General features: G+C 74.6%; 51 protein-coding genes and 1 CRISPR repeat array (1 of these 52 running past the window's edge). Of the genes, 24 read left to right on the top strand and 27 right to left on the bottom strand.

Annotated elements, in window-relative coordinates; translation table 11 throughout:
* From CLV72_RS00255 to wecB, 3 genes are all read right to left on the bottom strand, one after another.
* A protein-coding gene (locus CLV72_RS00255) for a glycosyltransferase (protein ID WP_106240895.1) crosses the window boundary here: on the bottom strand, window positions 1–1,327 show its 5' portion. It extends 785 nt beyond the left edge of the window; the window shows 1,327 of its 2,112 coding nt (coding positions 1–1,327); the start codon lies at window positions 1,325–1,327; its stop codon lies beyond the left edge, outside the window.
* A 366-nt stretch (window positions 1,328–1,693) separates the two neighbouring features.
* On the bottom strand, window positions 1,694–3,358 hold the full coding sequence (locus CLV72_RS00250) for a hypothetical protein (protein WP_106237212.1): 1,665 nt from the start codon (window positions 3,356–3,358) through the stop codon (window positions 1,694–1,696).
* A gap of 56 nt (window positions 3,359–3,414) precedes the next feature.
* Window positions 3,415–4,569 carry a non-hydrolyzing UDP-N-acetylglucosamine 2-epimerase gene (gene wecB / locus CLV72_RS00245; RefSeq protein ID WP_106237209.1) on the bottom strand — a complete coding sequence of 385 codons (1,155 nt, stop codon included), beginning with the start codon at window positions 4,567–4,569 and terminating at the stop codon, window positions 3,415–3,417.
* Window positions 4,570–4,633: 64 nt separating this feature from the next.
* On the opposite strand from wecB, the gene CLV72_RS00240 reads away from it, so the two are divergent.
* The 3 genes from CLV72_RS00240 (at window position 4,634) to CLV72_RS00230 (ending at window position 8,953) form a co-directional block, all read left to right on the top strand.
* A complete protein-coding gene (locus CLV72_RS00240) occupies window positions 4,634–6,316 on the top strand; it encodes a glycosyltransferase family 4 protein (RefSeq protein WP_245929778.1) in 1,683 nt (560 codons plus the stop codon).
* A 78-nt stretch (window positions 6,317–6,394) separates the two neighbouring features.
* The gene (locus tag CLV72_RS00235; protein ID WP_106237202.1) at window positions 6,395–7,735 is read left to right on the top strand and encodes a nucleotide sugar dehydrogenase; all 1,341 of its coding nucleotides are present in this window, start codon (window positions 6,395–6,397) and stop codon (window positions 7,733–7,735) included.
* A gap of 78 nt (window positions 7,736–7,813) precedes the next feature.
* Window positions 7,814–8,953 (top strand): glycosyltransferase family 4 protein, encoded by a 1,140-nt coding sequence (locus CLV72_RS00230; RefSeq protein ID WP_106237198.1) that lies wholly within the window; start codon window positions 7,814–7,816, stop codon window positions 8,951–8,953.
* Window positions 8,954–9,118: 165 nt separating this feature from the next.
* Here the strand turns inward: CLV72_RS00230 and CLV72_RS00225 are convergent, their stop codons facing one another.
* From CLV72_RS00225 to CLV72_RS00185, 9 genes are all read right to left on the bottom strand, one after another.
* Window positions 9,119–9,712: a Uma2 family endonuclease gene (locus tag CLV72_RS00225; RefSeq protein WP_106237195.1), complete on the bottom strand. Its 594-nt coding sequence runs from the start codon at window positions 9,710–9,712 to the stop codon at window positions 9,119–9,121.
* Between the two features lie 95 nt (window positions 9,713–9,807).
* On the bottom strand, window positions 9,808–10,665 hold the full coding sequence (locus CLV72_RS00220) for a glycosyltransferase family 2 protein (RefSeq protein WP_106237192.1): 858 nt from the start codon (window positions 10,663–10,665) through the stop codon (window positions 9,808–9,810).
* Window positions 10,666–10,796: 131 nt separating this feature from the next.
* The gene (locus CLV72_RS00215) at window positions 10,797–11,567 is read right to left on the bottom strand and encodes a CDP-alcohol phosphatidyltransferase family protein (protein WP_106237189.1); all 771 of its coding nucleotides are present in this window, start codon (window positions 11,565–11,567) and stop codon (window positions 10,797–10,799) included.
* Entirely contained in the window at window positions 11,545–12,591 is a 1,047-nt protein-coding gene (locus tag CLV72_RS00210; RefSeq protein WP_106237185.1) for an iron-containing alcohol dehydrogenase family protein, read from the bottom strand. Before CLV72_RS00210 ends, CLV72_RS00215 begins: the two co-directional genes overlap by 23 nt.
* Window positions 12,592–12,596: 5 nt before the next feature.
* On the bottom strand, window positions 12,597–13,328 hold the full coding sequence (locus CLV72_RS00205) for a phosphocholine cytidylyltransferase family protein (protein WP_106237182.1): 732 nt from the start codon (window positions 13,326–13,328) through the stop codon (window positions 12,597–12,599).
* 142 nt (window positions 13,329–13,470) lie between these two features.
* Complete coding sequence (locus CLV72_RS00200) at window positions 13,471–14,061, bottom strand: DUF5941 domain-containing protein (RefSeq protein WP_106237179.1); 591 nt, start codon at window positions 14,059–14,061, stop codon at window positions 13,471–13,473.
* Between the two features lie 19 nt (window positions 14,062–14,080).
* A complete protein-coding gene (locus CLV72_RS00195) occupies window positions 14,081–15,766 on the bottom strand; it encodes a CDP-alcohol phosphatidyltransferase family protein (protein ID WP_106237175.1) in 1,686 nt (561 codons plus the stop codon).
* 198 nt (window positions 15,767–15,964) lie between these two features.
* Window positions 15,965–16,891, bottom strand: coding sequence for an ABC transporter ATP-binding protein (locus CLV72_RS00190; protein ID WP_106237171.1), 927 nt, complete (start codon window positions 16,889–16,891; stop codon window positions 15,965–15,967).
* A 4-nt stretch (window positions 16,892–16,895) separates the two neighbouring features.
* Window positions 16,896–17,771 (bottom strand): ABC transporter permease, encoded by an 876-nt coding sequence (locus CLV72_RS00185; RefSeq protein ID WP_245929777.1) that lies wholly within the window; start codon window positions 17,769–17,771, stop codon window positions 16,896–16,898.
* 426 nt (window positions 17,772–18,197) lie between these two features.
* Between CLV72_RS00185 and CLV72_RS00180 the strand changes: the two genes are divergently transcribed.
* Window positions 18,198–18,938, top strand: coding sequence for an IspD/TarI family cytidylyltransferase (locus CLV72_RS00180; protein ID WP_106237164.1), 741 nt, complete (start codon window positions 18,198–18,200; stop codon window positions 18,936–18,938).
* A gap of 7 nt (window positions 18,939–18,945) precedes the next feature.
* Here CLV72_RS00180 and CLV72_RS00175 read toward each other — a convergent pair whose 3' ends face one another.
* Window positions 18,946–20,061 (bottom strand): glycosyltransferase family 2 protein, encoded by a 1,116-nt coding sequence (locus CLV72_RS00175; protein ID WP_106237160.1) that lies wholly within the window; start codon window positions 20,059–20,061, stop codon window positions 18,946–18,948.
* Between the two features lie 240 nt (window positions 20,062–20,301).
* Here CLV72_RS00175 and CLV72_RS00170 point away from each other — a divergent pair, with 240 nt between their 5' ends.
* The 3 genes from CLV72_RS00170 (at window position 20,302) to CLV72_RS00160 (ending at window position 24,262) form a co-directional block, all read left to right on the top strand.
* A complete protein-coding gene (locus tag CLV72_RS00170) occupies window positions 20,302–21,690 on the top strand; it encodes an LCP family protein (protein WP_245929776.1) in 1,389 nt (462 codons plus the stop codon).
* A 72-nt stretch (window positions 21,691–21,762) separates the two neighbouring features.
* Window positions 21,763–22,488 (top strand): hypothetical protein, encoded by a 726-nt coding sequence (locus CLV72_RS00165; RefSeq protein WP_106237155.1) that lies wholly within the window; start codon window positions 21,763–21,765, stop codon window positions 22,486–22,488.
* 118 nt (window positions 22,489–22,606) lie between these two features.
* Entirely contained in the window at window positions 22,607–24,262 is a 1,656-nt protein-coding gene (locus CLV72_RS00160) for a hypothetical protein (protein WP_106237152.1), read from the top strand.
* A gap of 68 nt (window positions 24,263–24,330) precedes the next feature.
* Here CLV72_RS00160 and CLV72_RS00155 read toward each other — a convergent pair whose 3' ends face one another.
* A complete protein-coding gene (locus CLV72_RS00155; protein ID WP_106237149.1) occupies window positions 24,331–25,497 on the bottom strand; it encodes an acyl-CoA dehydrogenase family protein in 1,167 nt (388 codons plus the stop codon).
* Between the two features lie 254 nt (window positions 25,498–25,751).
* Between CLV72_RS00155 and CLV72_RS00150 the strand changes: the two genes are divergently transcribed.
* Window positions 25,752–27,083 carry a UDP-glucose dehydrogenase family protein gene (locus CLV72_RS00150; RefSeq protein ID WP_281262381.1) on the top strand — a complete coding sequence of 444 codons (1,332 nt, stop codon included), beginning with the start codon at window positions 25,752–25,754 and terminating at the stop codon, window positions 27,081–27,083.
* A gap of 49 nt (window positions 27,084–27,132) precedes the next feature.
* Window positions 27,133–27,540, top strand: a complete 408-nt coding sequence (locus CLV72_RS00145; RefSeq protein WP_106237141.1) for a CoA-binding protein — start codon at window positions 27,133–27,135, stop codon at window positions 27,538–27,540.
* Here the strand turns inward: CLV72_RS00145 and CLV72_RS00140 are convergent, their stop codons facing one another.
* On the bottom strand, window positions 27,541–28,128 hold the full coding sequence (locus CLV72_RS00140) for a hypothetical protein (RefSeq protein ID WP_106237138.1): 588 nt from the start codon (window positions 28,126–28,128) through the stop codon (window positions 27,541–27,543). It lies immediately after the preceding gene.
* Between the two features lie 165 nt (window positions 28,129–28,293).
* Here CLV72_RS00140 and CLV72_RS00135 point away from each other — a divergent pair, with 165 nt between their 5' ends.
* Window positions 28,294–28,968, top strand: coding sequence for a DUF2975 domain-containing protein (locus CLV72_RS00135; RefSeq protein WP_106237135.1), 675 nt, complete (start codon window positions 28,294–28,296; stop codon window positions 28,966–28,968).
* Window positions 28,968–29,207 carry a helix-turn-helix domain-containing protein gene (locus tag CLV72_RS00130; RefSeq protein ID WP_106237132.1) on the top strand — a complete coding sequence of 80 codons (240 nt, stop codon included), beginning with the start codon at window positions 28,968–28,970 and terminating at the stop codon, window positions 29,205–29,207. Before CLV72_RS00135 ends, CLV72_RS00130 begins: the two co-directional genes overlap by 1 nt.
* On the opposite strand, the gene purE is transcribed toward CLV72_RS00130, so the two are convergent.
* Entirely contained in the window at window positions 29,182–29,709 is a 528-nt protein-coding gene (gene purE, locus CLV72_RS00125) for a 5-(carboxyamino)imidazole ribonucleotide mutase (protein WP_106237130.1), read from the bottom strand. The two genes, CLV72_RS00130 and purE, sit on opposite strands and share 26 nt — an antisense overlap.
* Window positions 29,710–29,712: 3 nt before the next feature.
* On the bottom strand, window positions 29,713–30,876 hold the full coding sequence (locus CLV72_RS00120) for a 5-(carboxyamino)imidazole ribonucleotide synthase (RefSeq protein ID WP_106237129.1): 1,164 nt from the start codon (window positions 30,874–30,876) through the stop codon (window positions 29,713–29,715).
* 233 nt (window positions 30,877–31,109) lie between these two features.
* Here CLV72_RS00120 and CLV72_RS00115 point away from each other — a divergent pair, with 233 nt between their 5' ends.
* Entirely contained in the window at window positions 31,110–31,631 is a 522-nt protein-coding gene (locus tag CLV72_RS00115) for a GtrA family protein (RefSeq protein ID WP_106237125.1), read from the top strand.
* A 9-nt stretch (window positions 31,632–31,640) separates the two neighbouring features.
* Here the strand turns inward: CLV72_RS00115 and CLV72_RS00110 are convergent, their stop codons facing one another.
* Both CLV72_RS00110 and CLV72_RS00105 read right to left on the bottom strand, forming a co-directional pair.
* Window positions 31,641–32,924: an ATP-binding protein gene (locus CLV72_RS00110; RefSeq protein ID WP_106237123.1), complete on the bottom strand. Its 1,284-nt coding sequence runs from the start codon at window positions 32,922–32,924 to the stop codon at window positions 31,641–31,643.
* 70 nt (window positions 32,925–32,994) lie between these two features.
* Complete coding sequence (locus CLV72_RS00105; protein WP_106237119.1) at window positions 32,995–33,663, bottom strand: response regulator transcription factor; 669 nt, start codon at window positions 33,661–33,663, stop codon at window positions 32,995–32,997.
* Window positions 33,664–33,781: 118 nt separating this feature from the next.
* Between CLV72_RS00105 and CLV72_RS00100 the strand changes: the two genes are divergently transcribed.
* The 3 genes from CLV72_RS00100 to bfr all read left to right on the top strand — a co-directional run bounded on the left by CLV72_RS00100 (window position 33,782) and on the right by bfr (window position 35,172).
* Window positions 33,782–34,225 carry a hypothetical protein gene (locus CLV72_RS00100; RefSeq protein ID WP_106237117.1) on the top strand — a complete coding sequence of 148 codons (444 nt, stop codon included), beginning with the start codon at window positions 33,782–33,784 and terminating at the stop codon, window positions 34,223–34,225.
* Between the two features lie 137 nt (window positions 34,226–34,362).
* On the top strand, window positions 34,363–34,551 hold the full coding sequence (locus CLV72_RS00095) for a (2Fe-2S)-binding protein (RefSeq protein WP_106237113.1): 189 nt from the start codon (window positions 34,363–34,365) through the stop codon (window positions 34,549–34,551).
* Between the two features lie 123 nt (window positions 34,552–34,674).
* Window positions 34,675–35,172 (top strand): bacterioferritin, encoded by a 498-nt coding sequence (gene bfr / locus CLV72_RS00090; protein ID WP_106237110.1) that lies wholly within the window; start codon window positions 34,675–34,677, stop codon window positions 35,170–35,172.
* Between the two features lie 16 nt (window positions 35,173–35,188).
* Here bfr and CLV72_RS00085 read toward each other — a convergent pair whose 3' ends face one another.
* The 8 genes from CLV72_RS00085 to CLV72_RS00050 all read right to left on the bottom strand — a co-directional run bounded on the left by CLV72_RS00085 (window position 35,189) and on the right by CLV72_RS00050 (window position 44,574).
* The gene (locus tag CLV72_RS00085) at window positions 35,189–36,238 is read right to left on the bottom strand and encodes a methyltransferase (protein WP_106237107.1); all 1,050 of its coding nucleotides are present in this window, start codon (window positions 36,236–36,238) and stop codon (window positions 35,189–35,191) included.
* A 103-nt stretch (window positions 36,239–36,341) separates the two neighbouring features.
* Entirely contained in the window at window positions 36,342–37,328 is a 987-nt protein-coding gene (locus tag CLV72_RS00080) for an adenylate/guanylate cyclase domain-containing protein (RefSeq protein ID WP_106237103.1), read from the bottom strand.
* 37 nt (window positions 37,329–37,365) lie between these two features.
* Window positions 37,366–37,899: a PH domain-containing protein gene (locus CLV72_RS00075; protein WP_106237099.1), complete on the bottom strand. Its 534-nt coding sequence runs from the start codon at window positions 37,897–37,899 to the stop codon at window positions 37,366–37,368.
* 13 nt (window positions 37,900–37,912) lie between these two features.
* Complete coding sequence (locus tag CLV72_RS00070; protein WP_106237095.1) at window positions 37,913–38,761, bottom strand: biotin--[acetyl-CoA-carboxylase] ligase; 849 nt, start codon at window positions 38,759–38,761, stop codon at window positions 37,913–37,915.
* Window positions 38,762–38,766: 5 nt separating this feature from the next.
* A complete protein-coding gene (locus CLV72_RS00065; RefSeq protein WP_106237091.1) occupies window positions 38,767–39,387 on the bottom strand; it encodes a pyridoxamine 5'-phosphate oxidase family protein in 621 nt (206 codons plus the stop codon).
* 18 nt (window positions 39,388–39,405) lie between these two features.
* Entirely contained in the window at window positions 39,406–41,997 is a 2,592-nt protein-coding gene (locus tag CLV72_RS00060) for a phosphoenolpyruvate carboxylase (protein WP_106240892.1), read from the bottom strand.
* A gap of 223 nt (window positions 41,998–42,220) precedes the next feature.
* A complete protein-coding gene (locus CLV72_RS00055; RefSeq protein WP_106237088.1) occupies window positions 42,221–43,810 on the bottom strand; it encodes a hypothetical protein in 1,590 nt (529 codons plus the stop codon).
* Window positions 43,786–44,574: an ABC transporter ATP-binding protein gene (locus CLV72_RS00050; protein WP_106237085.1), complete on the bottom strand. Its 789-nt coding sequence runs from the start codon at window positions 44,572–44,574 to the stop codon at window positions 43,786–43,788. The genes CLV72_RS00055 and CLV72_RS00050 overlap by 25 nt, the downstream gene beginning before the upstream one ends.
* Before the next feature lie 238 nt (window positions 44,575–44,812).
* On the opposite strand from CLV72_RS00050, the gene CLV72_RS00045 reads away from it, so the two are divergent.
* From CLV72_RS00045 to CLV72_RS00005, 9 genes are all read left to right on the top strand, one after another.
* Entirely contained in the window at window positions 44,813–45,421 is a 609-nt protein-coding gene (locus tag CLV72_RS00045) for a hypothetical protein (RefSeq protein WP_146159293.1), read from the top strand.
* A 221-nt stretch (window positions 45,422–45,642) separates the two neighbouring features.
* Window positions 45,643–47,742, top strand: coding sequence for a hypothetical protein (locus CLV72_RS00040; protein WP_106237078.1), 2,100 nt, complete (start codon window positions 45,643–45,645; stop codon window positions 47,740–47,742).
* A gap of 114 nt (window positions 47,743–47,856) precedes the next feature.
* Window positions 47,857–50,538, top strand: coding sequence for a helix-turn-helix transcriptional regulator (locus CLV72_RS00035; RefSeq protein ID WP_106237075.1), 2,682 nt, complete (start codon window positions 47,857–47,859; stop codon window positions 50,536–50,538).
* A gap of 108 nt (window positions 50,539–50,646) precedes the next feature.
* A complete protein-coding gene (locus tag CLV72_RS00030) occupies window positions 50,647–51,186 on the top strand; it encodes a DUF2087 domain-containing protein (RefSeq protein ID WP_106237071.1) in 540 nt (179 codons plus the stop codon).
* A gap of 43 nt (window positions 51,187–51,229) precedes the next feature.
* Window positions 51,230–52,834 carry an acyl-CoA carboxylase subunit beta gene (locus CLV72_RS00025; RefSeq protein ID WP_106237068.1) on the top strand — a complete coding sequence of 535 codons (1,605 nt, stop codon included), beginning with the start codon at window positions 51,230–51,232 and terminating at the stop codon, window positions 52,832–52,834.
* Between the two features lie 483 nt (window positions 52,835–53,317).
* Entirely contained in the window at window positions 53,318–53,563 is a 246-nt protein-coding gene (locus CLV72_RS00020) for an acyl-CoA carboxylase subunit epsilon (RefSeq protein WP_106237065.1), read from the top strand.
* Between the two features lie 293 nt (window positions 53,564–53,856).
* Entirely contained in the window at window positions 53,857–54,279 is a 423-nt protein-coding gene (locus CLV72_RS00015) for a hypothetical protein (RefSeq protein ID WP_106237063.1), read from the top strand.
* Between the two features lie 96 nt (window positions 54,280–54,375).
* Entirely contained in the window at window positions 54,376–54,879 is a 504-nt protein-coding gene (locus tag CLV72_RS00010) for a hypothetical protein (RefSeq protein ID WP_106237060.1), read from the top strand.
* Between the two features lie 402 nt (window positions 54,880–55,281).
* Window positions 55,282–55,858: a CRISPR direct-repeat array (repeat unit 28 nt; unit sequence GGACCATCCCCGCTCGTGCGGGGCGCAC).
* A gap of 376 nt (window positions 55,859–56,234) precedes the next feature.
* Window positions 56,235–56,330, top strand: a 96-nt coding sequence (locus CLV72_RS00005) for a biotin carboxylase N-terminal domain-containing protein (RefSeq protein ID WP_146159292.1), incomplete at its 3' end; no start/stop codon positions are given.

Here is a 56,330-nt window from a genome sequence, read left to right as displayed (position 1 = left end):
GCCGCTGGCCGGGGCGCTTGTGCCGGGCGTAGTAGACGGCGTTGGGCCCGCACCACTCGCAGATGACCACGTCGGCCCAGTCGGCGAGGGCGCGGCTGGCGGGCTCGTCGTGGTCGTTGAAGCCGGTCCACTGGTCCAGCCGCACCTCGACCCCGGGCAGGGAGCGCAGGTGTTCGAGCAGCCGGGTGAAGAACTTCAGCTCGTGCCCGGCCACCACGACCTTCAGCGGCTCGCTCGGCAGGGCGGCGTTGCGGCCGGACAGCGCGGGCAGCGCGCGGTCGAGGTAGCCGCGCAGCCGCTCGGCGGCGCGGCCGAGGGTGAAGTCGGCGGCGGCCCGCGCGCAGGCGTCGGCGGCCCGCCGGTACACCTGGGGGTCGCGGGCGCGGGCCAGCACGTCGGCCACCGAGGTGGCGTCGGCCCCGGCGTACAGCGGGTAGTCGGCGCCGAGCAGCCGCTCGTGCATGGGGGTGCGGTTGAGCACCACCGGCAGGCCGAGCGCGCCCAGCTCCAGCACCTTGGTGGACAGTTCGAGGCTGGCGTCGAGTTCGGGGGCCCGCCAGGACAGCCCGACGGCGCGCTGCGCCGACATGCGCAGGGCGTCCTCGCGGGAGTGGCCGCCGTGCCAGACCACCCCGGGGGTGCTCTCCAGCGCGACGCGCATCTTCTTGGCCCAGTCGCGGTCGGAGCCGTGGATCTTGTCGCCGATCATGTGCAGTTCGGCGCGCACGCCCCGGTCGCCGAGCAGCCCGGGCAGCTCGGTCATCTCCAGGGTGTTCCAGGCGGGCGCGAACTTGCCGGTGTAGACGAGGGTGAGCGGGTCGTCGGCCTGCCCGGGCCCGGCCACGCCCTCGGGCAGCACCACGACCGGAGGGAACAGCACGCACTTGCCGCAGGCGGCGGGCACGGCCTGCTCCAGGAAGCAGCGCAGCTCCTCGGTCTGGCAGAGCAGGTAGCGGGAGGCGTGCGCGATGGCGGTGAGCCCGGCCACCGCGTCGGGGGTGAGTCCGGACAGGGTCTGCGGCACGTCGGTGAGGTAGGTCCACAGCCGGCCGCGCAGCGACTCCTCGGCGGCGGCGCGCTCGGCCAGCCGGCTGCCGCGCACCACGACCAGGTCGAAGGGGCGCTCGGCGTCCATCCGGGCCAGCAGGGCGACGGCCTGCTCGGGGGTGAGCCGCTCGCCGAGGTCGGGCAGCAGGCCCTCCTCGTGCGGGCGGACCACCGTGACGCCGGGGACGCGGGTGAGCGGGTCGACCAGCCTGGGGGTGCGCACCGGCGCCTTGAGCACCAGCGTGACCTCGCAGCCGGCCTCGGCGAGCGCCTGCGTCATGGACTGCGCCCAGATCGCCGAGCCGTCGATGATGTTCAGGTCGACGTCGCCGTAGACGACGGCGCGCGGGCCGGGGCGCCGGGGGCCTTCTGCGGTCACATCCGTCCTTTCAGCACCAGCTCGGGGTGGCGGCCGCTCCGACCCTCCGGGGCGGCCCCGGGCGGCGGGCGGGCCCGGCCGCGCCCTTCGGCCGGCCGGTTCCCGTCAGGCTCGTCCGGTCTTCGTCAATCGGTCGTCCACAGCCGCCCCGGCGCCGGGCGGGCCGTCCACAACCCGCCGGTGGCCGGTACCCGTGGCGGGCGCGGCACGGAAGGATCGTGAGTGGGGGACCGCACTCCCCCCGGGTCGCCCCTGCCCGGAATCGGTTCAGTTGGGTCGCTCCAGGGCGAGGGCCAGCAGCCGGGCTCCGTGCCGGCCCCACTCCGAGGGCGGGGTCGGCTTTCGCGCCAGCGTGCGCCGGATCAGGGCCGGTTCGACGGCGCCGGTGAAAGCGTAGTCGACGGCCGCGTCCCAGCCGGAGGCGTCCAACGGTAGCAGGGCGGGCCCGATGGCATCGGCCGCCGAGCACTCCCCGGCGCAGACCATGTCGGCGAGGTGCCCGGGCGCCCAGCGGGCGGCCTGGCCGCCGTGCCAGGGCGCCACCCACTCCGCGGCGGCGGCCTCGGCCAGCGCCGCCCAGGGGGCGGGTTCGGCGTCGCCGTCGGCGGGCGCCTCGGCGGCCTGCCGCACCGTCACGCCGCGCGAGCGCAGCCGGTCGAAGGCGGCGAAGTCGGCGGCGGCGGGCACCACCAGTTCGGCGGGCTGGTGCAGCTGGGCGACGAGGTCGTCGGCCAGCCGCTCGGCCTCGGTTTCGTCGGCGGGCCTGGCCAGCACGGCCACCCGTCGCCCGGACAGCACCTGCTCGGCGGCCTCGGTGAGCCCGGCCCGCGCCAGCAGCCCGGACAGCCGCACGGGGGTGGCGGCGCGCAGGAAGAGCGCGCGCAGGGTGGCGCGCAGTTCGTCGGCGCCCACCGGCGGCTCGGCCCGGGCGGCGGCCAGTTCGGGCGCGACCTTGGCGGGGTCGTCGACGGAGCGCAGCACCTCGCCGGGCACGCCGTCGGTGCCGATGCCCCGGGGCCTGGCGCCCAGCGCCACCACCCGGGAGCCGCTGGCGAGGTGCTGGACGGTGCGCACCGGGTCCAGGCCGAGGGCCAGGGTGTGCCGGCGCAGCAGCGCGGCCAGCCCGGGCCACGGCGGGTCGAGGGCGGTGAGGTCGCCGCGCTCGCGGAGTTCGGCCAGCGGCGCGGCCGACAGCGCCGAGCCGGGCCCCGCGTACAGCGGGGCGCGCTCGCGGCCGGCGTCCAGCGCGACGGGGTTGAACACGTGCAGCGCCACACCGCAGTCGTCGTGCTCGACGTGGTCGAAGTCGAGGGTGGCCAGCCCGGGCGGGGCGCCGGCGTCCTGCCACAGCACCGTCGGCACGCCGCGGCCGCGCGCCGAGGCCAGCACCCGGCCCAGCGCGCGGGTGCGGTCGAGGGCGGCGGGGTCGCCGAGGTGGTTCCACGGGGAGCCGACCGAGGCGGCCGAGGCGGTGACGAGCACCAGGTCGACCTCGACGGCGTCGAAGACCACTCCGGCGTCGTGCGGCAGCAGCGGCACCAGGTGCACGTAGGGGTCGAGCATGTCGCGCAGGCCCGGGCCGAGCACGCCGGCCACGACCAGCCGCTCCGGCGGCGGGCCGGGGTAGCCGACGAGCAGGCGGTCCTCGTCGTAGCCGACGAAGCCGGGCCGGTCGGGGGGCGGCGGCGGGGAGGCCGCGCCGCGGCCCTTGCCGCGCCACAGCCGGAAGAGGTCGCCGGGCAGCCGCGGCAGCCGGCGCGGCCGCCGGGCCGCCTCGGTCAGCACCCGGCCGACCGCCAGCGACGCCGACCCCTCCAGGGCGGCCAGCCGCACCTGGAGTTCGTGTATCCGGGCGTCGCGGTCGGCCAGCGCGCGCTCCATGCGCTCCCGCTGACGGCGCTCGATCGCCGACGTGTCGGACTGCTCGGACATCGGTGTCGCTTCCTCCACCTGGTACGGACCCCCTCAGGAAGCCGGCGCGGCCCCCGCTAGGAACCGGCGGCGCCCGAGGGGGCGGCCGCCGCCCCGTCGGGACCGACCAGTTCGGCGCTGACGATAGCGGCGATGCGCTCTCCCGCGCGCCCGTCCCACAGCGGCGGTGTGTCGGAGGCGCCCGGGTCGGCGGCCCTGCGGCGGCCGTCGGCGAGCACCTTGGCCACCGAGGCGGGCAGTTCCGCCTCGGTGATGAGCTGGTTGGTGCCGTGAGTGATGGTGATCGGCCGCTCGGTGTTGGGGCGCAGGGTCAGGCAGGGCACGCCCAGCATGGTGGTCTCCTCCTGCACCCCGCCGGAGTCGGTGACCACGGCGGCGGCGCCGCGCACCAGCGCCACGAACTCGATGTAGCCGAGCGGGTCGAGCAGCCGCACCCGGGGGTGGCGGTCGAGCCCGGCGGCGAGGAAGGCGGCCCGGCCGCGCGGGTGGACCGGCATCACGATGTCGACGGTGTCGGCCACCTCGTGCAGCCGCGCGACCAGCCGGGCGGCGACCTCGGGGTCGTCGACGTTGGCGGGGCGGTGCAGGGTGGCGGCGACGTAGCGCTCGGGCAGCTCGTGGGCGGCGCGCACCGCGGCCGGGTCGAAGCGGTCGAGGTTGGCCAGCAGGGTGTCGATCATCGGGTTGCCGACGAAGTGCACCCGGTCGACGTCGACGCCCTCGTTGGCGAGGTGGCCCACGGCCTCGGGGCTGGTGGCGAAGAGGAGCCGCGACAGCTGGTCGGTCAGCCGGCGGTTGACCTCCTCCGGCATCGTCCAGTCGAACGAGCGCAGCCCCGCCTCGACGTGCGCGACGGGGATGTGCAGCTTGGCGGCCACCAGCGCGGCGGCGAGTGTGGAGTTCACGTCGCCGTAGACGATGACAAAGGCAGGTGAACGGGCGGCGAACTCCCGTTCAAGGCCGATCAACAAGGCGGCCGTCTGCTCGCCATGGCTGCCCGAGCCCACGCCGAGGTCGACGTCGGGGCGGGGCAGCCCGAGCTCGCGGAAGAAGACCGCCGACATCCGGTCGTCGTAGTGCTGGCCGGTGTGGACCACCCGCTGGGCGTGTCCGCGCCGGGCCAGCGCCGCCACGACGGGCGCCGCCTTGACGAAGTTAGGGCGGGCGCCAACGACGTGCACGATTTCCGCATGGGGCCACGAGGCCGGCATCGGGACTCCTCAGGACGTGATTGTATTCGGGACTGTGGGGCTTCACCGGATAGCCAAGGCAGGCGTGTTCACCGCGACCCTGGCGTGGCGGCACGCCCGGGCCGAGCCCGCGCGGCTGCCGCTGCTCGCGCTGCGGCTGCTGCCCGGCGGCCCGAGGCGGCGGGCCCGCGGGCTGCTCAACCGCTCAGGGGCGCTGGCCGCAGCTTACGCCCGCTGGGACGAAGGCGCGCGCCAGGAGGCCTTGTCGCTGGTCGACTCCGCCGCCCGCGGCGCCCGTCCCAGGCGGCTGGCCAGGCTGGCCGCGTTCACCCTCGCCGTCGAGCGGCCCGACGCCGCCGCCCCGCTGGTGCGCCGGCTGCCGGCCGGGCGCGCCCGCGAGCGGCTGCGGCTGCGCCTGGCCGCCCAGGGCGGCGCGCGGGACGAGGGCACGGCGGCGGAGGCCGCGGCCGGGCCCGCCGGGGTGGAGCCGTGGCTGGCCGCCGTGCCCGAGCGGGCCGGGCGGCCGGGCGGCGGCGCCTTCGAGCCGGAGGCCACCCGGGTGCTGCACCTGGTCACCAACTCCCTCCCGCACGTCAATGCCGGCTACACCCAGCGCACCCACCGCATCGTGCGGGCGCAGGCCGAGGCGGGGCTGCAACCGCACGTCGCCACCCGGCTGGGCTTCCCGCTGACCAAGGGCATCGCCGACACCCGCCCCCACCTGGTGCTGGACGGCGTCGACTACCACCACCTGCTGCCGTGGCGGGCGCCGCGCGACGACGCCGAGGCGCTGCGCGAGGGGCTGCGGCTGGCCGGGCGGCTGGTGGAGCGGGTCCGCCCCTCGGTGCTGCACGCCGCCAGCAACCACGGCAACGCCGCGCTGGCGCTGGCGCTGGGCCGCCGCTACGGCCTGCCGGTGGTGTACGAGGTGCGGGGCTTCCTGGAGGAGTCCTGGCTGTCGCGCGACCCCGCCCGCACCACCTCCGACCCCTTCTACGTCGGCGAGCGCGCCCGCGAGACGGCGGCGATGCGCGCGGCCGACCTGGTCGTCACGCTCGGGGAGGCGATGCGCGCCGAGATCGCGGGCCGCGGCGTCGACCCCGCCAAGGTGCTGGTGGTGCCCAACGCGGTCGAGGACCAGTTCCGCACCCCGCTGCCCGACGGCTCCGCGCTCCGCACCGAGCTGGGCTTCGCCCCCGACGACGTGGTGATCGGCACCACCACCACCTGCTATCCGCACGAGGGCCTGGACACCCTGATCGACGCGCTGGCGCTGCTGCGCAAGCGCGGCGCCCCGGCCCGGGTGCTGATCGTCGGCGACGGCCCGGAGCTGGGCGCGCTGCGGCGGCGGGCCCAGGACCTCGGCCTCGGCGAGCACGCCGTGTTCCCCGGCCGGGTGCCGGCCGGGGAGGTGCGGCGCTACCACGCCGTGCTCGACCTCTTCGCGGTGCCGCGCACCGGCGCGCGGGTGTGCCGGCTGGTCACCCCGCTCAAGCCGGTGGAGGCGATGGCCGGCGGGCTGCCCGTCGTGGCCAGCGACGTCGCCGCCCTTGCCGAACTGGTCGAACACGGGGTGACCGGAGAGTTAATTCCGCCCGAAGACGCCGAAGGCTGGGCCGACACGCTCGAACGGCTCATCTATAGTCCGGAACTGCGTCAGGCTTACGGACGCGCTGCGCAGCGTAAAGTTGACGCTGATCGCACGTGGCGGAAAGCGGCCACGACCTACCTCGACGCGTATAACTCACTTAGGCCCGTGGCAAGGTGAGCTATGGGGCGCTCCGCGCCGCTCGGCGGCGAGTGTGCAGCCCACGGGGGCATTCAAGGGTGAAAGTGAGGTGGCCGGGTGAGTTCTCGCACTGACTCCGCCGAGGTCGACCTGGTGGTCATCGGCCTGGGGTACGTCGGGCTTCCGCTGGTCCGCGAGGCGAGCCGGGCGGGCCTGCGCACGGTCGGCCTGGACCTCAGCGAGCGGGTGGTGAACGGCCTGTCGTCCGGCGTCTCGCATGTCGACGACGTCTCCGACGACGACGTCGCCGCCATGCTCGCCGCGGGCTTCACCGCCACCACCGACCCCGCCGTGCTGGGCCGGGCCGCCGCGATCGTGATCTGCGTGCCCACCCCGCTGTCCACCGAGGGCGGGCCCGACCTCACCGCGGTCACCGCGGCCGGCACGATGGTCGCGTCCCACCTGGTGCGCGGCACCCTGGTGGTGCTGGAGTCGACCACCTACCCGGGCACCACCGAGGAGGTGCTGCGGCCGCTGCTGGAGAAGTCCGGGCTCACCGCGGGCCTCGACTTCAACCTCGCCTTCTCGCCCGAGCGCATCGACCCGGGCAACCCCACCTACGGTGTGGCCAACACCCCGAAGGTCGTCGGCGGCATGACGCCCGACTGCACCGAGGCGGCGGCCGCCTTCTACGGCCGCTTCGTGCACACCGTGGTGCGGGCCAGGGGCACCCACGAGGCCGAGATGGCCAAGCTGCTGGAGAACACCTACCGGCACGTCAACATCGCGCTCGTCAACGAGATGGCGGTGTTCTGCCAGGAGCTCGGCATCGACCTGTGGGACTCCATCGCGCTGGCCGCCACCAAGCCCTTCGGCTTCCAGGCGTTCTACCCCGGCCCCGGGGTGGGCGGCCACTGCATCCCGATCGACCCCAACTACCTCTCCTACAAGGTGCGCACCCTGGGCTACCCGTTCCGCTTCGTGGAGCTGGCCCAGGAGGTGAACGCCCGGATGCCCTCCTACGTGGCGCAGCGGGCCCAAGACCTCCTCAACGGCGCGGGCCGCTCGCTCAACGGCAGCCGGGTGGTGCTGCTCGGCGTCACCTACAAGGCCGACATCGCCGACCAGCGCGAGTCGCCGGCCCGGCCGCTGGCCCGCAAGCTGCTGCGCAAGGGCGCCCGGCTGGCCTACCACGACCCGATGGTGTCCGACTGGATGGTCGACGACGAGCCGGTCGAGCGCATCACCGACCTGGACGAGGCGCTTTCCACGGCTGATCTTGCCATCCTGGTGACCGACCACCGCGTCTATACACCGGAAGTGTTGACGAACGAGCGCGTGGCTCTACTGCTCGACACCCGCGGCGTGCTGCCGCGTGCCGCGGCCGGCGCCGCGCCGGCCACCTCCGGCGAGCCGCGCGGCCAACTGAAGCTGCGTCCCGGGATCGAAGTCCTGTAGCACGTCCCGCCGACGCCGAACGCACCTGGCGGTGCCGCCGAACCCGGCGGGCCGCGGCTGGGAGGGTCGGTAGCAGGTATGCATGTCGTCGTCGCCACGGTGGTCCACCATCCTGAGGACGCCCGGATCCTGCACCGGCAGATCCGCGCGCTCCTCGACGCGGGCCACCAGATCACCTACCTGGCGCCGTTCCGCGCCCGCCAGGTCACCCCGTGGCCGGAGCTGCGCGCCATCGACGTGCCGCGGGCGCACGGCCGGCGGCGGCTGACGGCCCTGCGGGCGGCCCGGGTGCTGCTCGCCCGCGCGGTGCGCGACGCCGACCTGCTGCTCTTCCACGACCCCGAGCTGCTGCTCGCCCTGCCGCCGCGGCGCAACCGCCCCCCGGTGGTCTGGGACGTCCACGAGGACACCGCCGCCGCGATCCTCACCAAGCCGTGGGTACCGCCGTGGCTGCGCAGACCCCTGGCCGTGCCGGTGCGGCTCGCCGAGCGCCTGGCCGAGCAGCGCATGCACCTGCTGCTCGCCGAGGACGGCTACCGCGAGCGCTTCGGCGGCCACCACCCGGTGGTGCCCAACACCACCTACGTGCCCGACACCCCGCCGCCCGCCCCGGCCGCCGACCGCGTCAGCTACCTGGGCGCCCTCTCCCGCGTGCGCGGTGCCCTGGACCTGGTCGAGCTGGGCCGCCGCCTGGCCCCCGAGGGCGTCTCCGTCGACATCGTCGGCTCCGCCGACCCCGACGTCCAGGGCCCCCTCCAGGACGCCCACCGCGCCGGCTCGGTCCGCTGGCACGGCTTCGTCGGCAACGACCAGGCCCTGCGCATGCTGGAAGGCTCCCTGGCCGGCCTCAGCCTCCTGCACGACGCCCCCAACTACCGCCACTCCCTGCCCACCAAGGTCCTGGAGTACATGGCGCACCGCCTCCCGGTGATCACCACCCCCAACCCCCCGGCCGTCCGCATCGTCGCCCCCGACGACGACTCCCGCACCCCGTCCGGCATCGTCGTCCCCTTCGAGGACCCCGCCGCCGCCACCGAGGCCGTCCTCCGCCTCCGCGACGACCCCGCCCTCCGCCTCCGCCTCGCCGACACCGGCTACCGCACCGCCCGCGCCAACTACCACTGGCCCGTCCAGGCCCGCCACTTCGTCAAGCAACTGGAGCAGTGGGCCGCCGAAACCACCCCGCCCACCCACCAGACCCGCACTTCCGCACGGTAGTGGGACAGCTCGCACTGTGCGACGCCCTTGCCGACGCAGCGGTCCAGGAACCACTCAGCCGGCCGTACCGCGTGGACGGCGGGATCCGCAGGTGCCGCGCGGTTTCTTCGGAGGTCAGCAGGGCGTCCGTGAACGTGTCTGCCACGTCTCCCCTATCTGGCCTGCTCATCCCCCGTACCTGGGGAACTCCTTCGACTCGATCGAGATGCCGGCCAGCGGTGCGGGCAGGGTCACCGTGTCACCGAAAGTGTAATCGTGCCGTCCGCGGTAGCGACCGTCCACTGGATCGGAGTAGAGCACGATATCGCCGTTACGAGGGTCGATCATCAGATAAATGGGAATTCCCCAGCGGGCGTAAGCGCGAGGCTTAAGCGTCGTGTCCGCCGGAACGTTGCCCTTGGAGACGACTTCCACCGCCATGTCGACGATATCGGCGGGGGCCAACCAGCCTTCTTCGTCTCCCAGCTCCTCAGGCACGATCATCAGGTCCGGCGAGCAGTAGTCCTCGTCGTCTTCGACGGATTCGACCGAATAGCTCGGCTGGGGCATGCGATCAGCGGGGAGCTGCGGGTCAAGCTGCCGAATGAGCTGGAGCACGATTTTCCCGTGCTTGAACGACGGTGTCGGCGACACGAGGATGTTTCCTCCGATGATCTCCACTCGGAGGCCCTGGATCTCGCTGAGCCGCGCGGCGAGGTCCCGCATCGAGCTGATGACACCCTCGATGTGCACTTCTCGCTCGGGCATAACCGCAGTCATGAGCGCTCCTCCCTGCCGCCGCAACCCTATGGTCCGCCACGGGCCGCTCGCAGGCAAATGCGACACTTCCGTGACGGATCAGTCGCGCTTCGTAGTCACACGATCGGCGGACGCCCCAACCGCGTCATCCGCCAGGCCGTGCGCCAGGAGATCGGGCGGCGGGGCCCCGGGGAGGTGCGCCAGCCTTCGCGGAAGCCGGCGAACCAGGCGCGCAGGGACGGGGCGGAGCGTTCGCGGGCGAGGGTGATGAGGGTCCATACGGCCAGGTACGGGACGGCCAGGAGCCAGGGGAGGTTGCGGCGGGCGAGCCAGACGCGGTTGCGGGCGTTGAGGCGGTAGAAGTCGGCGTGGCGGGTGGGGGGCAGGGCCGGGTGGTACATGACGGCGGCGGCGTCGTACTCGATGCGGAAGCCGGCGTCCAGGAGGCGCCAGGCGAGGTCGCTCTCCTCGTGGGCGTAGAAGAACTCCTCGGGGAGGCCGCCGGCCTGTTCGAAGGCGGCGCGCCTGATGGCGCAGGCGCCGCCGAGGAAGGTGGTGACCTCGCTGGAGCGCTCGGGGTCGCCGGCGCGGAGTCTGGGCACGTGGCGGCGCTGGTCGGGGCCGCCGTGCGGGTCGGCGACGCGGAAGGAGACGGCGCCGAGGCCGGGGTCGGCGGCGAAACGGTCGCGGACGTAGGCGGCGAGTTCGCGGGAGCGGTACCAGCCGTCGTCGTCGAGGAAGAGGATCACGTCGCCGGTGGCGGCCTTGACGCCCTGGTTGCGTCCCGCGGGGATCCCGACGTTCTCCGGCAGCCGCACGGTGATCACGTCGTCCGGCTGCTCGGGCACCTCGGCGCCGTTCCCCACCACCACGACCTCGACGTCGGTGCCCTCCTGGTCGAGGACGCTGCGCACGGCCCTGGCCAGTTCCGCCGGCCGGTCCCCCATGGTCAGCACGACGCACGAGACGTTCATCGTACGTACACCGGTGAGAACCTCGATCACCTCGACTCTTAACGCGACGGCCACATGATAGCCGCCTGCTGTTCGGGCAATTTCCCGTTCAGGTTAACTCTGGGGGGCGGTTCCGCCTAGCAGCGCGGCCGTCAGCCGAGTCGGCGCGAGGCCAGGATCGCGACCAGGTGCAGCACCGTCTGGAGTACGGCCACCGCGAGCACCAGCGCGGTCAGCGCCTGCGTGGCGAGCAGGTCGCCGCGGACCGCGTCGACCACCGCGGCGGCCAGCAGCAGCAGCGACAGCTCCACGGCGCCGATGATCCGGTGCAGGCCGACCGCCGACGCGATCGACCGGAGCCGGCTCAGCGCGCCGGAGCGCGGCCGCAGCGCGGTGTCGGGCGGTTCGCCGGGGAGTCCGGCCTTGGCCCGCGCCACCACGACGTTGTCGGTCTCCACTTTGATCAGCGCCGCGCCGAGCGCCGCCGCCATGCCGGCGACCACCCAGCCGCCCGGCTCCCAGGCGCCCTGCGCCCGCACGCCGAGTCCGATCAGCAGCGCGATCTCGGCGAAGTAGTGGCCGATGCGGTCCAGGAACACGCCGGTCGCGCTGGTGCGGCCGGTGAAGCGGGCGACCTCGCCGTCGGAGCAGTCCAGCAGCAGGTAGAGCTGCACGGCCAGCACGGCGGCGACGGCGGCCCACAGGCCGCCGAAGGCGGCGACCGCGCCGGCCAGTACCCCGCATCCCATCATCAGGAAGGTGATCGGGTTGGGCGGCACGCCGAGGCGGATGAAAACGGCGCTGACGTAGGGCGAGATCGCCCGCATGTACAGCCGCCCGGCCCAGTGCTCCTCGTTGGTCCTGCTGGTCAGCCCGGGCGGCTGCCCCTTGGCGCGGACCTCAGCGACCGAGATTCTTGACATAGCTCGCCACGCTGCGCTCGATGTCGGATTCGGACAGGTTCAAGTGTTCGAGGACCGTGTACCGGCCCGGGCGGGTCTCGGGGGCGAAGCGCACGGCCGCGGCGAAGCTCTCGTCGTCCAGGCCGACGTCGCCCGGGAGCAGCGGCAGCTCGTGCCGGATCAGGCAGGCGCGGATCTCCTCGAGCCGCCCGGCCTCGCCGAGGTACTCCGCGCGCAGGTGGAAGCTGAACAGGGCGCCGATGCCGGCCAGCTCGCCGTGGTTGCTGGTGCCCGGGAACAGCTGGTCGACGGCGTGCAGCAGCTCGTGGCAGGAGCCGCTGCACGGGCGGCTGGAGCCGGCGACGGACATGGCCATGCCCGACAGCACCAGCGCCTCGGCCAGCGCGGTCAGGAAGGGCTCGGAGCCGACGCCGTCGGGGCGGTGCAGCACCGCCTCGGCGGCCACCCGGGCGAGGGTGACGGCCATGCCGTCGACGGGCTCGCCGTTCTCGCGCCCGGCCAGCTCCCAGTCGGCGATGGCCGACAGGTTGCTCACGGCGTCGCCCACGCCGGAGCGGACCAGCCGCTGCGGGGCCGATCGCACGTAGTCGGTGTCGACGACGACGGCGATCGGCATGGTGACGCCGTAGGAGCCCTTCCCGCTCTCGTGCTCCAGTGAGCTGACCGGGGAGGCGATGCCGTCGTGGGAGAGGTTGGTGGCCACCGCGACCATCGGGATGCCGGCCATGGACGCGGCGTACTTCGTCACGTCGATGGTCTTGCCGCCGCCGATGCCGGCCACCGCCTCGAAGGAGCCGGAACGCAGCGCACGGCCCAGCTCGTCGGCGGTGTCGACGCGGCCGTCGGCGACCTTGAACACCTCGCACTTGGGCAGGTCCAGGTCGGCCACGATCCGCTCGCCCTGGCCGGGGCCGACCGCGATCGCGATCCGGCCCTCGGTGGCGATCCTGCGGTCCGCGAGCACGGTGCCGAGGTCCGCGATGGCGCCCCTGCGCACGTCGATGGCGAGCGGCGCGGTCACCATGCGGGCTAGTAGCGGCATGCGATCTCCCGGGCGCGCCGCAGGTCGTCGTGGTTGTCGACCTCGACCCAGTCGACCGCGCCGATCGGCGCGACCGCGATCTTGCCGCCCCGGTCGACCAGCTCCTGGTAGCCGTCTTCGTAGTAGAGGTTCGGGTCGCGCCGCCAGACGGCCTCCAGGGCGTCGGCGAGCGCGGTGGCGGCCTCGGGCTCGATCAGGCTCGCGCCGATGTACTCGCCGTTCGCGGTGGCCGGGTCCATCAGCTTGGTGATGCGCGCCAGCGAGCCGTCGTCGCCGAGGACGACCTTCATCTCCTCGTCGGCCAGCGGCTTGACGTCGTCGACGGCCAGCAGCAGCTGCGGTCCGCGCGCCCCCAGCAGGGTGCGCTCGACGCCGACCGGGTGCACGGTGTCGCCGTTGACCATCAGCAGGCCCTCGGCGAAGTACTCGCGGGCCAGCCACATGGAGTAGGCGTTGTTCCACTCCTCGGCCTTGTCGTTGTGCACGAGGGTGAGGCGCACGCCGTAGCGGCGCTCCAGCGCCTCCTTGCGCTCGCGGACGGCCTCGGCCCGGTAGCCGACGACGATGACGACGTCGGTCAACTCGACCTCGGCCAGGTTGCGCAGGGCGATGTCCAGGATGGTGGTCTCCCCGTCCACCGGCACCAGCGCCTTGGGCAGCGTGTCGGTATAGGGGCGCAGCCGTCGGCCGGCTCCCGCCGCAAGCACCATTCCGAGCATGGCCTGCTTCAACTCCTCGTGATCGGGCCGGCGCGCGGAAGCGGGCACGCTCGGCGCGGCGCTAGGGTCGCCGGTCGGGCCGTGGTGCCGGTGTCCGGCGGGGCTCCGCCCGCCTCAGGACGCCGGGCGGGCTCCGGCCGGCTCACTCCGTGCGCGGAGTCGCCAGCCAGCTCGTGGTCGCTTCCCAGACGAGCATGAACCAAAGGTAACCGGCCAGTGAACCGTACGCGAAGGGCAGCCAGCCCGCCAACCCGAGCACGGCGACCGTCAGCATCCGCCCGTCCCACCCCAGCGCGGCGGCGGCCGCCCACGGCGCCGGCCGCAGGCCGAGCCGGGCGCGCAGCACCACGTCGAGGTGGCGGGCGACCACCGCGGCCAGCAGCAGGAACACCACCGGCGGCGGTACCCCGCCGCCCAGGCCGAGCGCGAGCAGGTACAGGCACTCCGTGCCGCACAGCAGCGGCGGCACCAGCCAGTCGTGCCGCCCGTCGTGCGGATGGCGCGAGCCCACCCCGGCCAGCAGCAGCGCCGCGACCGGGGCCAGCAGCGAGCCGACGATCGACATGCCCGAGGGGTCCACCCAGCCGGTGACGGAGAGCACCCCGGTGACCAGCGCGCCGGCCAGGCAGGGCAGCAGCGGCGGCAGCTGGCCGGCGGTGAGCCGGCCGAGCCGGCCGCTGACGTAGCCGTCGTCGCGGAAGTCGCTGATCCCGAGCGCGGGTCCGGCCGTCACCAGGGTCGTCCTCCCGCCGTCATCCGGCGCGCCGCAGCCGCACCGCGAGGCCGGCCGAGGTCGCGAGCAGACTCCAGCAGAGCACAGTGACCAAGGTCACATACGGGTTCCAGACGGCGAGCGTGGCGGCGATCAGCAGCAGCCGCTCGGTGCGCGGCAGGGACAGCACCGCGAGCACCGCCCGCCCGGCCCGCACCACCGGCGTGCCGCCCGCGAGCGCCCACGAGGCCGGGGCCGGCGCCCGGGCGCGGCCCGGGTCGGCCATCCGGGCCGAATGGGCCGAGTAGGCGATCATCTCGGCCAGCCCGCGCACCACCAGGACGGCGGCCGCCAGCGACCAGGCCGTGGCCGCGGCCGGGCCGGCCAGGCCGCCCGCGCCCAGCGCCACACCGGCCAGTACGACCGCCTCCTTGGCCGCGTCCAGCAGCGGCTCCAGCCAGCGCATCAGCGCGTCGTCGCGGCCGGTGTAGCGGGCCAGCCGCCCGTCGGTGCAGTCGAGTACCGCGACGGCGCACAGCAGCGCGGCGCCCACCAGCAGCCCGGTGCGGTCGCCGACCGAGATCCAGGCGGCGGCCAGCCCGGCCGTCCACAGCGAGATCCAGCTCAGTTGGTGCGGGCTGAGCCGCCGGCGCGCCGCCGCGCGGGTCAGCGGGCGGGCGAGCCACGGCAGCAGGTACGCGGCGACGGGCGAGCCGTCGGGCGGCGCGGCGCGGTCCAGCCGGATCCGCGCGTCGTCGCAGGCGTCCAGCCGCTCCACCATCTCGCGGGCCGCGGCGGCGTCGGTGACCCGGGCGGTGGGCAGGCCCTGGACGTCGACGGCGGCGACGCGGCCCGCGCCGCCGACCAGGCCGGCCAGCAGCAGCGCGACGGCGTCGTCGGCGCGGGCGCCCCTGGCCTGGCCGGGGCGCAGCGGGGTGAGCGCGTCCTGGGGGCCGGGCCGGGAGGCGCCGAACGGGGTGCGCCGCAGCCGCTCGGCCAGCTCCTCGGCCGCGTCGGCCAGCGCCGCCAGCCCTTCGGCGGAGACGCGCAGCGCGCCGCGGAAGCTGCCGGTGGGGCGGTCCACCCGGTGGTAGCCGGAGCCCGCCTCGGTGATCGCGCCCGCCTCGCCGCGCACCGGCGCGCCGGGCACCGCCGGGCCGCGGTCGGTGAGCGCGGCGCACCGGGGCTCGGGCCCGGCCCCGGGCCGCACCAGCCGGTCCAGCGCGTCGGCGTGCGCGACCAGGTCGCCGTTGAGCACCACCACGGGCTCGGCCGCGGTGCGGGCCAGCCGGGCGACCACCCGCAGGTCGTCGGCGAGGTCGGCCGACTCCACCAGGTCGTGGCAGTAGGCGCGGAAGCGCTTGGCCTGCTCGGGCCGGACGATGACGAAGGTGTCGCGCACGTCGAGCGCTTCGAGTTGGCCGCAGAGCCGGCCGAGCAGGGTCAGTCCGGCGGCGGCGCGCGGCGGCGCGTCGGGGCGCGCCACCGGGACGCAGCCGCGGCCGATGGCGAGTGCGGCCGGCAGCGGCAGCGCGGCGGTGGGCTCGGCGGCGGGGGCGGGCGCCCGGCGGGCGGCCAGCGCCGCCGGGGCGGCCGACGGGCGCGCGGAAACCGGTGCGGCGGCGGCCGCGCGGGCGGCCACGTGTTCGGACGGAGGGGCGGGGCTCGGCGCCCCGGGCGCCGCGCCGCCCGAGGCGGTGGTCGCGATCACCAGCGCCAGAGTCATGGGCGCCTCCGAAAGAGCCCGGCCGGCGCGGGCCGGCCCGGGTGGCCGGTCGCACGGCGCGCAGGTATGCGGATCAACAGTCTGCACCAGCGGGCGGCCGATCGGGGCGATTACGCAGGCCGCGCCGTGCGGCGCGCCGCCGGGCGGCGCGGTGCGCCGCCGGGCGGCGCGGTGCGCGGCGCCGCCCGGGGGCGGGCCTCAGCCCGCGGTGCCCTGGGCCCGCTCCTTCTCCTTGGCGGCGTCATCCGCGGCGGCACCGTCCTTGGCGGCATCTTCCTTGGCGGCGGAGCCGGCCGGCTTCGCGCCGTTCCCGGCCGCGGCCCCCTTGGCCTCGCCGTCCTTCTTGGCCGGGGCGGTGCCCGCCGCCTTGGCCTTGGCCTTCTTGGTGTCGGAGTCGGAGTCGGCGTGGTAGGTCTCCAGCGCCTCCTTGAGGGTGCCGTCGACCTCCATCCGGCCCGCCTTGATGTACAGGCCCCGGTTGCAGAAGCGCTTGAGGTCGGAGTCGTTGTGCGACACCAGCACCATGGTGCGCCCGCCCGCCAGCATCTTCTCGATGGCGTCGTAGCACTTCTTCTTGAAGGCGCGGTCGCCCACCGCGAGCACCTCGTCCACCAGCATGATCGGGTGCTCCAGCTGCGAGATGAGCGCGAAGCCCAGCCGCACCCGCATACCGCTGGAGTAGTGCTTGACGGGGGTGTCGATGAAATCGCCGACCTCGGAGAACTCCACGATCTCGTCGAAGCGCTCGTCCAGCATGCGCTGGCTCATGCCGTGCAGCGAGCCGACCAGCCGGATGTTCTCCCGGCCGGTGAGGTCGTTGGAGAAGCCGGCCCGCAGCTCCAGCAGCGGCGCGACCCGGCCGTGCACCGCGACCGAGCCCTCGTCGGGCATCAGCACGCCCGCGATCACCTTGAGCAGAGTGGACTTGCCGGTGCCGTTGCGGCCGATGATGCCCACGCAGTCGCCGGGGGCGATGTCGAAGGAGAGGTCGCGCAGCGCCCAGAACTCGCCCTTGGGCTGGCGCCGGAAGCCGTGGATGAACAGCTCCCGGGTGGAGAGCTTGCGCCGGCGGTTGATGGCGAACTTCACGCCGATGTCGCGTGCCTGGATGATCGGCTCAGCCATCTGCTTACAGCTCCTTCAACACGGCCGGTTCGAGGCGGCGGAAGGTCCACCAGCCCAGGGCGAAGATCAGCAGGGTCCCGACGACCGTGCTCGCCAGGTACGGCCCCGGCGGCACCAGCATCGGGAACCACACGGCGTGGTGCAGCTCGATGATGCCCACGATCGGGTTCGCCTCGTAGACCACCTTGAACCACTCAGGGAAGCGGTCGGATTCCAGCAGCATGTGCGCGGGGTACAGCAGCGGGGTGGCGTAGAACAGCACCCGGCTGACGATCCGCATGATCCGCTGCACGTCGCGCAGCACCACGGTGATCGAGGAGAGCAGCAGTGCCACCCCCAGCAGGAAGACGAACTGGAGCACGACGGCGAGCGGGAGGTACAGCAGGTTCCACGTCCACTGCCCGCCGGAGCCGAGCGCGAACAGGGCGAGGATCGGCAGGGTGAGCAGGTACTCCACGCCCTTGGTGCAGACGGTGGCCAGCGGGAAGATCTCGCGCGGCACCTTCATCGTGGTGATCAGCTTCGCCTGCGACATCAGCGAGCGGGTGGAGTCGCTGAGCACGGTGCTGAACCACATCCACGGCAGGATGCCGGCGATCAGGTAGAGGATGTAGCCGCCCGGGGCGTCGACCCCCTCGGGCAGCGCCCGGGTGTTGAAGATCAGCCCGAAGACGAAGAAGTAGATGCCGGCCAGCGCCAGCGGCTCCAGCAGCGACCACGCGTAGCCGAGCAGCGACGACTGGTACTTCACCTTGAGGTCGCGTCCGACCAGCAGGTTCAGCACCTGGCGGCTCTGCCAGATGGCGATGGTCCTGGAGGCCCTGGACCCCGCCGCCTTCTTTGGTTGCGATGTCGCGTATGACGCCGTGATCTGGGGCACCGGGCCACTCCATGGGACGCGCTGTGAGCGGGTGGGGTTCGCGTTCATCGGATGCCGTCGCGCCGTGCCGGCGCGCCGCACCGGGCGCGGGACGGGTGCACGCGGCGCGAGTCCGGTGGCCGGGTCCTCGCGCGCCGATGTCCGTGAGCCCCTTACGTGAGCCCCCTAACTGTACCGGCGGACCCCGAGCGGCTAGCCCCGGTTCGTCAGTGAGTGGGGTTTTCGTTATCCGAAACCGCCCCTGTGCACGCCGCCGCCGGGCGCCTTGTTCGCATTGCGCGCGTTTTCCCGCGTCCGAGACGGTGCCGTGTTCGGCCGCGGCCCGGCGCCCTGAGCCGTTACGCTGCCGATACGCCGTCCGAACGCCTGCGGACGCGCCCGCCCGCGCGGCGCGTGCGGGCTGACGACGACGTGAAGGGGCGACGCGTGACCGAGAGCCGCCGCACGATCGCTGCCGTGCTGGCCGGGGGTGTCGGGGCCCGGATGGGCCACCACCGGCCCAAGCAGCTGCTCGAACTGGCCGGACGGCCGATCATCGAGCACAGCGTGGCAGCCTTCGACCAGGCCGAGGCCGTCGACGACGTGGTGGTGCTGATGGTCGGCGACCACCTCACCGAGGCGGAGCGGATCGCGGCCCGCTACACCAAGGTGCGCCGGGTGCTGGCCGGGGGCACCGACCGCACCCGCACCTCGTGGCTGGCGATCACCGCCGCCGCCGACGTCGCCAAGTCGGCCGGCATCCCGCCGGAGCGGGTGAACGTGCTGCTGCACGACGCCGTGCGGCCGCTGGTCGACACCGCCACCATCGACCGGTGCGTGGCGGCGCTGCGGCGGCACCGCGCCGTCGGGGTGGCGGTCCCCTCCACCGACACGGTCATCGAGGTGCGCGCCGACGACGACGGCGAGGTGATCACCCAGGTGCCCGACCGCTCCCGGCTGCGCCGGGTGCAGACCCCGCAGGGCTTCCACCTCACCACCGTGCAGCGGGCCTACCGGCTGGCGATGGCCGATCCCGGGCTGCTGGCTACCGACGACTGCGGTGTGGTGCTGCGCTACCTGCCCGAGGTCGGCGTGCACGTCGTGCCGGGCAGCGAGAGCAATCTCAAGATCACCACCCCGGGCGACCTGGCGGTCGCCGAGGCGCTGCTGCGCGGCCGGATCGGCTGAGGGCGCCTCAGGCGCTGGCCGCGTTGGCGCGGCCCGTGCCGGCCTGGTCGGTGCCGCCGCCCGCCGCGCCCCTGGCGATGCGGGAGTCGGCGCCCAGGCCGGGCGGGCTGGTCAGGAAGCCGGTGCCCCAGGACAGGTGCATGGTGACGACGGCCACCGGCAGCCACAGCCGGGCCGTGCCCTTCAGGCCCCGGCCGACGGCGGCCGAGGCGGCCAGTACCGCGAGCAGGTAGCCGGCGGGCGCCGCGAAGCCCAGCAGCGCCGGCCACCAGCCGGCCGCCAGCCCGGCCGCTCCGGCCAGCGTGCCGGCCAGCAGCGCGAGGACCAGCAGCGGCGGCGCCAGGTAGCGCGGGTTGATGGTGCCCTTGTGCTGGCGGGCCACCACCCGCCGCCAGCGGCCGTAGTGGAAGTACTGGCGGGCCAGCGCCCGCACGGTGGGCCGCGGCCGGTAGGTGACGCGCATCTTCGGCTGGAACCACACGGTGCCGCCGCCGGCCCGGATGCGGTGGTTCATCTCCCAGTCCTGGGCGCGCAGGAAGGCCTCGTCGTAGCCGCCGACGCGTTCGAGCGCGGCCCGGCGGAAGACCCCCAGGTAGACGGTGTCGACGGCGCCGGGCTCGCCGCCGGTGTGGAAGCGGGCGCTGCCGACCCCGACCGGCGAGGTCATCGCCCGGGCCACCGCCTGCTGGAAGGGGGTGACGCCCTCGGCCGCCATGATCCCGCCGACGTTGTCGGCGCCGGTCTCGCGCAGGGTGCGCACGGCCACCCGCAGGTAGTCGGCGGGCATCAGCGCGTGGCCGTCGACGCGGGCCACCACGGGGTGGGAGGAGGCGCCGATGGCGGCGTTCAGCGCGGCGGGGGTGCGGCCCGAGGGGTTGGGCACCACCCGCACCCGGGGGTCGTCCGCCGCCAGTTCGGCCGCGAGCCGCTCGGTGCGGTCGCGCGAGGGGCCGACCGCCAGCACGATTTCCAGCTCGCCGGGGTAGTCCTGCGCCAGCACGCGGCCGACCGCGGCGGCGAGGTGGGCCTCCTCGTTGAGCACCGGCATGATCACCGAGACCGGCGGCCACTGCCGCGTCCGGTCGTGCGAACCGGCGCCGGGGTCCTGACCGTCCACAGCCATCCGTCCCGTCTCTCTCGCGCGTGGCGGCGTCCGAGGGCCGCGCGCCACGCGCGGGCCGCCCGCCATGACGGGGCCGCGCGGGGGCGCCGCGCTACCCTACGGACAGCTCAGGACAAGTGACGCAGGGCTCCGCGGGGGGTGACCACACAGATGAGCGAACCCCGCTCCGGCGCCGCCCCGAACCGGTCCCGTGGCGGTTCACGCTGGATCGTACCGGCTCGGCAGGCGTACCGGCGGCGAATGCTGCTGACGACCGCCGCCGTGATGTCGGCGCTGGTGCTGCTGGCCTCGGGCGGTGCCTGGGCCTTCACCGGCTGGGCGTCGGGGCGGCTGGACCGCATCGACCCCTTCGGCGCGCTGGGCGACCGCCCTGAGGACGGCCCGCGCGGCGCGCTGACCTTCCTGCTGGTGGGCGCCGACGACCGCTCCGGGCTGACCCGCGAGGAGCTGGACCGGCTCAACCTCGGCCGCGACGAGGGCGGCGCGCGCACCGACACGATGATGCTGGTGCACCTCAACCGCGAGCGCGACGCGATCAGCGTGGTGGCGCTGCCGCGCGACTCGTGGGTCACCATCCCCGGACACGGCCCCGCCAAGATCAACGCCGCCTACTCCTTCGGCGGCCCGCAGCTGGCGGTGCAGACCGTCGAGCGGGCCACCGGCGTGCGCATCGACCACTACGCGGAGGTGAACTTCCTCGGCTTCCTGCGGGTCGTGGACGCGCTCGGCGGGGTGCGGATCTGCCTGCCCGAGCCGATCTCCGACCCCAGGTCCGGCCTCCAGCTGCCGGCCGGCACCCATGTGGTCGACGGCGCGGGCGCGCTGGCCTACGTGCGCACCCGCAGCACCGCGGGCGGCGACCTCGACCGCATCGACCGGCAGCAGCGCTTCATCTCCGCGCTGCTGGAGGCGGCCACCGACACCCGCACCCTGAGCGACCCGGCCCGCTTCACCGCCTTCAGCGAGACCGTCCTGCAGACCGTGACGGTGGACGATGGCCTGACCGGCGGCGCCCTGCTCGAACTGGGCAACCAGCTGCGCTCGGTCTCCATGGACGACGTCACCTTCACCACCGTCCCGGCCGCCCAGACCGACTTCACCGCCCCTACCGGCGAGTCGGCGGTGCTGTGGGACACCGAGGCGGCCCGCGAGCTGTTCGGGCGGATCTCCAGGGACGAGCCGCTGGCCGAGCCCTCGCCGCCGGCCGCCGCCCAGGCGGGCGGCGCGGCCGAGGAGCCGGCGCAGGCGGCGCCCGAGCTGATCGTGCCGCCCGCGGACATCACCGTCCAGGTGCGCAACGGGGCCGGCATCCAGGGGCTGGGCGCCCGCGCCGACGAGGAGCTGCGCGCGGCCGGGTTCAACGTGCCGGTGCCGGCCGACAACTGGGTGGGCGGCACCGTCGAGCAGACCGTGGTGCGCCACGCCGCGCACCGGGCCGACTCCGCGCGCACGGTGGCGGCCGCGCTGCCCGGCTCGCGGCTGGAGCGGGCCGGCGAGCTGGGCGACGGCGTCGAGGTGGTACTCGGCCCCGACTACCAGGGGGTCCGGGCGGTCGAGGCGGCGGCGCCGGATTCGGCCGGTTCGGGAGGTATCCAAGCCGCCACGGCCACAGATAACGTCTGTGCCTAGGTAGGCCGCCGCCCGGCGCGGCGGCCGGCCCGACCAGCCGCGGCCCACCGGTTCCACCGCTAGGAGAACGCCATGCCCCCAGCGCTGCGCCACCTGCTCGGGTTCCTGGTGGGGGTGGTCATCACCCCGGTGCTGTGGGTGCTGCTGGCGGCCGGCTACGGCCTGAGCTACCAGGCCTTCACCAGGCTCGCCTACGACGGCACGCTGGTCGGCGCGATCGTTTTGCTGCTGGTGTTCGGGGCGATGACCGCGCTGGTGGCCGGCTCCCGGCTGTCGCCCGTGGCCGCGCTGGTCTCCGGAACGGCATTCATGGCTCTAATCGGCTACCAGTTCGTCGCCCGCGACTACTTCTTCCCGGCCTCGCTGATCGACTTCGACCGGTTGCCGGTCCCGCTGGCCGTCATCGAGACGGGGGCGGGCAGCATCATCATGTTCGCGCCGGCGGTCGGCGGGATCCTCCTCGTCAGCGCCCTGTTCCCCAGCCGCTGGCGGTCCTCGGCCGCCCCGGCCCTTCCCCGCGGCTACGCCGGATACACCGACCGCGACGGCACGCCCCCGCCGTACCCGGGCACCGCGCCCGCCGCCGCGCCCTACGGCGAGGCCGAGGGCGAGCCGGGCGGCTACCGGCGCGCCGAGCGCGGCGGCCCGGGCACCGGCCCGCAGCCCGCCTTCGACCCCGGCGACGCCGAGCACTGGTCGGCCAGCCGGGCGATGCCCCGCCCGGTCGGCGCCGACGGTGAGGCCGACGCCGAGTCCGGCAGCACCCTGAAGTTCCGCCGCGACGACGAGCGCCCGTAGCCGGACGGGCGCGCCCGCCCGGCGGGGCCGCCACGAACGGCTACCGCGCGGATACCGGATCCACTACGTTTGATCACTCGGACAATTCGGTCACTGCGGCAAGGCGGTGGTAGTCGGTATGGCTCGACATCTGATCGGTGCGCTGGTCGGGCCGGTCGCGGCTCCGCTCATCTACGTGATCGCGGAGACGCCCGTCGCCCGGGTCATCGGCGGCGAGTCGACCGGGATGGCCGTCATCGCCGTGCAGTGGGCGCTCGTCGGCGTCATCGCCGGGCTGCTGGCGGGCAGCAGGATCTCGCCGCTGGCGGCCCTGCTGTGCGGGATCCCGCTGCTGGTCGTCGGGGCCGGCTGGCTGGTGGCCACCGGCTCCTTCCAGTTCCTGCTCGCCTACAACGACCTGGTCGTCAGCCTGCTCCCGGGCGCCGTCGCCGCCACCCCGAACGCCCTCGGCCACGTCGTGCTCGGCGCGGCGCTGATCGCCTCGGCCCTGCCGCCGAACCGCTGGCGCTCGGCGCCCAGCACCGTGCCGCAGGCCCCGGCCGAGTGGCAGCCGGGACCGCACACCGGCCCCCACACGGGCGGCCACCCCGGTTTCGCCCCATCGGGTCCGCAGGCCGCCGCGGCGGGCCCAGGCGGGCAGCGCCCCGTCGAGCAGGCCGCCTCCGGCCCGCAGTCGCCGGTCGCCACGGGCGTGCTGCCCGACCCCTGGGAGGGCGCGCCCCGGCAGGGCGCCCGCGACGACGCCGCGGACTTCGACCCCTGGCAGCGCGGCGCCGCCGCCCTCGACCCCCCGCCCGAGCCGCTGCCCTACCGGCCGCAGCGCTACGAAGCGCCCGAGCCGCCGGCCGCCGCGCCCGGCGCCGCCCCGGCCGGGCAGCGGTCCGAGTACGACGTGAGCCCGGAGTCCGCGCCGCCCGCCGGACACCGGTCCGAATACGACCTCACCCCCGAGCGGCCGCCGGCCCGGCACCGGTCCGAATACGACCTCGGCCCCGAGCCGCAGCCGGCCGGCGCCGCGCCCGGCGCGGAGCCGGGCGCCCCGGCGCCGGCCGCCTGGGACGACTCCACCCCCGCGTCGGGCACCGGCGCCTGGTCGGGCGCTCCGGCGGGCGGCGAGGAAGGCTGGTCCGGCGCCGCGGCCGCGCCGCCCGAGTCCCCGCGGCCCCCCGCTCCGCAGCCCTCCGGCCAGGGTGCCGAGGCCCCGGTCGGCGGCGAGCCCACCCCCGCCGCCCCGGCCGCCGCCCGCACCGAGGCGGCTCCCGGCACCGGCGGCGAGCCCGGCTGGGCGGCCGATCCGGCGCCGCGCACCGAGCCCACGCCGCCGTCCGGGCAGCGGCCGGGCACCGACCCCTGGAGCGAGCCGGGCGGCTCCCCCGCGCCGTCGTGGAACACCCCCGCGCCCGACACCGGCTCCTGGGTCCGCCCGCCCGGCGCGGGCCCGCTCCCCGGCCCGGCCGCGGGCCAGGCCGAGCGCCCGGCGGGCGCCTCCGGCGAGCAGCCGTCGTGGCGGCCCTTCCAGCCGTACGGCGAGTCCACCCCGCCGCCCCGGCCGCGCGGCCCCCGCGCCGCCGAGCGGCCCGCCACCGCCTACCCGCCCGACGACACCCCGCCGCCCACCACCGACAGCCCGCTCCAGGTGGGCCGGCCCGAGTGGGCGGAGGCCGACGACTCCGGCTGGGCCCCGGTCACCGAGCCCGCCGACGAGCCCGACGCCCCGGCCGAGCCGGAGCGCAAGCCCACCACCCGCCCCGACCTGCGCCGCCGCGAGCCCTAGCCGCGCGCCGCACGCCCGAGGGCTCCGCCGCAGGACCGGCGGAGCCCTCTTCATCCGGATCCCGGTGGCTACTTCAGCAGCTGCCGGGCCATGACCACCCGCTGGATCTGGTTGGTGCCCTCGTAGATCTGGGTGATCTTGGCGTCGCGCATCATCCGCTCCAGCGGGAAGTCGCGGGTGTAGCCGTAGCCGCCGAGCAGCTGCACGGCGTCGGTGGTGACCTCCATCGCGGTGTCGGAGGCGAAGCACTTGGCCGCCGAGGACATGAAGGTCAGCTCGGGGTCGGCGGCGCCGTTCATGGCCCGCTCGGAGCGCGCGGCGGCGGCGTAGGTGAGCTGGCGGGCGGCGGCCAGCTTCATGGCCATGTCGGCCAGCATGAACTGGAGCCCCTGGAAGTCGGCGATGGGCCGGCCGAACTGCTTGCGCTCCTTGACGTAGCCGGTGGCGTGGTCGAGGGCGCCCTGGGCGATGCCGAGGGCCTGCGCCGCGATGGTGACCCGGGTGTGGTCCAGGGTCGCCAGCGCGGTCTTGAAGCCGGTGCCCTCCGCGCCGATCATCCGGTCGGCCGGGATGCGGCAGTCGTCGAAGTAGAGCTCGCGGGTGGGCGAGCCCTTGATGCCGAGCTTCTTCTCCAGCGCGCCCACGGAGAAGCCCTCGTCGCCCTCCTCCACCACGAAGGCGGAGATGCCCCGCGCGCCCTGGTCGGGGTCGGTGACCGCCATCACCGTGTAGAAGCGGGAGACCCCCGCGTTGGTGATCCAGCGCTTGACGCCGTTGAGCACGTAGTGGTCGCCGTCGCGCACCGCGCGGGTGCGCATGGCGGCGGCGTCGCTGCCCGCCTCGGGCTCCGACAGGCCGTAGCTGAACATGCCCTCGCCGGCCGCGACGGGGGTGAGGTACTTCGCCTTCAGCTCCTCGGAGCCGCTGAGCAGCAGCGGCACCGTGCCGAGCTTGTTGACGGCGGGGATCAGCGAGGACGAGGCGCAGGCCCGCGCCACCTCCTCGATGACGATGACGGTGGCGAGCGCGTCGGCGCCGGCGCCGCCGTAGCTCTCGGGGATGTGCGGGGCGTGCAGGTCGGACTGGACCAGCGCCTGGTGGACGTCCCAGGGGAACTCGCCGGTCTCGTCGATCTCGCCGGCCCTGGGCGCGATCTTGTCGTCGGCGAGGGCGCGGACGGTCTCGCGGAGCAGGTCGTGCTCTTCGGTGGTGCGGAAGGCGGAGTCGAGCGTCATGTCACGATCGTAAGCTACCGACGGGTAGCCGCGTCGGCCGGCGCCCGGCCGACGGACACGGCGCGTCGCCGGATCGTGATCTTCCGTTGGGGCCGTGGTCACCTGCGGCCGCTACAGTCTCGCCCCTGTCCCGGTGTCCTGGCCCCTGCGGGTAGATGGCATGGTTGAGGGCAGTTCATCCGACATACTCCACACCGACCACTGAAGAGCCGCCCACGCGCCGAGCGGTGTCGTTCAGGGAAGGGGATACCTCCTTGGCAGCTCAGCACAAGCTTCGGCTCTCCGTCATCGGTACGGGCTACCTCGGGGCGACCCACGCCGCCTGCATGGCGGACCTCGGGTTCGAGGTGCTGGCCCTTGACGTTGACGCAGCGAAGATCGAACGCCTCGCAGCCGGCAATCTGCCCTTCTACGAGCCCGGCCTGGAGGAGGTGCTGCGCCGGGGGCTGGCCAGCGGGCGGCTCCGGTTCACCACCGACTTCGCCGAGATCGCGGAGTTCGCCGACGTCCACTTCCTGTGCGTCGGCACGCCGCAGCGCGACGACTCCGGGGCCGCCGACCTGCGCTACGTGCACAGCGCCGTCGACGCGCTCGCCCCGCTGCTGACCCGTCCGTCGCTCATCGTCGGCAAGTCCACGGTGCCCGTCGGCACGGCGGCCGCGCTGGCCGAGCGGATCGCGGCCGCGGCTCCGGCCGGCGCCGAGGCCGAACTGGCCTGGAACCCGGAGTTCCTGCGCGAGGGCTTCGCGGTGCAGGACACCCTGCACCCCGACCGGATCGTGATCGGCGTGCGCGACGGCCGCGCCGAGGCGCTGCTGCGCGAGGTGTACGCCACCCAGATCGCCGACGAGACCCCGTTCGTGGTGGCCGACTTCCAGACGGCCGAACTGGTCAAGGTCTCCGCGAACGCCTTCCTCGCCACCAAGATCTCCTTCATCAACGCCATGGCGGAGGTCTGCGAGGCCACCGGCTCCGACGTGACCAAGCTCTCGCTGGCGCTGTCCTACGACGACCGCATCGGCGGCAAGTTCCTCGGCCCCGGCCTGGGCTTCGGCGGCGGCTGCCTGCCCAAGGACATCCGCGCCTTCATGGCCCGCGCCGACGAGCTGGGCGTCGAGCCGGCGCTGTCCTTCCTGCGCGAGGTCGACGCGATCAACCAGCGGCGCCGTGCGCGCATGGTCGACCTGGCCAGGGAGCTGGTCGGCGGCTCCTTCGAGGGGGCCGTGGTGGGTGTGCTGGGCGCGGCCTTCAAGCCGAACTCCGACGACATCCGCGACTCTCCCGCGCTCGACGTGGCCGCCAAGATCCGCGGCCAGGGCGCCCGGGTCACCGTGTACGACCCCGCGGCGCTGGAGAACGCCCGCCGGGCGCACCCGGACCTGGACTACGCCGACACGATGCTGGCCGCCGCGTCCGACGCCAGCGTGGTGCTGCTGCTCACCGAGTGGCAGGAGTTCCGGGAGGCCGACCCGAACGTGCTGGCCAAGGTCGTGGCCACCCGCGCGATGGTCGACGGCCGCAACGCGCTCGACCCGGAGCGCTGGCGCGAGGCCGGCTGGACCTACCGCGCGCTGGGCCGGCCCTGAGCCGCGCCCGCGCCGGAACACCCGCCGCCGGGGCCGTGTTGATCACGGCATGACCGACACCGACGCCGCCGTCCGGCGGGTGCTGCAGGATTCCACCACGTGGGCCGTGGTCGGGCTCGGAGCCAATCCGGCCCGCCCGGCCCACGGTGTCGCCCGCTTCCTCCAGAGCATCGGCAAGCGCATCGTGCCGGTGCACCCCACCGCCGCCACCGTGCACGGCGAGCGCGGCTACGCCTCGCTGGCGGAGATCCCCTTCCCCGTCGACGTGGTCGACGTGTTCCGCCGCTCCGAGCAGGCCGGCGAGGCCGCCGACGAGGCCGTGGCCATCGGCGCGCGGGCGGTGTGGTTCCAGCTCGGCGTCATCGACGAGGCGGCGGCCGGCCGCGTCCGCGCCGCCGGCCTCGAAATGATCATGGACCGCTGCCCGGCCATCGAATACCCGAGGCTGCGGGGCTAGTCACAGACTCCAGGCGTCCGGCGTGGTCACGACGATGTAGCCCTCGTCGGACTGGCAGCCGGCGATGCGGCCGGCCACGCCGGTGATGGGCTGGGTGACGGCGCCGCACAGCCAGCCGTCGACCTCGGTGATCCCGCTGTCGCCCTGCGCCGCGTCCGGCGGCTCGTGGTAGTAGGATTCCACCACCAGCAGCGCCTCTTCGCAGCCGACCTCGCCGCTGTCGATCCAGACCTTGAACTGCTCGTAGTCGGCCGGGTTCAGCACCTCGCCGGTGTTGGACGGCGCCTGCGAGGCGCCGCCGCCCGCGCCGGCGCCGGGGTTGTCGACCAGGCCGCAGGAGCCGTCGGCCTCCAGCGCCTGCACGGCGGACTCACCGCCGCCGGACTCCTCGGACGCCTCCCCGGACGGCTCGTCCGAGGGCTCCGCACTCGCCGACACCTCGGGCGAGGCCGTCGGCACGGTGGGCGCGGCCGAGGGCGCCCCCTCGCCGGCCGCACCGCCGGCCCCGCACCCGGCCGCGGCCGCCAGCGCCGCCGCCGCGAGCCCGGCCGCCCAGACGCGCCGGGACCCCTTGCCGCTGCTTGCCACGGGCACTCCTTCGATCGGGCCCGCGCTCGGGGGCCGGCCGGGAACTGGACAGGAACCTACCAGCGGCCGCCGCCGGACCGGCCCGGAGGCGCGGCTTCGGCGTTGACATATCGATTATCGATATTTACGATTCTCGATAATATCGACAGTCGATAAGGAGGCGTCATGGTCGACGACGAACCGGAGCCGGGTCCGGTCCCCGCGAAGTGGCTCGGCCTGTTCCAGGTGGTCGTGGTGCTCGGCCTCATCGCCGCCGTGCCGCTCACCGCGCTCGCCGCGGTGCAGGCCATCGCGGTGGCGGCCAATGCCGGGCCGCCCGTGATCGAGATGCCGGTACCGGTCGCCGCCGAGGCGGCCGCGCGGGCGGTCCCCGACGGATACGCCCAGGCGGCCGTCTCGGCCGCCGACGGACCCACCGGGGTGACCGGCGGTTCGGTCGCGGTCCGGCCGGAGTCGTCCGCGCAGCCGGGACTGGCCGCGGTCACCGCACTGGTGACCCTGCCCGGCCTCGCGGTCGCGCTGGTCGTCCTGGTGCTGCTCTACCGGCTGGTGAACCGGGTCGGCTCGGACCGCGACCTGTTCTCCGCCGCCACCGTGCACGGGCTGCGCCGCTGCGGCGGCCTGGCCCTGGGCGGCGCCATCGGGCAGCTCGCCCTCACCCTGGTCTGCTACACCGCGCTGTGGCCGCTGGTCGCCCCGGCCGGCAGCCATCCGGGCGGTACCCTGCCGGACGCCACCGGCGCGGCCGCCGCGCTGGTGGTCGGTTTCGCGCTGCTGGCCGTCGCCGAGGTGGTGCGGCGCGGCGCCCGGATGCGCGCGGAACTGGAGGGGATCGTCTGATGTCGCCGGCGGAGCCCGACTCCGGTCACCGGATCGAAGTGCACCTCGACGAGGTCCTGGCCGCGCGGGGCATGACCCTGACGGAGCTTTCGCACCGGGTGCGCGTCACCGTGGTGAACCTGTCCCTGCTGAAGAACGGGCACGTCAAGGCGATCCGCTTCTCCACCCTGGTGAAGCTGTGCGAGGTCCTGGAGTGCCAGCCGGGCGACCTGCTCAGCTACCGGGGACCGGGGGGCTGACCTCGGCGCGCAGGCGCTCGCCCTTGGCGTGGGCCTGGCGGCGCAGCTCGTGCTGGAACTCGGTCATCCGGGCGCGGAGGGCGTCGTCGGCGGCGGCGAGGATGCGGACGGCGAGCAGGCCGGCGTTGCGGGCGTTGCCGACGGCGACGGTGGCCACCGGGACGCCGGCGGGCATCTGCACGATGGACAGCAGGGAGTCCAGGCCGTCCAGGTTCTTCAGCGGCACCGGCACGCCGATGACGGGGAGCGGAGTGACGGCGGCGAGCATACCGGGCAGGTGGGCGGCTCCGCCGGCGCCGGCGATGACGACCCGCAGGCCGCGTTCGGCGGCGCGCTCGCCGTAGGCGATCATCTCGTGCGGCATCCGGTGTGCGGAGACGACGTCGGCCTCGAAGGGGACGTCGAACTCGGCCAGCGCCTCGGTGGCGGCGCGCATCACCGGCCAGTCGGAGTCGCTGCCCATCACCACGCCGACCAGCGGCGGCACATCAGGCCCTGCCATGGCTCAGCCCTTCAGGTAGCGGTCGGCGTTGAGGTAGTCGACGGCGTGGCGGGCGCGTTCGAGCAGGTCGGCGAGGTCGTCGCCGAGCACGGTGACATGCCCGATCTTGCGGCCGGGCCGCACCTCCTTGCCGTAGAAGTGCACCTTGGCGCCGGGGTCGCGGGCCATCACGTGGGTGTAGCGGCTGTAGACGTCGGCGTCGCGGCCGCCGAGCAGGTTCGCCATCACGGTGTAGGGGGCCAGCGGGGCGGTCGAGCCGAGGGGCAGGTCGAGCACGGCGCGCAGGTGCTGCTCGAACTGGGAGGTGCGGGCGCCGTCGATGGTCCAGTGCGCGGAGTTGTGCGGGCGCATGGCCAGCTCGTTGACGACGATGCCGCCGCGGGTCTCGAACAGCTCCACGGTGAGCAGGCCGGTGACGTCCAGCTCGTCGGCGAGCCGCAGCGCGAGCCGCTGCGCGGCCAGGGCGGTCTCCTCGGCCAGCCCGGGCGCCGGGGCGATGACCTCGCGGCAGATCCCCTCGCGCTGCACCGTCTCCACCACCGGGTAGGCGGCGGCCTGGCCGTAGGGGGAGCGGGCGACGACGGCGGCCAGCTCTCGGGTGAAGTCGACCCGCTCCTCGGCCAGCAGCTCGGTGCCGGCCGCCTGGATCTCGGTGACCAGCCGCTTGGCGTCGTCGCGGGTCTCGCAGACCCACACGCCCCGGCCGTCGTAGCCGCCGCGGGCCGCCTTCAGCACCACCGGCCAGCCGGTCTGCTCGGCCAGCGCGTCGACGTCGGCCGGGGTGGCGACGGCGCGCCAGCGCGGCACGGGCGCGGCCAGCTCGGCGAGGCGGCGGCGCATGGCCGACTTGTCCTGGGCGAACAGCAGGGCGTGCCCGCCGGGCCGCACCGCGGCCCCGGCCTGCTCCAGGGCGGCCAGGTGCTCGGTGGGGACGTGCTCGTGGTCGAAGGTGACCACGTCGACGGTGCGGCCGAAGGCCAGCAGGTCGGGCAGGGAGCGGTGGTCGCCCAGCGCGACGCCGGGGACGACGGCGTCAGCGCTCTGCGCGCCGTCGGGCGACATGACCCGCAGCCGCACCCCCAGGGCGATCGCCGCCTGCTGGGTCATCCTGGCCAGCTGGCCGGCGCCCACCATCCCGACCACGGGCATTCCCGCATGCTCACTCACGGCAGGAAGCCTAGCCGCAGGCCCGGCCCTGATCACTCCGCCGGGCTTCGCCAACTGCGGTCGAACTCTCGGCCAACAGGGCCCCATGTTCCATCGGAGCTCCCGGACGGGACCGGCCGGGTTGTGAGATATTCGGCGCTATCGCACACCCGAGCCGGTCAGCCCCGCCTGGCAGACTGAGGGAACGGGCATGCCCACCCGGCGTCAGCCGGCGGAAAGGACCCACCGGAGCAGTGAGACCTCTGCTGAGCCTGTATCGCAGGTTCGCCCATCTCATCCACGAACTGGGCAAGTTCGGCGTGGTCGGCGGAATCGCGTTCGTCGTCCAGACGCTGCTGGTGAACGCGCTGGTGCTCTCGGGCACCGGGCCGTACGCGAGCCAGACCATCGCCATCGTGGTCGCCACCTGCGTCACCTTCGTCGGGCACCGCTTCTGGACCTTCCGGCACCGCGAGCGCTCCGGGCTGGCCCGCGAGTACGCGCTGTTCTTCGTGTTCAACGTGGTCGGCTACCTCATCACGATGGCCTGCCTGTGGCTGTCGAGCGATGTGGCCGGGCTGACCAGCGTGGTCGCGTCGAACATCGCCAATATCGCCGGCACCGCGCTGGGCACCCTCTTCCGCTACTGGTCCTACAAGCGCTTCGTCTTCCTGGCCCCGGCCGCGGGCCGGGGCGAGACGGCGGGCGCCAGGACCGGCCCGCGGCAGGGCGCCGCGGCGGGGCCGGAGGCCGACGCCGAGGCCGAGGCGGCCTGAGCCGGCCGCTCAGGTCGGGCCGGTCAGCCCGGGGTCCTCTCCGTCCCCGGTCGCCCCGGCGCCCTGGCGCCGCAGGAAGACCGCGAACACCGCGGGGCGCCGCCGCAGCAGCTCCACCCGCCCGCCGTCGGCCTCGGCCGTGCGCCGGGCCAGCGCCAGGCCCAGCCCGGTGCCGCCGTGCCCGCTGACGTGCCGCTCGAAGATGCGCCCGGCCAGCTCCTCGGAGACCCCCTCGCCCTCGTCGCTGAACTCGATGACCACCGAGCCGTCGGTGGACGAGGTCTGCACCGTGACGGTGCCGTCGCCGTGCCGGAAGCCGTTGTCGGCGAAGGTGGTGAGGATCTGGGACAGGCCGTCCTCGCTGGTCACCGCGACCAGGCCCTCCTCGCCGACCAGCCGCAGCTCCCGGCCGGCCCGGCGGTAGACCGGCTCCCAGTCCGACAGGATCTGTTCCAGCACCGGGTCGATCGCGACGGGGGCCGCGGCCTGCTCCTGGGCGCGGCGCGCCCGGCCGAGCAGGTGCTCGACCACGGCGGCCAGCCGCTCGCTCTGCGCCAGCGCCGCCTCGGCCTCCTCGCGCACCACCTCGTTGTCACCGGCCTCGGCGATGATCTCCTCCAGCCGCATCGACAGGGCGGTGAGCGGGGTGCGCAGCTGGTGGGAGGCGTCGGTGGCGAAGTCGCGCTCGGCCGCGATCAGGCTGGACAGCCGTTCGGCGCTGCGGTCCAGGCCCTGGGCGACCTGGTCGAGTTCGACCACGCCGTAGCGGTGGCCGACCGGCTCCGCCGCGCCCGAGCCGAGCCGCTCGGCCGTGATCGCCAGGTCCATCAGCGGCAGGGTGAGCCGGCGCGCCATCAGCACGGCCAGGCCCACCGCGACGCCGACGGCCAGCAGGGCGAGGGAGAGCACCAGCAGCAGCGAGCTGGCGACCTCCTCGCGGATCTCCTCCGAGCTGCGGCTCACGGTCACCTCCGTGCCGCCCTCGGTCATCGCCTGCTCCGAGAGCATCCCGTCCTCGGCGGGCATGCCCGCGGTCACGGGCGGCGCGTCGTGCGGGGGCTGGATGGTGATGGAGCGGTCCGGGTAGGCGCGGGTGAGCCGGTTGGTGTCGATCGGCGCCGCGGAGATGGTGCGGGTGTCCAGGTCGGCGGCGATCGCGGTCGCCTCCTGTTCGAGCTGCTGCTCGTTCTCCTCGTAGATCAGCCGCGGGATGACGAAGGCCAGCGGGATGCCCAGCAGCAGTACCGCGATGCTGGTGACCGCGAGGGTGGACAGCAGCAGGCGCCTGCGCATTCGTCCTCCTCAGGGGCCGCCGGCGGCCGCGGTCCGGCCGCCGGAGGGTCCGGCGGCCGGTACCGGGCGGTCAGTCGCGCTCGAAGCGGAAGCCGACCCCCCGCACGGTGGTGATGTAGCGCGGCTTGTTGGCGTCGTCCCCCAGTTTCCGCCGCAGCCAGGAGATGTGCATGTCGAGCGTCTTGGTCGAGCCCCACCAGTTGGTGTCCCACACCTCGCGCATGATCTGCTCGCGGGAGACCACTTTTCCGGCGTCGCGCACCAGGATGCGCAGCAGGTCGAACTCCTTGGTGGTCAGGTGCAGCTCCTTGTCGCCGATCCAGGCGCGGCGCGAGTCGGCGTCGATGCGCACACCCTGCACGACCGGGGTGTCGGAACCGCCCCGCCGCAGCAGGGCCCGCACCCGGGCCAGCAGTTCGGCCAGCCGGAAGGGCTTGGTGACGTAGTCGTCGGCGCCGGCGTCGAGTCCGACGACGGTGTCGACCTCGTCGACGCGGGCGGTCAGGATGAGTACGGGCGTGCCGTGGCCCTCGGCCCTGAGTCTCCGGCACACCTCTAGTCCGTCGATCTCGGGCAGGCCGATATCGAGGACGAGGAGGTCGACGTCTCCGAGCAACGCACGTTCCAGGGTGCGCTGCCCGTCGACGCAGACGTCCACGGAATACCCCTCGCGGCGCAGAGCGCGGGCGAGCGGCTCGGAGATGGAAACGTCGTCCTCGGCGAGCAACACGCAGGTCATGATGCTGATCGTAAGTCGATGTCCAAGGTTTCCCCGGCGATGCGCGCCGTTTGACCAAGGGTTGACCGCGAAGCCGCCACTCTCGATAGGGACATCCCGCACGTTTCGGAGGTTCCGCGTGCCCGCCCCTTCGCCGTCCGTCGCCCGAGCCGTCGCCGCGGTGCTGCTGGCGCAGATCCTGGTGCTGGCCGCGCTGACGGCCGGCGCCGGCTTCAGTGCCGCGCCCTACCTGGGCGTGGTGCGGCTGTGCGGAATCGTCTTCTGCGGGCTGGCGATGGTCTACCTGATGGCGTCGGAGACCGCGGGGGCGTGGTGGAGCGCGATCGTGGTGGCCGGCTCCTCGCCCCTTTTCGCTCTGCTGGTCGTCACCTTCGAGCTGCCGGTGCCGGGAGCGGCGGTGCCCCTGTGGGTGCGGGCCGCCACGTCGTGCGCGTCGGTGCTCGGCACTCTGGTGGTGCTGATCGGGGTGTGGGCGCTGGTGACCCGCGGCCGCTCCGACGCCGACCGGCCGCGGGGGCGCTACCTCGGCGCGGAGCGCGGCCAGTTCCGATCACCGCCCTGAGGCGGCGCCGACGGGCGCTCCGCGGGTCGCGGAGCGACACCGGTCACACCCGCTGAGCTGGGCGGATCGAGCATTGCGCCCGGAATGTCCATCAGATAACTTAGGGGAGCCTTGCCTAAAGAAAGGGCACTCCCCCCATGTACGCCTGCGTCTGCCACGCCGTCACCGAGGACGAGGTGCGCGAGCACATCGCCTCCGGCGCGTGCTCGACCCGCGAGGTCCGCCGCGCCTGCGGCATGCGCGCGGGCTGCGGGTCGTGCATCCGGCGCATCTCCTCGCTGGTCCGCGAGGGCGAGCCCGCGCCGGCGCCCGCCCTCGGCGGCTGAGCCGCGCCCCCGCCCGGCCGGGCGCAGTGATTCGGCCGGGGCGCTGTGATTGGATGCGGGCATCCGGGCAGCACTCCGTGTTCGCGCTGCCACTGTCCGCGACCGCCTCGACCGGGGGACGAGATGCAAGGCGACTCCGACGTCATCAGCCTGCTCAACGAGCAGCTCACCGCCGAACTCACCGCCATCAACCAGTACTTCCTGCACGCCAAGATGCAGCAGAACTGGGGACTCACCCGGATCGCCAAGCACACCCGGGAGGAGTCCTTCGAGGAGATGCAGCACGCCGAACGGCTCACCGACCGCATCCTCTTCCTGGAGGGCCTGCCGAACTACCAGCGGCTGGGCACCCTGCGGATCGGGCAGACCATCGGCGAGCAGCTGCGCTCCGACATGGTCATCGAGGAGGAGGCCATCGTCCGGCTGCGCGGCGGCATCGAGCTGATGCGCTCGCGCGGCGACGTGACCTCGGCCCGCATCTTCGAGGAGATCCTGGCCGACGAGGAGGAGCACATCGACTACCTGCAGACCGAGCTGGAACTCCTCGAACGCCTCGGCGAACAGCTCTACCTGGCCCGGCTCACCGAGGCGCCCGGCGAGGACATGCCCGACCCGACCTAGCCCGCGCCCGGCGCGCTCAGGCCGGCACCGCCTCGATCACGCAGAAGCCCGACTCCGGCGGCAGCGCCACCACCCGGTCCACCGCGAGGCCCGCGCGGGTGCACAGCGCCTCGAAGTCGGCGCGGGTGCGCTCCAAGCCGCCCACGTTCACCAGCATGTTCAGATCGCTCAGGTAGAGGGTCGGCGAGATGTCGGGGCGCACGGTGTCCGGCAGCACCGGCTCTACGATCAGCACCCGCCCGCCCTCGGCCAGGCCCCGGCCGCAGTGGCCGAGGATGCTCGCGGCGCGCTCGTCGTCCCAGTCGTGCACGATGCTCTTGAGCAGGTAGGCGTCGGCGCCGGCCGGCACCCCGGCGAAGAAGTCGCCGACGGCCACCGCGGCGCGGTCGGCCACCCCGGCCCGCTCCAGGGTGGCGGCGGCCTGCGCGCCGCCCTCGGCCGTGTCGAAGACCGTGCCGCGCAGGGCGGGCACCGCGCGCAGCACGGCGGCGAGCAGGGTGCCGTCCCCGCCGCCGACGTCGGTGACGGTGCCGAAGCGGCCGAAGTCCACGTGCTCGGGCAGCAGGGCGGCCGTGCGCCGGCTGCCCTGGCTCATCGCCGCGTTGAACAGGGCCGACAGCTCGGCATCGCCCTTGAGGTGGTCGAAGAAGTCGGTGCCGAACACCTCGTCGAAGGCGGTCCGGCCGGTGCGCACGCTGTACTCCAGCCGCTCCCAGGCCCGCACCATCGTGCTGTCGGTGAACATCCGGACGAAGGAGTGGATGGAGTCGGGCCGGTCGGTGCGGAGCACGGCGCCCGCCGGGGCGAGCACGAAGCGGCCCGGCGCGGTCTCGGTCAGCAGCTCCAGCGCCGCCATGGCCCGCAGCAGCCGGTTCAGGTTCGCCTCGGGAAGGTCGAGTTCGGCGGCCAGCTCCGCGGCGGTCCGCTCGGCATCGCCGATGGAGTCGGGCAGCCCCAGCTCGGTCGCCAGCCCCACCACCCGGGCGCCCATCGCGCCGAAGGCGAGCCGCAGCACCAGGCCGCGGCCCCGCGCCTCCCCCACCTGCCCTTCGTCCCCCCAGGACATCCGGCCACCTCCACATGCGCGACGCGTTTAGGTGAACCTAAGCTAACCCGTCCGGGCGCCGCCGCGGTGGCGAACCGCCAGAAGAGCCGCCGATCCGTGCCGCTCAGACGCGCCGGCGCAGCACGTAGGGCTGGATGGTGCCGATGCCGTGGGCGCGGCGGGGCAGGATGCGCACGGCGACGAAGTTGCGGCTGCCGGCCAGCTTGCGGGCCATGGCGTCGTCGGTGAGGACGGTGCCGGGGCGGGCGAAGGTGGTGAGCCGGCTGGCGCGGTTCACCGTGATGCCGTACACGTCGCCCATCAGCGGCAGCACCGGGCCCAGCGCGAGGCCGACCCGGACGTCGGGCAGCTCGGTGTGGGTCTGGATCCGCTCGGCCAGCCGCAGCGCGATCTCGGCGCCCTCGGCCGGGGTGTTGCTGACGAACAGCACCTCGTCGCCGAGGGTCTTGACCATGCGTCCGCCGCAGCCCGCCACGATGTCGGCGGCGGTGACCTCGAAGCTCTCGATCATCTCGGCGAAGGCGTACTCGTCCAGCTCCCGGCTGAGGCTGGTGAAGGAGACCAGGTCGGCGAAGCCCACCACGATGGGCATCCTGTTCACCGCGACGTCGGTGTTGCGGTCGGCGAGCAGCAGCATCCGCTTGGCCGAGGCGGCCAGCTGGCGGCGCCAGGCGTAGCGGAGGAAGACCTCCATCTCGGGCAGCAGGTGCTCGGTGAGGGCCATCAGCTCGCCGATGTTCTCGTCGTCGGCCGGGGCGTCGCGGTCGAGCAGCACGGTGGTCAGGATGTCCACCTGCCACTCGGCCAGCCGGGCCATGGTCTGGCCGAGCGCGCGGGCCAGCCGGACGGCGGCGTCGTCGTCCAGCACGCCCCGCTCGATCAGCCCGCCGACATTGCGGAGGTTCTCCACGTCGCGGTCGGTGAACGCGCCCAGCTCGTCGGGGAGGGTGGCGAAGCCGAGCGCCTGCCAGAGCCGGGCGGCGATGTCCGGGGAGACCCCGGCCAGCTCGGCCACCTCGCGACGGGTATAGCGGGGCCGCCCGCCCAGCAGGATCTCCTCGATCCGCTCGCTGTCCGGGCGCTCCGTCATCCGCGCTCCCCTCGGGGCTCAGGCATCCGGGCCGCCGTCAGGGCCGGGCGGGCGGCGGCGCCTCGCCCTGCCGGTAGCGCTGCTGCTCCTCGTCGACGGCCTGGTAGATGAGGCTCTGGACGTGCTCGACGTCGGGGACGTGCTTGAGCACCATGCCGGAGTTCTCCGAGGCCGAGGAGACCACCAGGGTGCCGTGGCCGAGCAGGCGGTCGAGCAGGTGCGCGCTGAAGGCGACGTCGTTGACCCGGGTGAGCGGGATGTCGCGGCCGTTGCGGACGATGATGCCGTACCGCTTGACCAGCCGCCGGTTGGTGAGCACGTAGACGGTGCTCCACCAGCTGAGCATGGGCAGCAGCCACAGCCAGCAGGCCGCGACCGCGGCCAGGGCGAGGATGACCCACATCGCCGGGAGGGCCCAGGGCTGGCCGTAGGGCAGCAGCCACAGCAGCACGCCCGCGACCGCGGCCACGAGCAGCAGCAGCACGAACTCGGCCACCAGGGTGGTCCAGTGCTGCCTGATGGTGCGGAGGATCTCTTCGTCCTCGGCCAGGTCCCGGTCGCGAATCGCCATACCGGCGATTTTGTCACGTATCCGCACGCCGGGGGGAGTCATCGCGGGAGCCGCGCACATGCACCACATCGCCGGCGCTCAGCGCCCGCTCCCCCGAGGGGCCCCGGACGACCAGCCTGCCGGTGGTGTCGACCTCGGCGGCGGTGCCGGTCAGCTCGCCGCCGCCCGGCAGCATCACCCGCACCTCGCGGCCGATGGTGTCGCACAGCTCCCGGTACTCGGCGAGCAGTCCCGACAGCTCGGCGTCGCCGTCGACGGCGCGCAGCGGCAGGTACAGCTCGGCGAAGGCGCGCAGGTAGGCGCGGAGCAGCGGGTCGCGGTCGGTGACCGGCGCGCTCTCGGCCGCCAGCGAGGTGGCGGTGGGCGCCGGCAGCTCCTCGGCGCGGGTGTGGACGTTGAGGCCCAGGCCGATGACGACGGCGCCGGCCGACTGCTCGGCCAGGATGCCGGCGAGCTTGCGCCCGTTGAGCATGATGTCGTTGGGCCACTTCAGCACGGCGCGCACCTCGGCGACCCGGCGCAGCGCCCGCACCATGGCCACGCCGGCCAGCAGCGGCAGCCAGCCGCGCCGTTCCGGCGGCACGGCGGCGGGCCGCACCAGCACCGACAGCATCAGCGCCGCACGCGGCGGCGCCACCCAGCCGCGGTCCAGCCGCCCCCGCCCCCGGGTCTGCTCCTCGGCCACCAGCACGCTGCCCTCGGCCGCGCCGGAGCGGGCCAGCTCGGCGAGGTCGGTGTTGGTGGAGCCGGTGCTGCCGACCACCTGGATGTCGGTCCACATCTCGCCGTCGCGCACCAGCGCCCGCCGCAGCGGCTCGGCCCGCAGCGGCGGCCGGTCCAGCTCGGCCCAGGGAGAGGTCATGGGGCCTATTCTGCCGTGCCGACCCGCCGCGCCCCGCCCGGCGCCTCAGGGCGGGGTGGCAACGGCAGCGGAAGGGCCGGCAGGCCGTCGACGCTGGTGCCGTTGAATTCCTTCTTCGCGCAGTAGGCGGCGAACTCCTCGTCGGTCTTGCGGCCGAAGTGGCGGCGGTGCAGCTCGCGGTCGCCCTGGTACTCCATCAGCGGCACGGCGTAGCCGCAGCTGTCGCTGATCCGCTCGGCGGCGACCACGATGATCGCGCGCAGCCCGTCGCCGTCGGCCTCGGGCGGGAAGCGGGCCAGCAGCTCCGGCCAGCGCGGGTCGTCGCGGAAGACCGGCTCGCCGCGGCCGTGCACCCGCACCACGGTGGGCGGGCCGGTGAAGGCGCACCACATCAGGGTGATGCGGCCGTTCTCGCGCAGGTGCGCGATGGTCTCGGCGTGGCTGCCGCCGAAGTCCAGGTAGGCCAGGGTGCGCTCGTCCAGCACCGCCAGCGTGCCCGAGCGGCCCTTGGGCGAGAGGTTGACGCTCCCGTCGGCCGACAGCGGCGCGCTGGCGGTGAAGAAGACCGGCTGGCCCTCGATGAAGGCGCGCAGCCGCCCCTCGATGCGCTGGTAGACCTTGCCCATCCGCCCCGTCCCCTTCCGTCAGCCGGTGTTCTGGAGGCCCGCGGCGACCCCGTTCACGGTGAGCAGCAGCAGCTTCTGCACCCGGACCCGCTCGGCGTCGTCGGCCACTCCGGCCCGCAGCGCCTTCAGCGCCCGCAGCTGGAGGTGGGAGAGGGCGTCCACATAGGGGTTGCGCAGGTCGACCGCGCGCGAGAGCACGGTGCGGTTCTCCAGCAGCCGGGTGTGCTGGGTGACGCGCAGCACCAGTTCGCGGGTGCGGTCGTACTCGGCCAGCACCCGCTCGGTGAGGTCGGCGCGGTCGCCCAGCGCCAGGTAGCGGGCGGCGATCTGGCGGTCGGTCTTGGCCAGGCTCATCTCGGCGTTGTCGAGCAGCGACGCGAACAGCGGCCACTCGGCGTAGGCGGCGCGCAGCTCCTCCAGGTCGCCGCCGGCGGCCAGGCCGCTGCCCAGGCCGTACCAGCCGGGGAGGTTCACCCGGGTCTGGGTCCAGGCGAAGACCCACGGGATCGCGCGCAGGTCGTCCAGGCCCCGCGCGGCCGAGCGGCGGGCCGGGCGGGAGCCCAGCCGCAGCTCGCCGATCTCCTCCAGCGGCGAGACCTGCGCGAACCAGGCCGCGAAGCCCTCGGTGTCGATCAGCTCGCGGTAGCTGCGGTGCGCCGACTCGGCGATGCGGTCGGCCAGCGCGCGGAAGCGCTCGGCGGCGCGCTCGGCGCGCTCCCGCACCTCGCGGGTGGAGGCGAGCAGCACGGCGGAGCCGACCTGCTCGACGTGGCGGCGGGCGATCGCGCCGTGGCCGTACCTGGCGAAGATCACCTCGCCCTGCTCGGTCACCTTGAACCGGCCGTCGACGGAGCCGGGCGCCTGGGCCAGCACGGCCCGGTTGGCCGGGCCGCCGCCGCGGCCCAGCGCGCCGCCCCGGCCGTGGAAGAGGGTGAGGGTGATGCCGTGCCGCCGGGCCCACGCGGCCAGGTTCGCCTGGGCGTCGTACAGGCGCAGGGTGGCGCTGACCGGGCCGACGTCCTTGGCGGAGTCGGAGTAGCCGAGCATGACCTCCATCCGGCGGCCGGTGCTCTCCAGCCGGTGGGCGACCGGGGAGAGCGCGAGCATGCCGTCCAGCACGGTGGGCGAGGCGGCGAGGTCCTCACCGGTCTCGAAGAGCGGCACCACGTCCAGCACCGGCGCCTTGCCCGCGGGCATGGCGCGCTCGGCCAGCTCGTACACGGCGGCGACGTCGTCGGCGGAGCGGGTGAAGCTGACCACGTAGCGGCGGCAGGCGTCCACGCCGAAGCGGTCCTGGATCCAGGCGACGACGCGCAGGGTGGCCAGCACCTCCTCGGTCTCGGCCGAGCGGTCGCCGCCGGCCCGCAGCTCGGCCAGCGCGCGGGCGTGCACGGCGCTGTGCTGGCGGATCTCTAGCTCGGCGAGGTGGAAGCCGAAGGTCTCCAGCTGCCAGATGAGGTGCTGCAGCTCGCCGTGGGCCTGGCGGACCGCGCCCGCCCCGGCCAGCGACTCCTGCACGGTGCGCAGGTCGGCCAGCAGCTCCTCGGGGCCCCGGTAGGCGAGGTCGGCGTCGCGCTCGCGGGTGGCCCGGATCCGCTCGGCCGCGTACAGCAGCAGCTGGCGGTGCGGCTCCTGCGGCGAGCGGGCGGCCAGCTGGGCGAGCAGGGCGGGCTGCGCCGCCTGGGCGGCGGCCAGCGCGCCGGCCACGTCGGCGCTGGGCGGGGTGGACTCCTCGGCGACGGTCAGCGAGCGGCCGATGCGCACGGCGGCGTTCTCCAGCGCGCGCAGCACGTGCTCGGACTGGATGCTGATCGCCTCGCGGGTGACCTGGTGGGTGACGTAGGGGTTGCCGTCGCGGTCGCCGCCGATCCAGCTGCCGTAGCGGACGAAGGCCGGCGCCAGGGCGGGGCGCAGCCCGGCCCCGGCGGGGTCGAGCGCGGTGTCCAGCGCCCGGTAGATGGCCGGGACAACCCGGAAGATGGTCTCGTCGAAGGCGGCCATCGCGGTGCGGACCTCGTCGAGGGGGTCGAGCTTGGTGCTGCGCAGCTGGGCGGTGCGCCACAGCAGGTCGATCTCCTCCAGCATCCGGCGGCGGATCTCGCTGGTCTCCGCGCTGCCGTTGCGGGGGTCGTTGAACTCGCCGAGCAGCAGGCTGATGCGCTGGATGGCGGTGGCCACGGCGCGGCGGCGCGCCTCGGTGGGGTGCGCGGTCAGCACCGGGCGGAACTCCATCGAGTCCACCAGTTCGGTGAGCCGCTCCTCGCCCTCGCCCTCGCGGATCCGCGCGACGGTGTCGGCCAGCGACTCGCGAGGCGGCCCGGCGGAGTCGTCGCGGCGGCGCAGCGAGCGGATCCGCTGGTGCTCCTCGGCCAGGTTGGTGAGGTGGAAGTAGACGGTGAAGGCCCGCGCGACCTCGTCGGCGCGCTCCAGCGGCCAGGCGGCCACCAGCTCGGCCACGGCGGCGTCGTCGGCCCGGGCGCCGCGCACGTCGATGACGGCGCGGCGCAGCCGTTCGACGTCTTCCAGCAGCTCGGGGCCGCCGTACTGCTCCAGTACGGTGCCGAGCATGGCGCCGAGCAGGCGCACGTCGGCGCGGAGCGGGTCGGGCATCTGCTGGCGGGCGCTGTCGCGCTCGGCGCCCACGGCCCCGGCCGCGTCGCCCTCGGCCGGCCGGGACGGTTGGTGCGAAGACAGCACGGAGGAGTCAGCCATACCGATCACCTTAGCGAGCGTGGTCCAGACCATTGCGGGGCGCGGTCGGCGAACCGGTGGTGACGTGCGGAAGAACTCTCGGTGCGGCGGGCTTCTCCGGGCGCGGCGCGCCCGGCGCGGCTCAGCTCGCCCGGGCCAGGTCGGCGAGCAGTTCGGGGTAGCGCGCGTAGGCGCGCCGCCCGGTGAGCCGGCGTCCTGCCCAGGCGACCGCCGCGCCGTAGCAGGCGCCGGCGGCCAGCAGCAGCGGGCCGTAGCCCTCGTCCAGGTTCAGCACCGCGTAGGTGACCGGTGTGGACAGCAGGGCGGTGCCGAGCAGCGAGACCATGCTGCCCAGCATGATGGTCAGGCCCTGCCCGCCGCTGGGTCCGGCGAAGGGGTTGCTGCGCCGCTCGGGCAGCCGGTACGGGATGTAGACGCTGGCCAGGTTGGCCAGGCCGAGCGCGACGCCCCCCACGGCCAGCCCGGCCGCCAGCGTGCCGGGCAGCGCGGCGTACTCCCCCGACACCACGGCCATCGCCGCCGCGACCAGCACCAGGATGGGGACGCCGATGATCGCGATGGCGAGGTTCACCCCCGCCACGTCGGCCCGCACCTGGTCAAGCCGCTCGGTGGCGACGGCCTGCATCCACAGTGAGCCGCCGATCTGGCCGAACTGGTTGGCGCCCTGCATGCCCACGATCGTGGCGGTGACGGAGATGGTGAGCACCATCGTCTGGAGGTCGATCGCGTCGGCGACCGCGCCGGTGGTGCTGAAGACCACGATCCCGGCCACCACCAGGGCCATGATCCAGTTGGCCTTGCGGCGGGGGTCGCGCCAGGCGTAGCGGAGTTCGCGTGCGGCCGCGCCCGCCGTGCGCGCCGACACCCACGGGATGCGGGTGCCGAAGCCGGCGCCGCGGCGGGTGCCGCCGCTCTGGGTGGAGGCGTCGTAGGTGACCAGCGAGCGGGCCAGCAGCCGGTGCCACCACCAGCCGAGCAGCAGCACGGTGCCGACCGCCGCCGCGAGCAGGGCGGCCGAGGCGAGCGGCCGGCCGTCGCGAGCGGCGGTGATCGCGGCGGCGGCCATACCGGGCGGCGTCCAGCTCAGCGGCTCGGCGAACTCGGCGAGGAAGGCGGTGGTGTCGCCGAAGCTGGCCCGCTGCAGCGCGATATTGGCGAACTGGAAGGCGACGAACACCCCGACGCCCGCCAGCAGCGCGATGTCGCCGCCCCGGCGGCTGCGCAGCAGCCCGGCCATGGAGACGGTCACGGCGCGGCTGCCCACGATGCACAGCGCGAAGACGCACAGCGCAGCCAGCACGCCCACCACGATCGACAGCGGGCCGCCGGACAGGCCGACCGCCATGCCGAGCAGCACCAGCAGGCAGGCGATGGGCACCGGCCCGGTGGCCGAGGCGGCCAGCAGCCCGACGGCGGCGGTGAGCGGCCGGATCGGCAGCAGCGCCAGCCGGGTGGGATCCAGGGTCTCGTCCACCCCGAAGCGGATCAGCGGCAGCGCGATCCACGACGCCACCAGGAAGAAGCTCAGCAGCACGCCGACGTGCTCGGCCTGCTCGGGGATCAGGCGCATCATCGAGGTGAGCACGAAGCCGCCGATGCCCAGCGCGGCGGCGAGCACCAGGCCGGCCACGAAGCCGATCGTGCGGCCGGTGGAGCCGCGCAGGGAGCCGGCGATCAGGCTGACCTTCAGCCGGACGAAGACCCAAGCCACGCCAGTTCCTCCTCGCCGTCGCCGCGCGGGGCCACCCCGACCAGGGACAGGAACGCCTGGTGCAGCGAGGCGCCGCCGCGCACCGCGTCCAGCGGGCCGGCCGCGACCACGCGGCCGTGGTTGATGACCGCGAGGTGGTCGCACAGCTGCTCCACCAGCTCCATCACGTGGCTGGAGAAGATCACGGTGGAGCCGGAGCGGGTGAAGCGGTGCAGCACCTCGCGGATGGTGCCGGCCGACACCGGGTCGACGCCTTCGAAGGGCTCGTCCAGGAAGAGGACCTCGGGGTTGTGCAGCAGCGCGGCGGCCAGCGCGATCTTCTTGCGCATGCCGGTGGAGTAGTCGACCACCAGCTTGTCGGCGTCGGCGGTCAGCCCGAGCACGGACAGCAGCTCGCCGCCGCGCAGCCCGACCACGTCGGCGGCCAGACCCCGCAGCCGCCCGGTGTAGCCGATCAGCTCGCGGCCGGACAGCCGCTCGAACAGCCGCAGCCCCTCGGGCAGCACGCCGACCCGCGACTTGATGCCGACGGGGTCGCGCCAGACGTCCTGGCCGAGGATGCGGACCGTGCCGGAGTCGGGCCGCAGCAGGCCGGTCATCATCGACATGCTGGTGGTCTTGCCCGCGCCGTTGGGGCCGACCAGGCCGAAGAAGCTGCCCCGCGGGATGTCGAGGTCGACGCCGCCGACGGCGGTCTTGGCGCCGAACCGCTTGGTGAGCCCCCGCGCTTGGACCGCGGGCGCGACCTCGGTGTCTGGGGTCATGCTGCCAGTGTTACCGCAATTCGGCGCGCTTCGCTCGGTTGGGCCGCTTCCGGGCGCCGTGTACGGGTTCCCGGGCGTGGCGGGACGGGCGGCGCACGGCGTCGGGCGGTGGAGCCGTCCGGCGGCGGCCTGAAGCGGCCAGGGCTGGAGGCGAATTGAGTACCGCACTGCTCACGACAGGTCCCCGCCGCGGTGGCAGCCTGCCCGCAAGGACGTGCCGAGCGGCGTGGAGGTGCCCGTGGACGCCCGATCCGACGAGCGGGTGCTGGACCGCAGAGCGCTGATCGCCACCGCCCTGCTGGCCGGCACCGGCCTGGCCCTGGGCACGGCAGCCGCGCCGGCCGCCGCCGGCACCGACACGGGTTTCCGCTGGTGCGGCCGCTGCCAGGGCATGTGGTTCGCCTTCGGCGGAGACAACGGGCACTGCCCGGTGCACCACTGGTGGGACCACAACCACCAGCAGGACGGCAGCGCCCACTACTGGTTCGTGGACGAGCGGCCGGCCCCCGGCCAGGACTCCTTCGGCATGCTGGCGCTGAAGTGGTGCCAGACCTGCAAGGGCGCCTTCTTCGGCGGCGGGCCGGGCGTCTGCCCGAACAACTCGGCCGGGCACACCCCGTCCGTGCGCACCTTCCGGATCGAGTCCAATCTCCTGGCCCCGCTGTCGGGCTTCGCCAAGCAGGGCGGCTGGCGGCGCTGCGTCGGCTGCCGGGCGCTGTTCTTCATGGGCAACGGCCGCGAGGTGACGCACTGCCCGGCGGAGGACCACATCTTCCACTTCCCCGCCGCCTTCGACTCCGGCTCCGGGATCTTCGTGTACGAGGAGTACTTCCCCCGCTTCCTCTGACCCCGTCAGGCCGCTGACCTGCGTTTTGTCAGGAAACCGGGCGGCGGCGCCTCTCTTTGGACAACAGAGCGCGCCACCGCGGCGCGTCCCGACCGAAGGGAAAGCGCGATGAGTGCCTTCCTCGTCCCCCTCATGGAGACCCTGGTGGATCCGGTGCCGTCGGGCCGGCCGGCCGGGCCGGCCGCCGGCGTCGGCTCCGAGCACGCCGCGGAGGTGTCGTCATGACCGCCCGCACCCCACTCACCCCGGAGCGCGAGAACGCGCTGATCGGCATGCTGCTGCGCCGGGACACCCCCGAGTCCGCCTGGTCGGACGCCTTCGTGGAGCTGTTCCAGGCGCACCGGCCCGTGCTGGCCCGGATCTGCGCCACCGAGCTGCGCGACGACGCGGCGGCCGTGGAGGACGCCCTGGGCGACACCGCCGAGCGGCTGCTGGTCGCGCTGCGCAACAAGCGCGACCGGGGCGAAGCCCTCGACAACTTCGGCGGCTACGCGCGGACCGCCGCCATCCGCGCCTGCCGCCGGTACCACCGCCCGGCCGCCGTGCCGCTGGGCGAGGTGGACCCCCAGGACCTGTCCTTCCTCGCCGACCAGTTCCGGCAGGCCAGGGACCGCCGCGCCCGGCGCCTGGTGGAGCGGGCGATGGCCCACCTGACGCCGCGGACCCGCGAGCTGATCGAGGACCTGCTCCGGCGCGACCTGGACGGCGCGGCCGGCGCCGCACGCGGCACCACCGCCGCCCGGGACAAGGCCAGGAGCCGGGGCTACGCCCAGCTGGTCGGCGCGCTGCGGGTCATGCTGCGCGCGGACGTGGACGAGGTGGCCAGGATCGAGGCCAACGATCCGGGGCTGGCGGTCGAGCGCTGCCCGGAGCTGACGGCCCTGCTGGACCTGGCCGCCGGGGCGCGCGACCCGGCGGGTTCGATCCCGGCGAAGCACCTGGAGGGGATCGCCGCCCACCTGCGCCGGTGCGAGGAGTGCCGGGCACGCGGCGAGCGGCGCCAGCTGATGGAGGCGGTGCGCGTCCTCCCGTTCGTCCTCTCCCCCGAGGCCGCCGCCCGGCTGGACGAGCGGCTGGAGCTGGTGGCGAACGAGACGGGCCTGGCGGAGGCGGCGGCCAAGACCGAGCCGGGGTTCGAGGCGGAGCCGGGGACCAAGACCGAGCCGGGGCTCGACGCGGAGCCGGGGACCAAGACCGAGCCGGGGCTCGACGCGGAGCCGGGGACGAAGGCGAAGCCCGAAGCCGGGGCGGAGCCGGAGACCGAGGCGAAATCGGAGTCCGGGGCGGAGCCGGGAGGCAGAGCCGAGCCAGGCGGCAAAGCGGAGCCGGGAGGCGAACCGGGAGGCAAGGCGGGGCCGGAAGGCAAGGCGGGGCCGAACGGCAAGGCGGGGCCGAACGGCAAGGCGGATGGGAAGGAGACCGCCGAGATGCCGTCCGGCCCCGGCGCCCCGGGCCGGCGTCCTGCGCCGCCGCGGGGTCCCGGGCTGCCCCGGCCGGTCCCCGCGCCGCCCGCCCCGGCGGGCCGGAGCCGGGTAAAGGCGCGGTCCGGGCGCGGCCCCGGACTGGGCGGGGCGCTGCTGCTGATGATGCTGCTGGGCGGCCTGCTGTTCGCCTTCGGCCTGCCGGGCGGGATCGCGTCCGGGAGCCCGAGCGGCTCCGGCGGCCCGCTGCCCGAAGAGTCCGGGGCGGAGGGCGGAGGCGGCGGCTGGCTGCCGGATCTGCCGGAATGGCTGCCGGGGCCCGATCCCGCGCCGCGGTCCGGGAACGGCTCCCCGGTGCCGGGCGGCGGCGCGGCGAGCGAGCAGAGCGAGCCGGAGGAGCGCACCGAGGAGACCGGCGATCCGGAGGAGGGCGGTTCCGGCGGCGGTGGTCGCACCGAGGGCTCGGGCGGCGGCACCGACGGCAGTGGTGCCGGCGGTGGCGGCACCGGCGGAGCCGGCGGCGGCACGGGCGGCGAGCCGGAGGTCCCGCCCGAGCCGGAGGCCCCGCCCGCCGAGCCGGAGGTTCCCCAGGTGGTCGAGCCGGCCGCCCCCGAGGTGTACGAGCTGGTCGTCCACCTGTCGCCGGAGTCCGACGGCGGTGTGGACGTGACGGTCGGCGGCGTCTACCTGGGCGCGTGCACCAAGCCCTACGGCGGTTCGGGCGTGGACTGCGTCTACGAGATGACCCAGGGCGAGCAGGTGGTGCTGGGCCCGGTGGACATGGTCTACACCTGGGGCCACGGCTTCTGCCCGGGCGGCACCTACAGCCACGACGCCTGCGTCTTCACCGCGCAGCAGCCGGTCGGCTTCAACCTGTACGCACTGCGCGAGCCGGGCTGAGCCGCCCGGCCGCACGGCGGGGCCGCGGCGCCCCGCCGTCCGCCACCTGACGATGCCGTCCCGGGTCCGCCGGATTCCACCGGCGGGCCGGGCGTCCCTTGTTATCCTGCGCGCGTGAGCGCCGACTGGCCGTTCGTGGGCCGCACCGCCGCGCTCTCCCGCGTCGTCGAGGCGCTCACCGCGGAGCCGGGCGGGGGCGCCGTCGTGGCGGGGGCGGCGGGGGTGGGCAAGTCCCGGCTGGTCCGCGAGGCGCTGGCGCTGGCCGGCCCGGCCCGCTTCCTGGTCAGGCGAGCCATGGCCGATCCGGGCACCGCCTCCGTGCCCTTCGGCGCGCTGTCCGGGCTGCTGCCCGCCGACCTGCCCGCGCTGACCGGCGGCAACCCGCTGCGGGCGGCCGCCGAGGCGCTGCTGGACCCCGTCGATCCGCGGCCGCTGCTGGTGGAGGCCGACGACGCCCACCTGCTGGACGGGCACTCGGCCGCCCTGCTCGGGCAGCTGGTGCGCACGGGGCGGGCCCGGCTGCTCGGCACGGTGCGGACCGGCGAGCCCGTCGCCGAGTCGCTGGCCGCGCTCTGGCGGGACGGCCCGGTGGCCCGGGTGGAGCTGGGCCCGCTGACCCGCGAGGAGATGGAGCGGGTGCTCGCCGCCGCCCTGGACGCCCCCGTCGACTCCGCCACCCGGGCGCGGCTGTGGCGGACCACCCTGGGCAATCCGCTGTTCCTGCGCGAGACCGTGGCCGCCGGCCGCGAGTCGGGCGCGCTGCGCCGGCACGGCGGCGGCTGGGGCTGGGACGGGCCGTGGGCGCTCGCCCCGCGGCTGCTGGAGCTGATCGGCGCCCGGCTGGACCGGCTGGAGGGGGCCGAGCGGCACGCGCTGGAGCTGCTGGCCTGCGCGGGCACCGTCGGCCTGGCGCTGCTGGAGCGGGCGGTGCCGCCGGAGGCGGTGGAGCGGCTGGAAGTGCAGGGCCTGGTCTGGGTGGACCGCGGCGAGCGCGGGGAGGAGGACCGCCGGGTGGAGGTGCGGCTGGGCCATCCGCTGCACGCCGAGGCGATCCGGGCCACCATGCCGGTGACCCGGGGCCGGGCCCGCCGCCGCGAGCTGGCCGAGCTGGTCGAGGGGCTGGGGGCGCGGCGGCGCGACGACGCGCTGCGGGTGGCGCTGTGGCGGCTGGACAGCGGCGGCGCCGTCGACCCCGGGCTGATGCTGCGCGCGGCCCGGCACGCCTGGACCGGCTTCGACCTGCGGCTGACCCAGCGGCTCGCCCGGGCCGCCGTGCAGGCCGGCGGGGGCGACGAGGCGGTGCGGCTGCTGGCGGACGCGCACGTGGCGGCCGCCCAGGAGCGGGAGGCCGAGTCGGCGCTGGACCTGCTGTCGGCCGAGCCCGCCTCGCAGCAGGAGTGGGCGGCGGGGGTGGCCGCCCGCGCCTCGAACCTGTTCTACGGCCTGGACCGTCCGGCGGAGGCGCTGGACCTGCTGGACGCGGTGGTGCCGGCCGCCACCGCGCCGGACGCCCGCGAGCTGCTGCGGATGCTGCACGGCACCGTGCTGGTGCTGACCGGGCAGACCCGGCGCGGCCTGGAGGTGCTGGACGGACTGCTGGCCGGGGAGCCGGGCGCCGAGCACGCAGCGCACGCCCACCTGGCCGGCGCCTTCGCCCACGCCTGCCGCGGCCGGCCGGCGGCGGCGCTGGCCGCCGCCGGGCGGGGCCGGGAGCTGGTGGCGTCGGGCCGGGCGGCGTCCCCGTGGCTGGACGGCACGCTGCGGATGGCCGAGTACTACACGCATGTGCTGGCCGGGGACCTCCCGGAGGCGGCGGCGGTGGCCGAGGGGGTGCGCCAGGGTGTGGAGGCGGCGGGCCCCGGCGGCTCCGAACTGCTCGCGGTGGCGAGCTGCTTCATGTCCGGGCAGCTCGCACGCTTGCGCGGCCGGGCGGCCGAGGCCGTCAGGACGCTCGGCGAGGGCCGCGCGCTCGGCGCCGCCCAGCCGGGCCTGGGCTTCCTGGTCAATGCCGAGCTGGCGCACGCCGCCGCGCTGGCCGGCGACCACGCCCTGGCCGGGCGGGCGCTGGCCGACGCCCGGGCCGCCCGGCGGCGCGGCCTGGACCTGTTCACCCTGTGGGGCGAGCTGGCCGGCACCTGGGTGCTGGCGATGGGCGGCGACACCGCCGCGGGCGTGGACCACGCCCTGGACTGCGCGGCCCGCGCCCAGGCCGAGGGTGCGGTCGGCTACGAGCTGATCGCGCTGCACGACGTGGTCCGGCTGGGCCGGCCCCGCCTGGTCGCCGACCGGCTGGCGGCGGCCGCCGCCGGCGTCGGCGGGGCGCCGGCCCGCCTGTACGCCGAGCACGCCCGGGCCGCCGCGGACCGCGACGGCGCCGGCCTGGACCGGGTGGCCGCCGCCTTCGAGAAGCTGGGCGCGGACCTGCCGGCCGCCGAGGCGGCGGCGCGCGCCTCGGCCGCGCACCGGCTGGCCGGCCGCCAGGGCGCCGCCCGCGCCTCGGCCGCCCGCGCCGCCCTGGCCGCCGGCCGCTGCCCCGGGGTCGACACCCCGGCACTGGCCGCCCTGCGCGCCCCCGAGCTGACCCGCAGGGAACTGGAGATCGCCCGGCTCGCCGCGGCCGGCCTGCGCACCACCGAGATCGCCGAACGCCTCGGCCTGGCCGCCCGCACCGTCGACAACCACCTGCACCGCGCCTACGCCAAACTCGGCGCCAAGGGCCGCCAGGACCTGTCCGCCCTGCTGGGCGGCCCGGGGGGCGCGGCGGGGCCGAGCGAGGCGGACGCGTCCGGGCGGTGATCGCCGGTCCCGGCGCGGCCGGGCCGTGACCGCCGAATAACCGGTTCCGGTGGCGTGCGCGCCCGTGTTATCGGTGGAGGACGACCCGACTGCTCTGGAGGTGCCCTGATGGCGACGGAATCCGCGACCGTACCGCAGACGCGTTCCCCTTCCGGCGGCGCCCTGGCCGGGCTGCTGGCCGAGCCGGACCGCCGGGCGGCCTTCGCCGCCCTGGTGCTCGGGGCCACCACCGCCTCCGAGGTGGCCGAACGCGCCGGACTGCGTCCGGCGGCGGCGGCCGCCGCACTGCACCGGCTGGTGAGCGGCGGCCTGGCCGCCCGCGACGAGCGGACCGGCGGCCACACGGTGCGGGCGGAGTCCTTCCGCGAGGCGGCCCGCGCCGAAGCGCTGCGCACGGGGCAGCGCGGCGGCAGCGGCGGCCACGTCCACGAGGGGCGGCTGCGGTCCGTCCCGCGCGACCCGGCGGTGCGCGCCCGGGTGCTGGCGGTGGTGGCGGAGTCGTTCCCGCCGGGCGAGTCCTACACCGAGCCGCAGGTGAACGAGGTGTGCCGGCGCTGGTTCGACGACGTCCCGCGGCTGCGCCGCGCCCTGGTGGACGAGGGCCTGCTGGTGCGGGACCGGGCCGGCACCGCGTACCGGCGGGCCTGAGCTGCCGGGGTGCCCGGGGAGCGGGCTCGATACGCTGTCGGCCATGGCTACCGAGGCTCCCGAACCGCTGCCGGCCGACCGGATCGACATCCACACCACGGCCGGGAAGCTCGCCGACCTGGAGCGGCGCCGCTACGAGGCGGTGCACGCCGGTTCGGCGCGTGCGGTGGACAAGCAGCACGCCAAGGGCAAGATGACCGCCCGCGAGCGCATCGACGCCTTCCTCGACCCCGGCTCCTTCGTGGAGTTCGACGGGCTGGCCCGGCACCGCGCGCACGACTTCGGCCAGCAGGGCAACCGCCCGTTCGGCGACGGGGTCGTCACCGGCCACGGCACCGTCGACGGGCGGCCGGTCGCGGTCTTCAGCCAGGACTTCACCGTGTTCGGCGGCTCACTGGGCGAGGTCTTCGGCGAGAAGATCGTCAAGGTGATGGACCACGCGCTGAAGACGGGCTGCCCGATCGTCGGCATCAACGACTCCGGCGGCGCGCGGATCCAGGAGGGTGTGGTCGCGCTCGGGCTGTACGCGGAGATCTTCAAGCGCAATGTGCACGCCTCGGGCGTCATCCCGCAGATCTCGCTGGTGCTGGGCCCGTGCGCGGGCGGCGCCGTGTACTCGCCGGCGATCACCGACTTCATCGTGATGGCCGACCAGACCTCGCACATGTTCATCACCGGGCCCGACGTGATCAAGACCGTCACCGGAGAGGACGTCGGCTTCGAGGAGCTGGGCGGCGCGCGGTCGCACAACACCCGGTCCGGCGTCGCGCACTACATGGCCGACGGCGAGCAGGACGCGATCGACTACGTCAGGTCGCTGCTGTCCTTCCTGCCCGCCAACAACCTGGAGGACCCGCCCGTCGAGCCCGTCGACGCGGTGCTGGAGACCACCGACGAGGACCGGGAGCTGGACACCTTCATCCCCGACTCCGCCAACCAGCCCTACGACATGCGCACGGTCGTCGAGCACGTCTTGGACGACGCCGACTTCCTGGAGGTGCACGCGCAGTTCGCGCCGAACATCGTGGTGGGCTTCGGCCGGGTGGAGGGGCACCCGGTGGGCGTGGTGGCCAACCAGCCGATGAGCTTCGCGGGCACGCTCGACATCGACGCCTCCGAGAAGGCGGCCCGCTTCGTGCGCACCTGCGACGCCTTCAACCTGCCGGTGCTGACCTTCGTGGACGTGCCCGGCTTCCTGCCCGGCACCGACCAGGAGTGGAACGGCATCATCCGGCGCGGCGCCAAGCTGATCTACGCCTACGCCGAGGCGACCGTCCCGCTGGTCACCATCATCACCAGGAAGGCGTACGGCGGCGCCTACGACGTGATGGGCTCCAAGCACCTGGGCGCCGACGTCAACCTCGCCTGGCCCACCGCCCAGATCGCGGTCATGGGCGCGCAGGGCGCCGTGAACATCCTGCACCGCAGGACCCTCGCCGCCGCCGACGACCCCGAGGCCGAACGCGCCCGGCTGATCCAGGAGTACGAGGACACCCTGGCCAACCCGTACAGCGCCGCCGAGCGCGGCTACGTCGACGCCGTCATCCTCCCGTCGGAGACCCGCGTCCAGATCACCCGGGCCCTGCGCGCCCTCCGCAACAAGAGGAAGACGCTCCCGGCGAAGAAGCATGGCAATATCCCGCTTTGAGACGGGTGGGCCGGTCGGCGGACGGGACGGGCTCAGCTCCGCCCTGCGCGAGGATTTCGAGGTCCGGGTCGGCGTCTGCCCGGAGCTGGTGGACCGGAAGAGCGGCTCCTGCGCAGAGCCCCGAGGGACGGGTGGACGGCGTCTCGCGAGGAACCGGCGGACGGTTTGAGCGGCGTGGTGGGACGAGGCCGCTCATGGCCCGATCGGACGAAGAACGGAAGCGGCACCGAGGCGGCCGACCACCCCGGTTCGGAATCCGGCGCACCGGGCGTCCGCACACCGTCCCGAGCACGCTGTCCACACGTTATCCACAGCCTTGTCCACAGCTGTCCACAGCCCGCCCGCAGAGACTTCTCCGCAGGTGACGCCTTATGCCAGGCTTGAATCAAGGGGTTTCCCCCCACGTGTACGATCTCGGCTGCCCGAATTCGTCCACAGGGTGGGGACCGGCCCGGAAGCGGCCGAGTTGAGAGGGACACGACGGTGGATGATCACGAGTCCGCACCGGCGGGCGCTCCGTTCCTGCGGGTGGTCCGGGGCGAACTGGCCCCGGAGGAGATCGCGGCCCTCGTCGCCGCGCTGACCCTGACCGCCCGCTCCCGCGCGGCCCGGGGCGCGTCCGACACCCGCGAGCGCCCGGCCTCCGCCTGGCGCGACCGCTCCCGCCTGACCCGCCCCGCCCTCCACCCCGGCCCCGGCGCCTGGCGCGCCAGCGCCTGGCCCCGCTAGCGCGCCGGGGCGGGCCCGACGGAACCGCCCGTTCCGCTGCGGGCGGACTGGGGCGTTGAAAGCGCAGGCGGCCTTCGCCGTCCGGCCGAGCGGAGCGCCGCCGGGGCAAGGCGTCGTCCGTCCGGCCCGGCGCGGCCGCCGATGCTGTGGCCGCGCGGCGCTCTCGGACGCTCGGCGGCCACCGCCTCGCGCACCACGCGGACGGCTCCCCGGCCCGGCGCCCCCGAGGGCCGAGCCCGCCCGCCTTCCGGCCACCCCCCGTACGCCGCGCCGCTCACGACTACGCTCGCCCCGTGGAACCGCCCGAAGACCTGGATCGCGACCGGCCCCGGCGCGTCTACCAGCCGCTCGACTGGTCACCCGACCCGGCGGAGGTCGATGCCGCACTCGACCGCGGCGCCCCCGGAGCCGGGGTCGCGGTCATCGCACTCGCGCTGCACCACCCCGACCCGCACAAGGTGCTGCCCCGCGTCGCCCGCGCCCTGGCCGCCGCGGACCCGAACCTGCGCCGCCAAGGCGTCGTCGCGTTGGCCCACACCGCCCGCCTGCACCGCACAGCCGACCGCCGCTGCCTGGACCTGCTGCGCGCCCACCCACGAGGCAACGAAGCCGACGACGACCTGTGGACCTACGTCCCGCGCCACCGACTCCCGGCCTGGCTGTGGCGCCACCACATCGCGGCCGCCGTCCGCGGCCGCTTGGGCTGGACCGCCTGAACACCCAGTGGAGCGACGGCGGCAACCGATTGCCCGACGTGCAGGAACGTCCCAGGGATGAGGTTTCCAGCGGCGGAAACCCCGTAGGGTGCTGGCATGCGTCTTCACCGCTTCATTCCGTTCGTTCGCGACCTGGTCGTGGCCGACGCCTCTCCGGTGGTCTCGGAGACTCGGACCTTTGAGGAACTGGGCGACGCCGACCGGCGGTTCGGCCTGATGCTGAGGTTCAGCAACGACGCCCGGGTGTTCCTGCAAGCCGTCGCGATCTCACCGCCCGGGGGCAACCCGTTCAGCGAGCCCGAGCGGATCGAGCACGGCGAGCCGCCCGCCGCGGCGACACCGTACGAGTTGCAGACGATGAGCGGCCGGGTACGGATCGTGGACGTGGAAGGCTACCTGCTGGCCCTGATCGCCAACTCCGGCAACACCGAGATCAAGGCGCTCGGCGCACTGTCGGCGGACCCGGTCAGCACGAAACCGGCCGGGGTGGAAGTGGTGTTCCACAACGGCGCCAAGTCGTGGCTGTACTTCCTCCACGCGCTGCGGGCCGGAGAGGAGCCTTCCGCGTCCTCGGCGTTCAAGCCCCTGGAGGCGGTATGAGACTCGACTACATTCTGTCGGCCAAGTGTCCGGACTGCGGCGTGTACGTGGGCGAGGCGACGACCACTCCGCAGCATCAGGCGCCCGGCTCGCGCGGCATGTGCCCAGGAGCCGGGAAGCCGACGACGAACTGAGAACGGTCACGGGTTGTGACACCGATTCGTGACGGCCGTCGCGGCCGGTGGGCGACGAGCGGCGCCCCGAACGTCAAGCGTCCGGCTGCTTCGCGGGCGGGCGCTTGACGCCGCGTCCCGCAGGCGCGGCCCTCTCACGGGCCGAACCCCGCTACGGGACCCGACATCCCACGTATCAACCAGGTCAGCGGCCTGATGCCGGCTTCTGGTTCCTGCCTGCGCGTGCGGGGCGCACACGGTCAGCTCGACCGCGTCGCCGCCGCCGAGGGGACCATCCCCGCCCGTGCGGGGCGCACGAGCTGAAGACGCTGCTGGAGACCAGCAACGGGGGACCATCCCCGCTCGTGCGGGGCGCACCGGGCGCTGCCCAGTGCGGTGGCGACCTCGGGGGGACCATCCCCGCTCGTGCGGGGCGCACTACGAACCATCCTGAGAGCAAGGCCCGCATCCCCGGACCATCCCCGCTCGTGCGGGGCGCACGGTGTGTGGGCGTCTCGTCAGTCCCTCCTCACCGGACCATCCCCGCTCGTGCGGGGCGCACCGCGGCCTGATGGCGTACTGGGTGGACGAGCAGGGACCATCCCCGCTCGTGCGGGGCGCACCAGCTCGCTGCGGGCGTGGTCACGGTCCACCTCGGACCATCCCCGCTCGTGCGGGGCGCACACGCACTCCTGGCCGCTGGCGTCGCCAGCGTGCGGACCATCCCCGCTCGTGCGGGGCGCACCGTCGAGTTCGATGCGGAACAGGCCGTCCAGGAGACCATCCCCGCTCGTGCGGGGCGCACCACAGGCCCGATCCTGGCAGTCGGCGCGATCAGAGACCATCCCCGCTCGTGCGGGGCGCACCCTTTTTGACCAGCGCTTCCATCTGGTATCGGCGCCGTTTTCATTCACTTGGATCCTGGAGCGGCCGGATGCTGTCCGGGAGCTGTTGGCGCGTTCAATGGTCCCCGTGCGGTGACGGACCGTCCAGCGATTCTGCCGTTTGAAGGGACATCCGGCCCTGGCCGGGAAGGTCGGCATCCTGGGCTGCAAGCGGCTGCCAGTGGCGGGTTCGGGGCACGGAGGCCGAGGGCGGACGGCATCGGGCGACGTCAGCGCGATGGTGTTCAGCGCCCCGGGACACTGTGCCGCCCCATCGGGCCGGGGTGCGCGGTCGTAGACTCCTGGGGTGGCCGAGGGCGGCCGCCGCTCGCCAGGGCCGCCAGGGAGGGTGTGAACCGTGCGCAAGGTGCTGATCGCTAACCGTGGTGAGATCGCGGTGCGGGTGGTGCGGGCGTGCCGGGATGCGGGTCTTGGCAGTGTGGCGGTGTATTGC

The sequence above is a fragment of the Allonocardiopsis opalescens genome, assembly GCF_003002095.1.
In the GTDB taxonomy this organism is placed as follows: domain Bacteria; phylum Actinomycetota; class Actinomycetes; order Streptosporangiales; family Streptosporangiaceae; genus Allonocardiopsis; species Allonocardiopsis opalescens.
Note: the sequence above shows the minus strand (reverse complement) of the source record. Positions and strands in the feature narration are given on the sequence as shown.

What these genes read in the sequence shown, in the direction of transcription:
- CLV72_RS00250 (WP_106237212.1), bottom strand. Translation starts at nt 3,358, where the DNA reads ATGTCCGAGCAGTCCGACACGTCGGCGATCGAGCGCCGTCAGCGGGAG.
- wecB (WP_106237209.1), bottom strand. Translation starts at nt 4,569, where the DNA reads ATGCCGGCCTCGTGGCCCCATGCGGAAATCGTGCACGTCGTTGGCGCC.
- CLV72_RS00230 (WP_106237198.1), top strand. Translation starts at nt 7,814, where the DNA reads ATGCATGTCGTCGTCGCCACGGTGGTCCACCATCCTGAGGACGCCCGG.
- CLV72_RS00225 (WP_106237195.1), bottom strand. Translation starts at nt 9,712, where the DNA reads ATGACTGCGGTTATGCCCGAGCGAGAAGTGCACATCGAGGGTGTCATC.
- CLV72_RS00220 (WP_106237192.1), bottom strand. Translation starts at nt 10,665, where the DNA reads ATGAACGTCTCGTGCGTCGTGCTGACCATGGGGGACCGGCCGGCGGAA.
- CLV72_RS00215 (WP_106237189.1), bottom strand. Translation starts at nt 11,567, where the DNA reads ATGTCAAGAATCTCGGTCGCTGAGGTCCGCGCCAAGGGGCAGCCGCCC.
- CLV72_RS00210 (WP_106237185.1), bottom strand. Translation starts at nt 12,591, where the DNA reads ATGGTGACCGCGCCGCTCGCCATCGACGTGCGCAGGGGCGCCATCGCG.
- CLV72_RS00205 (WP_106237182.1), bottom strand. Translation starts at nt 13,328, where the DNA reads ATGCTCGGAATGGTGCTTGCGGCGGGAGCCGGCCGACGGCTGCGCCCC.
- CLV72_RS00195 (WP_106237175.1), bottom strand. Translation starts at nt 15,766, where the DNA reads ATGACTCTGGCGCTGGTGATCGCGACCACCGCCTCGGGCGGCGCGGCG.
- CLV72_RS00190 (WP_106237171.1), bottom strand. Translation starts at nt 16,891, where the DNA reads ATGGCTGAGCCGATCATCCAGGCACGCGACATCGGCGTGAAGTTCGCC.
- CLV72_RS00175 (WP_106237160.1), bottom strand. Translation starts at nt 20,061, where the DNA reads ATGGCTGTGGACGGTCAGGACCCCGGCGCCGGTTCGCACGACCGGACG.
- CLV72_RS00170 (WP_245929776.1), top strand. Translation starts at nt 20,302, where the DNA reads ATGCTGCTGACGACCGCCGCCGTGATGTCGGCGCTGGTGCTGCTGGCC.
- CLV72_RS00165 (WP_106237155.1), top strand. Translation starts at nt 21,763, where the DNA reads ATGCCCCCAGCGCTGCGCCACCTGCTCGGGTTCCTGGTGGGGGTGGTC.
- CLV72_RS00160 (WP_106237152.1), top strand. Translation starts at nt 22,607, where the DNA reads ATGGCTCGACATCTGATCGGTGCGCTGGTCGGGCCGGTCGCGGCTCCG.
- CLV72_RS00155 (WP_106237149.1), bottom strand. Translation starts at nt 25,497, where the DNA reads ATGACGCTCGACTCCGCCTTCCGCACCACCGAAGAGCACGACCTGCTC.
- CLV72_RS00145 (WP_106237141.1), top strand. Translation starts at nt 27,133, where the DNA reads ATGACCGACACCGACGCCGCCGTCCGGCGGGTGCTGCAGGATTCCACC.
- CLV72_RS00135 (WP_106237135.1), top strand. Translation starts at nt 28,294, where the DNA reads ATGGTCGACGACGAACCGGAGCCGGGTCCGGTCCCCGCGAAGTGGCTC.
- CLV72_RS00130 (WP_106237132.1), top strand. Translation starts at nt 28,968, where the DNA reads ATGTCGCCGGCGGAGCCCGACTCCGGTCACCGGATCGAAGTGCACCTC.
- purE (WP_106237130.1), bottom strand. Translation starts at nt 29,709, where the DNA reads ATGGCAGGGCCTGATGTGCCGCCGCTGGTCGGCGTGGTGATGGGCAGC.
- CLV72_RS00110 (WP_106237123.1), bottom strand. Translation starts at nt 32,924, where the DNA reads ATGCGCAGGCGCCTGCTGCTGTCCACCCTCGCGGTCACCAGCATCGCG.
- CLV72_RS00105 (WP_106237119.1), bottom strand. Translation starts at nt 33,663, where the DNA reads ATGACCTGCGTGTTGCTCGCCGAGGACGACGTTTCCATCTCCGAGCCG.
- CLV72_RS00095 (WP_106237113.1), top strand. Translation starts at nt 34,363, where the DNA reads ATGTACGCCTGCGTCTGCCACGCCGTCACCGAGGACGAGGTGCGCGAG.
- bfr (WP_106237110.1), top strand. Translation starts at nt 34,675, where the DNA reads ATGCAAGGCGACTCCGACGTCATCAGCCTGCTCAACGAGCAGCTCACC.
- CLV72_RS00085 (WP_106237107.1), bottom strand. Translation starts at nt 36,238, where the DNA reads ATGTCCTGGGGGGACGAAGGGCAGGTGGGGGAGGCGCGGGGCCGCGGC.
- CLV72_RS00080 (WP_106237103.1), bottom strand. Translation starts at nt 37,328, where the DNA reads ATGACGGAGCGCCCGGACAGCGAGCGGATCGAGGAGATCCTGCTGGGC.
- CLV72_RS00075 (WP_106237099.1), bottom strand. Translation starts at nt 37,899, where the DNA reads ATGGCGATTCGCGACCGGGACCTGGCCGAGGACGAAGAGATCCTCCGC.
- CLV72_RS00070 (WP_106237095.1), bottom strand. Translation starts at nt 38,761, where the DNA reads ATGACCTCTCCCTGGGCCGAGCTGGACCGGCCGCCGCTGCGGGCCGAG.
- CLV72_RS00065 (WP_106237091.1), bottom strand. Translation starts at nt 39,387, where the DNA reads ATGGGCAAGGTCTACCAGCGCATCGAGGGGCGGCTGCGCGCCTTCATC.
- CLV72_RS00060 (WP_106240892.1), bottom strand. Translation starts at nt 41,997, where the DNA reads ATGCCCGACCCGCTCCGCGCCGACGTGCGCCTGCTCGGCGCCATGCTC.
- CLV72_RS00050 (WP_106237085.1), bottom strand. Translation starts at nt 44,574, where the DNA reads ATGACCCCAGACACCGAGGTCGCGCCCGCGGTCCAAGCGCGGGGGCTC.
- CLV72_RS00040 (WP_106237078.1), top strand. Translation starts at nt 45,643, where the DNA reads ATGACCGCCCGCACCCCACTCACCCCGGAGCGCGAGAACGCGCTGATC.
- CLV72_RS00030 (WP_106237071.1), top strand. Translation starts at nt 50,647, where the DNA reads ATGGCGACGGAATCCGCGACCGTACCGCAGACGCGTTCCCCTTCCGGC.
- CLV72_RS00025 (WP_106237068.1), top strand. Translation starts at nt 51,230, where the DNA reads ATGGCTACCGAGGCTCCCGAACCGCTGCCGGCCGACCGGATCGACATC.
- CLV72_RS00010 (WP_106237060.1), top strand. Translation starts at nt 54,376, where the DNA reads ATGCGTCTTCACCGCTTCATTCCGTTCGTTCGCGACCTGGTCGTGGCC.